The organism is Streptomyces sp. NTD107 (assembly GCF_059510435.1).
In genome coordinates this window covers 113563-168180 of record NZ_JCAJZV010000010.1, presented here as the reverse complement: position 1 = coordinate 168180, position 54618 = coordinate 113563, and the positions used below count along the sequence as shown (strand labels likewise).

At 71.8% G+C, this 54618-nt stretch carries 54 protein-coding genes, 2 pseudogenes and 1 riboswitch (2 of these 57 cut by a window edge); of the genes and pseudogenes, 23 read left to right on the top strand and 33 right to left on the bottom strand.

The window, feature by feature from the left end; all coding sequences use genetic code 11:
• On the bottom strand, positions 1–279 hold the 5' portion of the coding sequence (locus tag AC5WRL_RS20690; protein WP_496090111.1) for a TIGR03089 family protein. The gene continues 489 nt to the left of window position 1, outside the view; 279 of the gene's 768 nt are visible here — the first part of the coding sequence; it begins with the start codon at positions 277–279; its stop codon lies beyond the left edge, outside the window.
• A gap of 127 nt (positions 280–406) precedes the next feature.
• Here AC5WRL_RS20690 and AC5WRL_RS20685 point away from each other — a divergent pair, with 127 nt between their 5' ends.
• Complete coding sequence (locus AC5WRL_RS20685; protein WP_496090110.1) at positions 407–1681, top strand: peptidoglycan recognition protein family protein; 1275 nt, start codon at positions 407–409, stop codon at positions 1679–1681.
• A gap of 92 nt (positions 1682–1773) precedes the next feature.
• A complete protein-coding gene (locus AC5WRL_RS20680) occupies positions 1774–2700 on the top strand; it encodes a DNA-3-methyladenine glycosylase family protein (protein WP_496090109.1) in 927 nt (308 codons plus the stop codon).
• 41 nt (positions 2701–2741) lie between these two features.
• Here the strand turns inward: AC5WRL_RS20680 and AC5WRL_RS20675 are convergent, their stop codons facing one another.
• Positions 2742–3269 carry an acyl-CoA thioesterase gene (locus tag AC5WRL_RS20675; protein ID WP_496090108.1) on the bottom strand — a complete coding sequence of 176 codons (528 nt, stop codon included), beginning with the start codon at positions 3267–3269 and terminating at the stop codon, positions 2742–2744.
• Positions 3270–3368: 99 nt separating this feature from the next.
• Here AC5WRL_RS20675 and AC5WRL_RS20670 point away from each other — a divergent pair, with 99 nt between their 5' ends.
• Positions 3369–4634, top strand: coding sequence for an LCP family protein (locus tag AC5WRL_RS20670; protein ID WP_496090107.1), 1266 nt, complete (start codon positions 3369–3371; stop codon positions 4632–4634).
• A gap of 54 nt (positions 4635–4688) precedes the next feature.
• On the opposite strand, the gene AC5WRL_RS20665 is transcribed toward AC5WRL_RS20670, so the two are convergent.
• Positions 4689–6032, bottom strand: a complete 1344-nt coding sequence (locus AC5WRL_RS20665) for a UDP-glucose dehydrogenase family protein (protein ID WP_496090106.1) — start codon at positions 6030–6032, stop codon at positions 4689–4691.
• A 107-nt stretch (positions 6033–6139) separates the two neighbouring features.
• On the opposite strand from AC5WRL_RS20665, the gene AC5WRL_RS20660 reads away from it, so the two are divergent.
• Positions 6140–7300 (top strand): acyl-CoA dehydrogenase family protein, encoded by a 1161-nt coding sequence (locus tag AC5WRL_RS20660; protein WP_496090105.1) that lies wholly within the window; start codon positions 6140–6142, stop codon positions 7298–7300.
• A gap of 85 nt (positions 7301–7385) precedes the next feature.
• On the opposite strand, the gene AC5WRL_RS20655 is transcribed toward AC5WRL_RS20660, so the two are convergent.
• Complete coding sequence (locus tag AC5WRL_RS20655) at positions 7386–8744, bottom strand: NsdA family TPR-like regulatory protein (RefSeq protein WP_496090104.1); 1359 nt, start codon at positions 8742–8744, stop codon at positions 7386–7388.
• A gap of 259 nt (positions 8745–9003) precedes the next feature.
• On the opposite strand from AC5WRL_RS20655, the gene rfbB reads away from it, so the two are divergent.
• From rfbB to AC5WRL_RS20635, 4 genes are read left to right on the top strand one after another with little or no spacing between them, the layout of a single operon-like run.
• Positions 9004–10014 carry a dTDP-glucose 4,6-dehydratase gene (gene rfbB, locus AC5WRL_RS20650; RefSeq protein ID WP_496090141.1) on the top strand — a complete coding sequence of 337 codons (1011 nt, stop codon included), beginning with the start codon at positions 9004–9006 and terminating at the stop codon, positions 10012–10014.
• 7 nt (positions 10015–10021) lie between these two features.
• Positions 10022–11077, top strand: a complete 1056-nt coding sequence (locus tag AC5WRL_RS20645) for an ATP-grasp domain-containing protein (RefSeq protein ID WP_496090103.1) — start codon at positions 10022–10024, stop codon at positions 11075–11077.
• Complete coding sequence (locus AC5WRL_RS20640; RefSeq protein ID WP_496090102.1) at positions 11055–12212, top strand: DegT/DnrJ/EryC1/StrS family aminotransferase; 1158 nt, start codon at positions 11055–11057, stop codon at positions 12210–12212. The genes AC5WRL_RS20645 and AC5WRL_RS20640 overlap by 23 nt, the downstream gene beginning before the upstream one ends.
• The gene (locus tag AC5WRL_RS20635; RefSeq protein ID WP_496090101.1) at positions 12212–12679 is read left to right on the top strand and encodes an arsenate reductase/protein-tyrosine-phosphatase family protein; all 468 of its coding nucleotides are present in this window, start codon (positions 12212–12214) and stop codon (positions 12677–12679) included. The genes AC5WRL_RS20640 and AC5WRL_RS20635 overlap by 1 nt, the downstream gene beginning before the upstream one ends.
• 6 nt (positions 12680–12685) lie before the next feature.
• Here the strand turns inward: AC5WRL_RS20635 and AC5WRL_RS20630 are convergent, their stop codons facing one another.
• The 3 genes from AC5WRL_RS20630 to AC5WRL_RS20620 form a co-directional block, all read right to left on the bottom strand.
• A complete protein-coding gene (locus AC5WRL_RS20630) occupies positions 12686–13882 on the bottom strand; it encodes a UDP-N-acetylglucosamine--N-acetylmuramyl-(pentapeptide) pyrophosphoryl-undecaprenol N-acetylglucosamine transferase (protein ID WP_496090100.1) in 1197 nt (398 codons plus the stop codon).
• Positions 13867–14175 carry a DUF397 domain-containing protein gene (locus tag AC5WRL_RS20625; protein ID WP_496090099.1) on the bottom strand — a complete coding sequence of 103 codons (309 nt, stop codon included), beginning with the start codon at positions 14173–14175 and terminating at the stop codon, positions 13867–13869. The genes AC5WRL_RS20630 and AC5WRL_RS20625 overlap by 16 nt, the downstream gene beginning before the upstream one ends.
• Positions 14176–14267: 92 nt before the next feature.
• Complete coding sequence (locus AC5WRL_RS20620) at positions 14268–15017, bottom strand: TetR/AcrR family transcriptional regulator (RefSeq protein ID WP_496090098.1); 750 nt, start codon at positions 15015–15017, stop codon at positions 14268–14270.
• Positions 15018–15133: 116 nt separating this feature from the next.
• Here AC5WRL_RS20620 and AC5WRL_RS20615 point away from each other — a divergent pair, with 116 nt between their 5' ends.
• Together AC5WRL_RS20615 and AC5WRL_RS20610 are read left to right on the top strand one after the other, a co-directional pair.
• Positions 15134–16105 carry an ATP-binding cassette domain-containing protein gene (locus tag AC5WRL_RS20615; protein WP_496090097.1) on the top strand — a complete coding sequence of 324 codons (972 nt, stop codon included), beginning with the start codon at positions 15134–15136 and terminating at the stop codon, positions 16103–16105.
• Entirely contained in the window at positions 16102–16914 is an 813-nt protein-coding gene (locus AC5WRL_RS20610; RefSeq protein ID WP_496090096.1) for an ABC transporter permease, read from the top strand. The genes AC5WRL_RS20615 and AC5WRL_RS20610 overlap by 4 nt, the downstream gene beginning before the upstream one ends.
• Positions 16915–16966: 52 nt before the next feature.
• Here AC5WRL_RS20610 and AC5WRL_RS20605 read toward each other — a convergent pair whose 3' ends face one another.
• From AC5WRL_RS20605 to AC5WRL_RS20590, 4 genes are all read right to left on the bottom strand, one after another.
• Complete coding sequence (locus AC5WRL_RS20605) at positions 16967–17764, bottom strand: M23 family metallopeptidase (RefSeq protein WP_496090095.1); 798 nt, start codon at positions 17762–17764, stop codon at positions 16967–16969.
• A 5-nt stretch (positions 17765–17769) separates the two neighbouring features.
• A riboswitch (cyclic di-AMP (ydaO/yuaA leader) is annotated at positions 17770–17949 on the bottom strand.
• Between the two features lie 323 nt (positions 17950–18272).
• A complete protein-coding gene (locus AC5WRL_RS20600) occupies positions 18273–19460 on the bottom strand; it encodes a dipeptidase (RefSeq protein WP_496090094.1) in 1188 nt (395 codons plus the stop codon).
• On the bottom strand, positions 19457–20008 hold the full coding sequence (purE, locus tag AC5WRL_RS20595; RefSeq protein WP_496090093.1) for a 5-(carboxyamino)imidazole ribonucleotide mutase: 552 nt from the start codon (positions 20006–20008) through the stop codon (positions 19457–19459). Before purE ends, AC5WRL_RS20600 begins: the two co-directional genes overlap by 4 nt.
• Positions 20005–21156 (bottom strand): 5-(carboxyamino)imidazole ribonucleotide synthase, encoded by a 1152-nt coding sequence (locus AC5WRL_RS20590; RefSeq protein WP_496090092.1) that lies wholly within the window; start codon positions 21154–21156, stop codon positions 20005–20007. The genes purE and AC5WRL_RS20590 overlap by 4 nt, the downstream gene beginning before the upstream one ends.
• A 191-nt stretch (positions 21157–21347) precedes the next feature.
• Here AC5WRL_RS20590 and AC5WRL_RS20585 point away from each other — a divergent pair, with 191 nt between their 5' ends.
• Entirely contained in the window at positions 21348–21821 is a 474-nt protein-coding gene (locus AC5WRL_RS20585; RefSeq protein WP_496090091.1) for a GtrA family protein, read from the top strand.
• On the opposite strand, the gene AC5WRL_RS20580 is transcribed toward AC5WRL_RS20585, so the two are convergent.
• From AC5WRL_RS20580 to AC5WRL_RS20565, 4 genes are all read right to left on the bottom strand, one after another.
• Positions 21797–23107 (bottom strand): sensor histidine kinase, encoded by a 1311-nt coding sequence (locus AC5WRL_RS20580; protein WP_496090090.1) that lies wholly within the window; start codon positions 23105–23107, stop codon positions 21797–21799. The genes AC5WRL_RS20585 and AC5WRL_RS20580 overlap by 25 nt on opposite strands.
• Positions 23108–23117: 10 nt before the next feature.
• Positions 23118–23795: a response regulator transcription factor gene (locus tag AC5WRL_RS20575; RefSeq protein WP_496090089.1), complete on the bottom strand. Its 678-nt coding sequence runs from the start codon at positions 23793–23795 to the stop codon at positions 23118–23120.
• Between the two features lie 142 nt (positions 23796–23937).
• Positions 23938–24492, bottom strand: coding sequence for an ATP-binding protein (locus AC5WRL_RS20570; RefSeq protein WP_496090088.1), 555 nt, complete (start codon positions 24490–24492; stop codon positions 23938–23940).
• Between the two features lie 259 nt (positions 24493–24751).
• A complete protein-coding gene (locus tag AC5WRL_RS20565; RefSeq protein WP_496090087.1) occupies positions 24752–25132 on the bottom strand; it encodes an STAS domain-containing protein in 381 nt (126 codons plus the stop codon).
• Between the two features lie 341 nt (positions 25133–25473).
• Between AC5WRL_RS20565 and AC5WRL_RS20560 the strand changes: the two genes are divergently transcribed.
• Together AC5WRL_RS20560 and AC5WRL_RS20555 are read left to right on the top strand one after the other, a co-directional pair.
• Complete coding sequence (locus AC5WRL_RS20560) at positions 25474–26310, top strand: RNA polymerase sigma factor SigF (RefSeq protein WP_496090140.1); 837 nt, start codon at positions 25474–25476, stop codon at positions 26308–26310.
• 256 nt (positions 26311–26566) lie between these two features.
• Positions 26567–27259, top strand: coding sequence for an MOSC domain-containing protein (locus AC5WRL_RS20555; RefSeq protein WP_496090086.1), 693 nt, complete (start codon positions 26567–26569; stop codon positions 27257–27259).
• A 4-nt stretch (positions 27260–27263) separates the two neighbouring features.
• Here AC5WRL_RS20555 and AC5WRL_RS20550 read toward each other — a convergent pair whose 3' ends face one another.
• From AC5WRL_RS20550 to hutU, 5 genes are all read right to left on the bottom strand, one after another.
• A complete protein-coding gene (locus AC5WRL_RS20550; RefSeq protein WP_496090085.1) occupies positions 27264–28595 on the bottom strand; it encodes an MFS transporter in 1332 nt (443 codons plus the stop codon).
• A gap of 49 nt (positions 28596–28644) precedes the next feature.
• Complete coding sequence (hutI, locus tag AC5WRL_RS20545; protein ID WP_496090084.1) at positions 28645–29817, bottom strand: imidazolonepropionase; 1173 nt, start codon at positions 29815–29817, stop codon at positions 28645–28647.
• 14 nt (positions 29818–29831) lie between these two features.
• On the bottom strand, positions 29832–31184 hold the full coding sequence (locus AC5WRL_RS20540) for a formimidoylglutamate deiminase (protein ID WP_496090083.1): 1353 nt from the start codon (positions 31182–31184) through the stop codon (positions 29832–29834).
• The gene (locus tag AC5WRL_RS20535; protein WP_496090139.1) at positions 31175–32362 is read right to left on the bottom strand and encodes an allantoate amidohydrolase; all 1188 of its coding nucleotides are present in this window, start codon (positions 32360–32362) and stop codon (positions 31175–31177) included. Before AC5WRL_RS20535 ends, AC5WRL_RS20540 begins: the two co-directional genes overlap by 10 nt.
• 961 nt (positions 32363–33323) lie before the next feature.
• Positions 33324–34982: a urocanate hydratase gene (hutU, locus tag AC5WRL_RS20530; RefSeq protein ID WP_496090082.1), complete on the bottom strand. Its 1659-nt coding sequence runs from the start codon at positions 34980–34982 to the stop codon at positions 33324–33326.
• A gap of 109 nt (positions 34983–35091) precedes the next feature.
• On the opposite strand from hutU, the gene AC5WRL_RS20525 reads away from it, so the two are divergent.
• Entirely contained in the window at positions 35092–36483 is a 1392-nt protein-coding gene (locus tag AC5WRL_RS20525; protein ID WP_496090081.1) for a type III PLP-dependent enzyme domain-containing protein, read from the top strand.
• Between the two features lie 10 nt (positions 36484–36493).
• Here the strand turns inward: AC5WRL_RS20525 and AC5WRL_RS20520 are convergent, their stop codons facing one another.
• Positions 36494–37369 carry a MurR/RpiR family transcriptional regulator gene (locus tag AC5WRL_RS20520; protein WP_496090080.1) on the bottom strand — a complete coding sequence of 292 codons (876 nt, stop codon included), beginning with the start codon at positions 37367–37369 and terminating at the stop codon, positions 36494–36496.
• Between the two features lie 92 nt (positions 37370–37461).
• Between AC5WRL_RS20520 and AC5WRL_RS20515 the strand changes: the two genes are divergently transcribed.
• Positions 37462–37878, top strand: a complete 417-nt coding sequence (locus AC5WRL_RS20515) for a hypothetical protein (RefSeq protein ID WP_496090079.1) — start codon at positions 37462–37464, stop codon at positions 37876–37878.
• 259 nt (positions 37879–38137) lie between these two features.
• Here AC5WRL_RS20515 and AC5WRL_RS20510 read toward each other — a convergent pair whose 3' ends face one another.
• On the bottom strand, positions 38138–39535 hold the full coding sequence (locus AC5WRL_RS20510) for a cystathionine beta-synthase (protein WP_496090078.1): 1398 nt from the start codon (positions 39533–39535) through the stop codon (positions 38138–38140).
• Positions 39536–39731: 196 nt separating this feature from the next.
• On the opposite strand from AC5WRL_RS20510, the gene AC5WRL_RS20505 reads away from it, so the two are divergent.
• From AC5WRL_RS20505 to AC5WRL_RS20480, 6 genes are all read left to right on the top strand, one after another.
• The gene (locus AC5WRL_RS20505; RefSeq protein ID WP_496090077.1) at positions 39732–40844 is read left to right on the top strand and encodes an SGNH/GDSL hydrolase family protein; all 1113 of its coding nucleotides are present in this window, start codon (positions 39732–39734) and stop codon (positions 40842–40844) included.
• A gap of 84 nt (positions 40845–40928) precedes the next feature.
• A complete protein-coding gene (locus AC5WRL_RS20500) occupies positions 40929–42149 on the top strand; it encodes an acetyl-CoA C-acetyltransferase (RefSeq protein WP_496090076.1) in 1221 nt (406 codons plus the stop codon).
• Between the two features lie 253 nt (positions 42150–42402).
• Positions 42403–43311: a hypothetical protein gene (locus AC5WRL_RS20495; RefSeq protein WP_496090075.1), complete on the top strand. Its 909-nt coding sequence runs from the start codon at positions 42403–42405 to the stop codon at positions 43309–43311.
• A gap of 51 nt (positions 43312–43362) precedes the next feature.
• A complete protein-coding gene (locus AC5WRL_RS20490; RefSeq protein ID WP_496090074.1) occupies positions 43363–43686 on the top strand; it encodes a nuclear transport factor 2 family protein in 324 nt (107 codons plus the stop codon).
• Between the two features lie 131 nt (positions 43687–43817).
• Entirely contained in the window at positions 43818–44291 is a 474-nt protein-coding gene (locus AC5WRL_RS20485) for a carboxymuconolactone decarboxylase family protein (RefSeq protein WP_496090073.1), read from the top strand.
• Between the two features lie 17 nt (positions 44292–44308).
• Entirely contained in the window at positions 44309–44626 is a 318-nt protein-coding gene (locus tag AC5WRL_RS20480; RefSeq protein WP_496090072.1) for a hypothetical protein, read from the top strand.
• A 105-nt stretch (positions 44627–44731) separates the two neighbouring features.
• On the opposite strand, the gene AC5WRL_RS20475 is transcribed toward AC5WRL_RS20480, so the two are convergent.
• The 6 genes and pseudogenes from AC5WRL_RS20475 to AC5WRL_RS20450 form a co-directional block, all read right to left on the bottom strand.
• Positions 44732–45595 (bottom strand): Bax inhibitor-1/YccA family protein, encoded by an 864-nt coding sequence (locus AC5WRL_RS20475; RefSeq protein ID WP_496090071.1) that lies wholly within the window; start codon positions 45593–45595, stop codon positions 44732–44734.
• Between the two features lie 169 nt (positions 45596–45764).
• Positions 45765–46953 (bottom strand): annotated as a pseudogene (locus AC5WRL_RS20470) (RNA-guided endonuclease InsQ/TnpB family protein).
• A 121-nt stretch (positions 46954–47074) separates the two neighbouring features.
• A complete protein-coding gene (locus AC5WRL_RS20465; protein WP_496090070.1) occupies positions 47075–47458 on the bottom strand; it encodes a hypothetical protein in 384 nt (127 codons plus the stop codon).
• Entirely contained in the window at positions 47455–47697 is a 243-nt protein-coding gene (locus AC5WRL_RS20460; protein WP_496090069.1) for a hypothetical protein, read from the bottom strand. Before AC5WRL_RS20460 ends, AC5WRL_RS20465 begins: the two co-directional genes overlap by 4 nt.
• The gene (locus AC5WRL_RS20455) at positions 47694–48230 is read right to left on the bottom strand and encodes a hypothetical protein (protein WP_496090068.1); all 537 of its coding nucleotides are present in this window, start codon (positions 48228–48230) and stop codon (positions 47694–47696) included. The genes AC5WRL_RS20460 and AC5WRL_RS20455 overlap by 4 nt, the downstream gene beginning before the upstream one ends.
• Positions 48231–48344: 114 nt before the next feature.
• On the bottom strand, positions 48345–49568 hold the full coding sequence (locus tag AC5WRL_RS20450) for a helix-turn-helix domain-containing protein (protein WP_496090067.1): 1224 nt from the start codon (positions 49566–49568) through the stop codon (positions 48345–48347).
• A gap of 110 nt (positions 49569–49678) precedes the next feature.
• Between AC5WRL_RS20450 and AC5WRL_RS20445 the strand changes: the two genes are divergently transcribed.
• A complete protein-coding gene (locus tag AC5WRL_RS20445; protein WP_496090066.1) occupies positions 49679–50128 on the top strand; it encodes a hypothetical protein in 450 nt (149 codons plus the stop codon).
• 32 nt (positions 50129–50160) lie between these two features.
• Here the strand turns inward: AC5WRL_RS20445 and AC5WRL_RS20440 are convergent, their stop codons facing one another.
• The 4 genes and pseudogenes from AC5WRL_RS20440 to AC5WRL_RS20425 all read right to left on the bottom strand — a co-directional run bounded on the left by AC5WRL_RS20440 (position 50161) and on the right by AC5WRL_RS20425 (position 53240).
• Positions 50161–50991 carry a hypothetical protein gene (locus AC5WRL_RS20440; RefSeq protein ID WP_496090065.1) on the bottom strand — a complete coding sequence of 277 codons (831 nt, stop codon included), beginning with the start codon at positions 50989–50991 and terminating at the stop codon, positions 50161–50163.
• Entirely contained in the window at positions 50972–51868 is an 897-nt protein-coding gene (locus tag AC5WRL_RS20435) for an aldo/keto reductase (protein WP_496090064.1), read from the bottom strand. The genes AC5WRL_RS20440 and AC5WRL_RS20435 overlap by 20 nt, the downstream gene beginning before the upstream one ends.
• Positions 51868–53049 (bottom strand): annotated as a pseudogene (locus AC5WRL_RS20430) (cupin domain-containing protein). The gene AC5WRL_RS20435 and the pseudogene AC5WRL_RS20430 overlap by 1 nt, the downstream one beginning before the upstream one ends.
• Before the next feature lie 17 nt (positions 53050–53066).
• A complete protein-coding gene (locus AC5WRL_RS20425; RefSeq protein WP_496090063.1) occupies positions 53067–53240 on the bottom strand; it encodes a hypothetical protein in 174 nt (57 codons plus the stop codon).
• 202 nt (positions 53241–53442) lie between these two features.
• Between AC5WRL_RS20425 and AC5WRL_RS20420 the strand changes: the two genes are divergently transcribed.
• Complete coding sequence (locus AC5WRL_RS20420; RefSeq protein ID WP_496090062.1) at positions 53443–53649, top strand: hypothetical protein; 207 nt, start codon at positions 53443–53445, stop codon at positions 53647–53649.
• A 9-nt stretch (positions 53650–53658) separates the two neighbouring features.
• Here the strand turns inward: AC5WRL_RS20420 and AC5WRL_RS20415 are convergent, their stop codons facing one another.
• Positions 53659–54618, bottom strand: partial view of a helix-turn-helix domain-containing protein gene (locus tag AC5WRL_RS20415; RefSeq protein ID WP_496090061.1) — the 3' portion only. It continues 270 nt past the right edge of the window; 960 of the gene's 1230 nt are visible here — the last part of the coding sequence; the start codon falls outside the window, past its right edge — the gene reads right to left on this strand; it ends in the stop codon at positions 53659–53661.

Below are 54618 nucleotides of genomic sequence, written 5' to 3'. Positions count from 1 at the left end.
GCCGATCTCCACGACCACGCCGGTGGCGGCGCAGGCGAGCAGCCAGACGACGCTCTGCCAGTGGGCGGGCAGCAGCAGGGCGAGCCGGGTGCCGCGTTCGGCGCCGAGTTCGTCCTGGAGGAGATTGCCGGTCTTCGCCACCCAATTGGCGAGGGTGGCGGCGGAGAGTTCCACCCGCTCCCCGGTGGTGTCGTCGTAGTACGTCACCAGGGGGCGGCCGGGGTCGGCGGCCAGAGCGGAACGCAGCAGGTCGGCGGGGGTGTGTTCGGAAGAGTTCATCACCGCCACAGTACGCCGGGCGGGTTGTGGCCCGGCGGGGCCGGGGCGGGGCGCGGCGCGGCTTCTTGCTTACGGAGCGTCAGATTACAAATGGCAGTTTTCAACCACTATGTCCATGATCATTGTCATGCGTGCATTCATTGCTTCCACCATCGGTGTCACCTGCGCTGCCGCACTCGCCGTCCCGCTCGTCCTGCCGCTGGGCACCGGGGGGGCCATCGCCGCGCCCCTCCCCCGTACGGCCGCCGTCCCGGCGGACGACGACGGCACCGGGGTTCAGTCGCTGCCGCTCGAACCGCTCGCCCCCGTCGCCCGGTCGGCCGACGCCGCAGGCGGCGGGGGCGCGGAGCTGGGGCTGCCGGCCCGGGAGACCGAACCGTTCTCGCTCCTCGGGGTCGTCTGGAGCGACGCGCCGGCGGAACTGCACGGGCAGGTCGAGGTACGGACCCGGGCCCTGGAGACCGGCGACTGGTCCGGGTGGCAGCGGCTGGACACCCACACCGAGCACGCCCCCGACCCCGGCACGGCGGAGGCGGCCGGCGGCGAACTGCGCGGCGGCACCGCGCCGCTGTGGGTGGGCGCCTCGGACGGCGTCCAGGTACGGGTGTGGCCGGAGGCCGGGCGGGCGGCGGTGACGGGGCTGCCCGAGGGGCTGAGCCTGGAGCTCATCGACCCGGACACCGGGCCCGCGTTCGAGGCGGCGCGGATCGGCGGCAGCTCGCCGGCCGCCACGGAGGGCGCCACCGACCCCACCGGCACCGGCATCGGCATCGGCACCCAGGCCGCCCCCGCCACGTACCCCGGCCCGCGCCCCGCCATCACCACCCGGGCCGGCTGGGGCGCCGACGAGAGCCTGCGCGAAAGCGCTTTCGCCTACACCGACACGGTGAAGACGGTCTTCGTGCACCACACCGCCGGCTCCAACAGCTACTCCTGCGGCGAGGCGCCGTCCATCATCCGGGGCATCTACCGCTACCACGTGGTGTCCCAGGGCTGGCGCGACGTGGGCTACAACTTCTTCGTCGACAAGTGCGGCACCATCTACGAGGGCCGGGCCGGCGGCGTGGACAAGCCGGTACAGGGCGCGCACACCGCCGGCTTCAACCACAACAGCATGGGCGTCGCCCTGCTCGGCACCTACAGCGGCACCGCCCCGGCCAAGGAGGCCGTGGACGCGATCTCCCAGCTGACGGCCTGGAAGCTCGGCCTGTACAACCTGAACCCCAAGAGCGCCCGCAACCGCACCTCCATGGGCGGCGGACTGTACGCGAAGGGCGTCACGGTGAAGATGGACAACGTCTCCGGGCACCGCGACGGCTTCGCCACCGAGTGCCCGGGCGAGAAGCTGTACGCCCAGCTGCCCGCCGTCCGCACGGCCGCGGCCAGGCTCCAGGGCCGCTGACCCGCCGGGGCGGCCCGGCAGCCCGGTGGCCCGGCTGCCCCGCACCCGCGGCCCGGCACCGGCGGCCCGGCACCGGCTAGCCTGGCCCGGTCATGACCGAACGCCCCCTCGAACAGCACTGGACCCCGCCCGGGTCCCAGCCGTACGACCTGCGCCGCAGCCTGACCGTGCTGCGGCGCGGGCCGTACGACCCGGCGTTCCGCGCCGACCCGGACGGCTCGCTGTGGCGGGCCACCCGCACCCCGGACGGGCCGGCCACCCTGCGGCTGCGACAGGAGCCGGCGGCCGGCACCGTACGCGCCACCGGCTGGGGCCCGGGCGCCGGCTGGGCACTGGAGCGGCTGCCCGCCCTGCTCGGCGCCGAGGACGATCCGTCCCGCTTCACCCCCCGGCACCGGGTGGTCGCCGAATCCTGGCGCCGCAACCAGGGCCTGCGGCTGATCCGCACCGGCCAGGTGATGGAGGCGCTGGTGCCGTGCGTCCTGGAGCAGCGGGTGACCACCGAGGACGCGCACCGCTCGTGGCGGCTGCTGGTGCGCCGGTTCGGGGAGCCGGCGCCGGGCGGCGCGCCGGAGCTGTACGTACCGCCGGGCCCGTACGCGCTCACCCGGGTGCCGTCGTGGGAGTGGCACCGGGCCGGGGTGGACGGCAAACGGTCGGCGGCGATCGTCCGGGCGGCGCGGGTGGCGCGCCGGATGGAGGAGGCGGCGGCGATGGACCTGCCGGCCGCCGTCGCGCGGTTGTGCGCGGTGCCCGGCATCGGGCCGTGGACGGCGGCCGAGACGCTTCAGCGCAGCAACGGCGCCCCGGACGCGGTGACGGTCGGGGATCTGCATCTGCCCGGGATGATCGGCTACGCGCTCACCGGTGAACGGGGCGCGGACGACGCGCGGATGCTGGAGCTGCTGGAGCCCTACGCCGGGCAGCGGCACCGGGCGGCCCGGCTGATCCTGCTGTCGGGGATCGCTCCGCCCCGGCGCGCGCCGCGCCAGCGGCACGCGCGGATCGCCCGGCTCTGAGGCGGGTGCGGGTGGGGGGGTGGCAAACGTCACCGGCCCCGCTACGTACCCCGCGACTCCTTGATGGCGCGCCGCCTGGCCAGCCGGTGGCTGCGGCGGATCCGCGCCTCCTGGTGCCGGCGGCGGTCCTCGTCGTTCTCCGGCAGGATCGGGGGCACCGGACGCGGCTTGCCGTTGTCGTCGACGGCGGCGAAGACGAGGTAGGCGGTGCCGACCCGGGTGGCGGGGGTGGACTCGTTCCAGCGCTCGGCCATCACCTTGACGCCGATCTCCATGGAGGACCGCCCGGTCCAGTTGCACTGGGCGTGTACATGCACCAAGTCGCCGACTTTGACCGGCTCCAGAAAGACCATCTCATCCATGGAGGCGGTGACGGCGGGCCCCCCGGAGTGCCGCCCCGCGACGGCCCCGGCCGCGTCGTCGACGAGCTTCATGATGACCCCGCCGTGCACCGTACCCATCAGGTTGGTGTCGTTCTGGGTCATGATGTGCGACAGCGTGGTACGCGAGGCCGCGGTGGGCTTGCCGGGAAGATCGTTCTCCGGGTGGGAAATGACGGAGTCTGTCATAAGACCAGCGTAAGACGGCAGATCCTTGTGCATCAGCTCTGCCACAAGTGACCGGGGCCACTCCCCAGCCGGTACCGGCTCGGGGGAGACTGCTGTGTTATGAACGACTGGCCCCAGGGATGGACGGACGACGAGCAGCCGGGTGGCGACCGCTACGGGAGAGGCAGCGGCGGCGGCGCCGGACCCGAAGGGGCCCGGGTGATGCCGCATGTGCGCCGCCCGGGGGCGGCCGGTGCGCCCCAGGGGCCGCCGCAGCCCCGAGGCGGCGGGCACGACGCGTACGACGGCGGGTACAACGAGGGCCAGGTCTACCGGGGCAGCGGCCACGGCCCGGCGGGGCCGCGGCGGCCGGGGCCGCCGCCGCCCGGGCAGGGCGGGCCGGCCCGGCCCAAGCGGTGGGGGCGGCGGATAGGTTATTCGGTGCTCGCGCTGGTGCTGGCGCTGGTGGTGATCGCGACCGGCACGTACTTCTGGGCGAACGGCAAGCTGAACCGCGAGGTGGATCTGGCCTCGGTGGAGGACCGGCCGGACAGCGGCAAGGGCACCAACTATCTGATCGTCGGCTCGGACAGCCGGGAGGGGCTGAGCGAGGAGCAGAAGCACGATCTGTCCACCGGCTCGGTCGAGGGCAAGCGCACCGACACCATGATCCTGCTGCACCGTGGCGCCAACGGCGACACGATGATCAGCCTGCCGCGCGACTCGTGGGTGACGATCCCCGAGTTCACCGGCTCGGTCTCCGGCAACCGCATCCCGGCCCAGCAGCAGAAGCTGAACGCCGCCTTCGCCATCGAGGGCCCCGAGCTGCTGGTGCGGACGGTGGAGTACAACACCGGGGTGCACATCGACCACTACGTGGAAATCGGCTTCGGCGGCTTCGCCAATGTGGTGGACGCGCTGGGCGGGGTCGAGATGTGCTTCGACAAGCCCATCAAGGACAAGAACAGCGGCGCCGACTTCGAGGCCGGCTGCCAGACGCTGAACGGCGCCGAATCCCTCGCGTTCAACCGGCAGCGCTACCAGGAGGCCGAGGGCGACCTGGGCCGTACCAAGAACCAGCAGAAGTTCCTGGGCGCGCTGGCCAGCCAGACGGGCTCGCCGGCCACCGTGCTGAACCCGTTCAAGCTCTACCCGACCCTGAGCGCCACCACGGACGCGCTGATCGTCGACAAGGACATGAGCCTGTGGGGCCTGGGCCAGATGTTCCTGGCGATGCGCGGCGCCGAGCAGATGAACATCCCGGTCGCGAACCCCGGCTACGCCACCGACAAGGGCTCGGCGGTGCTGTGGGACATGGAGCAGACCAACGCCCTGATGAGCCAGATCATCAACGACGAGAAGGTCACCGTCGGCGTGACGAAGTGACGGCCGGGCCGTCCCGCGGCGGGTGGACCCCGGGGTCCACCCGCCGGGAAGGCGTTACGCGGTGGGGCGGCCCATCGCGCGATAGGTCCAGCCGGCCTTGCGCCACACCGCCGGGTCCAGGGTGTTGCGGCCGTCCAGGATGCGGCGCTCGGTGACCACCTCGCCGAGCGCGGCCGGGTCGAGTTCGCCGAACTCCCGCCACTCGGTGAGATGCAGTACGGCGTCCGCGCCCCGGGCCGCCGCCAGCGCGGTGGTCTCGTAGCGCAGGGTGGGGAAGACGGCGCGGGCGTTCTCGGTGCCCTTGGGGTCGTACACAGTGACCTGGGCGCCCTGGAGGTGCAGCTGGCCGGCCACATTGAGCGCCGGGGAGTCCCGTACGTCGTCGGAGTCCGGCTTGAAGGTGGCGCCGAGGATGGCGATCCGGCGGCCCAGCACCGAGCCGCCGAGCGCCTCGCGGGTCAGCTCGATCATGTGGGCGCGGCGCCGCATGTTGATGGAGTCGACCTCGCGCAGGAAGGTGAGGGCCTGGTCGACGCCGAGTTCGCCGGCCCGGGCCATGAAGGCGCGGATGTCCTTGGGGAGGCAGCCGCCGCCGAAGCCGATGCCGGCCCGCAGGAACTTGGGGCCGATGCGTTCGTCGTACCCCAGGGCCTCGGCCAGCCGGACCACGTCGCCGCCGGCCGCCTCGCAGATCTCGGCCATCGCGTTGATGAAGGAGATCTTGGTGGAGAGGAAGGAGTTGGCGGCGTTCTTGACCAGTTCGGCGGTGGGCAGGTCGGTGGCCAGGAACGGCGAGCCCTCGGCAATGGGCGTCGCGTACACCTGGCGCAGCAGCGTCTCGGCGCGCTCGCTGCTGACGCCGGCCACGATGCGGTCGGGGCGCAGGGTGTCCTGGACGGCGTAGCCCTCGCGCAGGAACTCGGGGTTCCAGGCGAGTTCGATGTCCTCGCCGGCCGGGGCGAGTTCGGTGAGGAGGGCGCCGAGCCGGGCGGCGGAACCGACCGGGACGGTGGACTTGCCGACCACCAGCGCGGGCCGCGCCAGGTGGGGGGCGAGGGAGGTGACGGCGGCGTCCACGTAGCTCATGTCGCAGGCGTACTCGCCGGCCTTCTGCGGGGTGGTCACGCAGATGAAGTGGATGTCGCCGAACTCGCCGGCCTCCGGGTAGGAGGTGGTGAAGCGCAGCCGCCCCGTCGAGCCCTCGATACCGGCCACATGACGGCGCAGCAGGTCATCCAGACCGGGCTCGTACATGGGGGCCTTGCCCGCTCTGAGGAGGTCGATCTTCTCCTCGGCGATGTCGAGGCCCAGCACCTCGAAGCCCAGTTCGGCCATGGCGGCGGCGTGCGTCGCGCCGAGATAGCCGGTGCCGATGACGGTGATCTTGAGCGGGGGCATGAAGCGAGCATAGTCCCCGTCTGGCGGGGGGAGGTGTTCAGGATCTAGGGTTAAGTTACTTAACAGTCATTAGCATCGTGGCGCGTCATCACACAGGAGTGAGAGCGGTGGCAGGAGCAGCGGACTTCGATCTCTACCGGCCGGCCGAGGAGCACGAACTGCTCCGGGAGTCGGTGCGCGCCCTCGCCGAGGCGAAGATCGCCCCGTACGCGGCGGAGGTGGACGAGCAGGGGCGCTTCCCGCAGGAGGCGCTGGACGCCCTGGTCGCCAGCGATCTGCACGCGGTGCACGTGCCCGAGAGTTACGGGGGCGGCGGCGCGGACGCGCTGGCCACGGTCATCGTGATCGAGGAGGTGGCGCGGGTGTGCGCGTCCTCCTCCCTCATCCCGGCGGTCAACAAGCTGGGGTCGATGCCGGTGCTGCTGTCGGGCTCGGAGGAACTCAAGGCGCGCTATCTGACGCCGCTGGCGCGGGGCGAGGCGATGTTCTCGTACGCGCTGTCGGAGCCGGACGCCGGCTCGGACGCGGGCGGGATGAAGACCCGGGCGGTACGGGACGGGGACGCGTACGTCCTCAACGGGGTCAAGCGGTGGATCACCAACGCCGGGGTCTCCGAGTACTACACGGTGATGGCGGTCACCGACCCCGACAAGCGGACCCGGGGCGGGATCTCAGCGTTCGTCGTGGAGAAGAGCGACCCGGGGGTGTCCTTCGGGGCGCCGGAGAAGAAGCTGGGCATCAAGGGGTCGCCGACCCGCGAGGTGTACCTGGACAACGTACGCATCCCGGCGGACCGGCTGATCGGCGCGGAGGGCACCGGCTTCGCGACCGCGATGCGCACCCTGGACCACACCCGGATCACCATCGCGGCGCAGGCGCTGGGCATCGCGCAGGGGGCGCTGGACTACGCCAAGGGATATGTGGCGGAGCGCAAGCAGTTCGGGCGGCCGGTCGGGGACTTCCAGGGCGTGCAGTTCATGCTGGCCGACATGGCGATGAAGCTGGAGGCGGCCCGCCAGCTGACGTACGCGGCGGCGGCCCGCTCGGAGCGCGGCGACGGTGATCTGACGTTCTTCGGGGCGGCGGCGAAGTGTTACGCCTCGGACGCGGCGATGGACATCACCACGGACGCGGTGCAGTTGCTCGGTGGCTACGGCTACACCCGGGACTATCCGGTGGAGCGGATGATGCGGGACGCCAAGATCACCCAGATCTATGAGGGCACCAACCAGATCCAGCGGATCGTGATGGCGCGCAACCTGCCGTAGGGCGGGTGCCCGGCGGCCCGGCCCGGCCGCCCGCCGGGCCGGGCCTGATCCTCGGCCTCCCGGTCTGCCCCGGCGCCCACGACTGTCACGTGGCGCGGGGCAGATCGGTGAGCAGGGCCCTGACACCTGGGTGGGCGCCGTGGCGTTGGCGCAGCGTGGTGGTGACCTGACTCAGGTGGTGGTGAACGCGGTGGGAACCGACCTCATCGGCGAGGGTCAGCGCCTGCTGGGCGGCGGCGATGGCTCCGCCGACGTCACCGGTCTGTACACGGGCGTCGGCCAGCTCACTGGCGAAGAGCATCCGGTCTCGCGGATAGGCCGAGTCGTCATCGACCCGGCGGTCGGCGAGATAGGGCTCAGCAAGGTCGGGGTGATGCGCGGCGAGCAGAGCCCGGCCGGTCTGAGCGTTGATCGCCGAGGGGCTGAGCCACAGGGTCCACCAGGGCTCTTCGCTGTCGCGGGCGGCACTCAGATGCGCCCGGGCCTGGCCATCGGAACGACGCAGGGCTTCGGTGTCGCCCATCTGACCGGCCAGAGCGATACGACGCATCTCCAGCACGGCACGAAGGCGCGGGGTCAGGTACTGGGTTCCGCGGTTCTCCGCAACATCCAGGAGTGTCGAGGCTTCCTGGTGCTGGCCGAGCCATGACTCTTGGTAAGCGGCGGAGGCCAGAAGGTTGACCGTGGCATGGTGGACACTCCGAGCGGCCGTGGCTTCCCGGGCGAGCCGCAGGCCGGTCTGATACACGCGCTGCGCCTGTGGGTGGTGGCCGGCGTCGAACAGCATCCACCCGTAGGTTTCCGACATCTCGATGTACGCGGCGTGCAGGCGCACACCTTCGCTCTCGCGGTAGCTGCTCTCGGTGATGATTTTGCCGAGATTCTGCCAGATCCCGCCGGCCCACAGCAGAGTGGAAGCACTGCCCTCGGCGTCGTCCAGATCCCGGGCCTGCCGTACAGCTTGTTCCACCGTCGCGGTCAGCTGGGGTGAGACTCTGTCGCCGTCCTGGGCCGCGCTCATGGCGGGAGCTCCCGCCATGAGCAGGTCCAGGGCGGGCGCGGTGGCGACGGCTCCGGACAGCAGGACGAAGGAGCGCCGGTGCATGGGTATCTCTCCCTGAGTCTCGCGGAGCAGTTCCGCTGCGGTCGCTTCGTAGGGATTGTCGAGCGATCGGGAGCGGCGACGCTGGCGAGATCGGTTCCAGCCCAGGTCCACGTCGGTCACCGGTCGGCCGGTGTAGTGGGTGAGCACCGCCAGTACGTCGGCTGCCACCTCTGCCGAGGGGCGCTCACCACGCATCCACGGATAGGCCGTTTTGCGGTGCAGGGGCAGCGAGCCGCGTCGGGTCCGGTGCTGGTTCACCCGGGCGATCAGCTGCTCGCAGCTCCAGCCGAGCAGGATCAGCTCCTGCCGCAGCGGAATCGGCTCCGACTCGTACCCCACGGCTTCCCTCCCCTGCGGGACGGCCCTGATGGGACGTTAGCACCGGCCAACGGCCCTGCGGCAGTCACTGATCCGACTCATCCGGTGTAGTTACACCGGCCAGTGCGGGCACGCTCACCCGGTGTGCCACACCGTGCCCACCTCGTCCACCGCCCATTGCCCTGTCCATGGGCCAACCGTGGCGGTGTCCTTGGAGTACCGGGCCCGCCTCATCGGCTCGGTCAACGCCATCTCTCACTCTCCGAGACGGGTTCCTACCATGGAGAAGATCCTTGTTACCGGTGGCGCGGGATTCATCGGATCGCACTTCGTCAAGCGCCTGCTGCGGGCGGACGATGTCGCGTCGGTGACCGTGCTCGACGCACTGACATACGCGGGACACATCGAGAACCTGGGTGAGGCGATGCTCAACCCGCGCCTCGCCTTCGTCGAGGGCAACATCCTCGATGCCGAGCTGGTGGACCACCTCACCCAGCAGCACACTTCCATCGTGCACCTGGCAGCCGAATCGCACGTGGACCGCTCCTTCTTCGAAGCCGGTGCCTTCCTGGCCACGAACGTGCTCGGGACGCACACCCTCCTGGACGCCGCCCGGCGGTTCGGCATCGAGAAGTTCGTGCATGTGTCCACCGACGAGGTGTACGGCCCGCTGGTGTCGGGGGCAGCGCGGGAAGGTGACCCATTGCGGGCGACCGTGCCCTACGCGGCGTCGAAAGCCGCCAGTGACATGGTGGCGCTGTCGTACTTCCGCACCTACGGGGTCCCGGTGTGCGTAACCCGCTCCTCGAACAACTACGGCCCGTGCCAGCACCCCGAGAAGATCATCCCCCGGTTCATCACCCATCTCCTCAAAGGAAAGCCGGTGCAGGTGCACGGGCGAGGCGAGCACGTGCGCAACTGGCTCCACGTCGACGACAACTGCGGGGGCCTGGAACTGGTGCTGCGCCACGGTGAACCCGGGGCGGTCTACAACATCGGCGGCGGGACGGACCTGACGAACAACGAGCTGACCGCACTCCTGCTGGACGCGTGTGAAGCGGGCTGGGACAGCGTCGAGTACACAGCTGACCGGCGAGCCAACGACATCCGCTACGCGATGGACTGGACGAAGATCGCCGGGCTCGGGTACGAGCCCACCCGGACGCTTCAGGACGGCCTGGCCGAGACAGTTCGCTGGTATCGGGCCAACCCCGATCGGTGGGCGCCGCTGCTGCGGAACCCCGGCACGATCCGGGCAGAGATCAGTCTCGCGGCCAAGACGGGAGCGTGAGACCCCGATGCCGACCCACCAGGTGGAGCGTCCGAAACGCATCGTGGTGACCGGAGTGGGCGGCGCCCCCGGGTTCGACCTGGCCAGGAGCCTGATGCGGCTGGGCTGCGACGTCATCGGAACGGACGCGGACCCGCTCGCCTCCGGACTACTCCTGCCGGTGACCGCACGCATCACCGCGCCGGCTGGCGATCCACGCTATGCCGCCGGGTTGCTGGCGCTGTGCCGTGAGTTGCGCCCGGACGCACTGATACCCACCGTGGAAACCGAACTCGCACAGCTCGTAGAGATGCGCGGTGACCTGGAAGCACTCGGCGTACGGACGTGGCTGCCGCAATTGCGCGCGGTCCGCGCCTGCGCGGACAAGGCCATCTTTCACGCGGTGCTCACCGAGCACGGCATTCCGACCCCGCCCACCTTCTTGCCTCACCAGCTCGGGGATGTCCCCGACCGGCGCCCACTGATCGTCAAACCCCGTCATGGGCAGGGCTCGAAGAACGTGTTCCACTGCTCCACCCCGCAGCAGGCGCACATCCTGTGTCAGCTGGTGCCGGAGCCCATCGTCCAGGAACGGATCACCGGAACCGAGTTCACCGCGGACTGCCTCGTCGACCGCGACGGCCGGGCTTCGGTGATCCTGCGGCATCGGCTGCTGGTCAGAAACGGCCTGTCGATGGTGGCAGCGACATTTCACGACGAGGATGTCACCGCCGTGGTGAAAGCCACACTGGCCGCCGTAGGGATCGTCGGATTGTGCTGCGCGCAGGGCTTCATCCGAGACAGCGGAAGCGAAGGGCCACGCGTCGTCATGATCGAGATGAACGCCCGGATCGCTGGCGCCTTCCCCCTCAGCGAGGCGTCCGCGGCGGACCTGGTGGGCCAGGCGCTCAACGGACTGGCCGGCCTGCCCGTGGACCACAACGCCCTCAGCTACCGGCCCGGGGTGTACCTGACCAAGTACGTCGAAACCCTGGCCATCGGAGACCGGCCCACCCCAGGCTCCTCGCTCCCCTCGACCGCTCACCGGAGGTTCACGGAGAATGGCATCCCAGAGCACCACTAGGGACGTGGCCCACAACGCGCGCCCGTTCTTGCACGGGCCGGAACTCGACGCGGCCACGGAGGCCATGCGGGCCGGACAGTACGGGCACGGCGAACGGACCGAGCGATTCGAAGAGCAGCTGACTCGCTTCCTGGGCGTGCCGGACGTCGTGGCGGTCTCCTCGGGGACGATGGCGCTGCGCATCGCCCTCCTCGCCGCCGGGGCCGGCCCCGGACATGACGTGGTTGTTCCGTCACAGACCTTCGCCGCGACCATCCAGGTGATCGTGGCGTGCGGAGCCGCCCCGCGTTTCGCCGAGGTCAACCCGGAGACCCTATGCGTCGAGAGTCAGAGCGTGATGGACGCGATCACGCCGTCCACACGAGCGGTCATGCCCGTCTTGTACGGGGGCCGGTCGGTTGACCTCACCGACATCCAGCACCTTCTCACCACTCGCGGGATCGCCGTCATCGAGGACGCCGCGCACGCTTTCGGTTCCTGGGCCGGCACGAAGCGAGTCGGGGCGACCGGAACCGCGACCACGTGCTTCTCCTTCGGCCCGATCAAGAACCTGACGTGCCTCGAAGGGGGAGCCATCATTCCCCGTGACACCCGGGAGGCGCACGCCGCCCGGCAACTGCGCCTTCTGGGCATCGCCCGGTCACAGGCGGAGCGTATCCGCACCACCTCCTACCGCATCGACGGTTTCGGCCTGCGGGGCACCCTCTCCTCGGTCCACGCGGCGGTCGGCAGTGTTCAGCTTGAGCGGTTCTGTGTCGTCGAGGCCAGGCGCAAGAGCCTGTGGCGCGCATACGCCGCCGGGTTGCGGGAGTTGGACGGCGCCGCCCTGGTGGACGTGGACGTGAACCATTCGGTGCCGTTCAACTGTGTGGTGCGTGTGCCCCATCGGGACCGGGTTCACCGGCTCCTGCGGGACCAGGCCATCGGGGTGGGGGTGCACTACCCTCCGAACCATCTCCAACCCGCCTTCGCTCCGTGGCACCGGAGGCTGCCCGTGACCGAGGCGGTCGGGACACAGATGCTGAGCCTGCCGTTCCACCCGGCCATGAACGACGAGGACGCACACCATGTCGTGGTGGCGCTGGGGCGAGCGCTGGCCTCCGTGGGCGATCCCATGACCGCAGAGGTGTCCTGATGGCCGGCAAGGATCCACCGTGTCCGGGCCCGGGCCCGGAAGCCGCCCGCCGACGGATCCTGACGGTGTGTCTGGGGAATTACTGCCGGTCTCCTTTCGCCGCTGCCGTCCTCGCCCGGCGTGGTGGCGCCGCGGTAGAGGTCCGCTCGGCCGGCACGCGCGACAAGTGGATCGGCAAGCCGGCGCATCCTGCCATGATCGTCGCGGCGGCTCGGCTCGGCTACGACCTCACCGGCCATCACGGGGTCCAGGTGGACGCCGGCCTGATGGAGTGGGCTGACCTCATCCTGGCTATGGACCACGCGATCCTGGCAGAGCTACGGGAGTTGGCCGACGACCGCACCGCGCCCAAGCTGGCGCTGTACGTTGACGGCCTGGACGTCCCCGATCCGTTCGGACACCCCGACGACGCGTTCGCCGCCTGCGCGGCTGTCATCGAGTCCGGCGCGGCCCGACACCTGCGATAGGACCCGCTACCGGCCGTCTGCGGCGGCAGCCAGCACGACATCCGCCAGTCGGTCAGCGGCGTCCGGCCGACCGTGCGCACGAGCCCGCGCAGCCATCTCCCCGCGCCGGTCGGGGTCGGCGATCAGGGGTTCGACAGCTTCGCGAAGGGTCTTCGGTGTCGCCTCACCGAGCAGGGCGACGGCGGCACCGGACTCCGCGAGATGGCGGGCGTTGTGCGCCTGCTCATTACCGGCCGACGTGGCCAGCGGGATGAAGAGGGCAGCCTTGCCCAGCGCGGTCAGCTCAGCGAGTGTTCCCGCGCCGCTCCGGGAAATCACCACGTCCGCCAGGGCGAGAACGTCAGGCAGTTCGGCACCGACATAGCCGGTCAGCAGGTAGCGGGCGGCGAGATCGGCGGGCAATGTCGCAGTGTGCTGCTGGAGGTCGGTGAGATTCGCTGGACCGCACTGGTGAATGATGTTGGCGTGGGACAGCAGCCACGGCAGGGTGTCACGCACCAGGGTGTTGATCTGCTGCGATCCCTGGGCCCCGCCGGTGACGTAAACGGTGGGGCGATGCGGGTCGAAGCCTTCCAGGCCTGGCGCTTTGAGTGCCTTGTCCGCCCGCCCGGAAAGTACCTCGGGCCGCACGGGGTTCCCGGTGACCACCGCACTCGCACGCGCCGGCTCGGGCAGCAGTGGCAGGGTCGATTCGGAGGACACGGCGACGCGTGTCGCTCTGCGCGCCAGCGTTCGGTTGGCCAGGCCCAGCCGGACCGTCTGCTCATGGACCACCAGGGGGCGGCGGCACAACCGGGCCGCCAGTCCTACCGGAACGGCGACATAACCGCCCGTGGCAAGCACGACATCGGGCCGGAAGTCCGAGACGATCTTGCGGGCCTGCGCGATGCCGAGCGGCACCCTGCCCATGTCGCGCATATTGGCCGGGGAGACCATCTTCAGCGGATTACTTGAGCGGCGGATCTTGCCGGTGGCCACTGAGACGAACCGGATACCCTCACCGCCCGCGACGCGGGCCTCCAGGCTGTCAGCCGTTCCGGCCCACAGGACATCCAGCGCTCTGCCATCAGCCGCGAGTCTCGCCCGCAACGCGCGAACGGTAGTCAGAGCGGGGTAGGTGTGACCACCTGTCCCGCCACCCGTCACGATCAGGCGCAGAACGGGCTCTGGATCCACCAGGAGCCGGTTCACTTCGCTCTCCACGAAAGACAACCCATCTGGCTACGCCGGGGATCAACCCGCGGCTGAGGCAGTGAACACGGCGGACGATAGCAGCCCTGCGTGCCCTGGCGCTCAGCGCTTGAGGTGGTCCACAACCTGGTCCAGGTCTGCGCCGACAGGAGGAGGGTGGGGCCGGGGTTCTTGGTGTCCCGGACGGGGACGACGCCGGGGAAGCCGTCAGCGACCTCGGCGCAGTTCCCGTTGACCTGGCTTCTGCGGGGCTTGCGCCACACGGCGCGGGCGAGATGAACAGCCGCACGCGGTTCGGTGTTCATAGCTCCTTCATCCTGTTCGGCCACCATCAATGACATCCAGGTGACTCATGAATGGTTTTTTTTCATTCACCCCCGAGTGCGGACATGCTTTTTCAGCGCCGCGCCCGCCGGGTCTCCATCAGGGCTTCGACCCCGTCGAGGATGAAGTCGAGGCCGTAGCCGAAGTTCTCCTCCTCGGTGGTGGTGTCGTCGGCGAAGACGCCGGCCGTCACGATCCGGCTCAGCGCCGGGTAGTCGCCCTCCGCCACCACCCGGGCCAGCACCTTGTGGTAGGCGGCGCCCCATTGGGTGTAGTCGAGCCCGGTGGCGGGGGCGGCGCGGCGTACCACTTCGGCCTGCCGGGCCTCGGTCAGGGCGTAGCCGGAGATGACGCTGAGCACGCCCATCCGGTCGTCGGGGGTGAGCGGGGTGCCGTCCAGGGCGGCGAGGCCGGCTTCCATCCAGGCGATGTTGTTGGGGCCCATGGGCGGGGTGCCGATCGGCACGTCGAGCATCCAGGGGCGGGCCAGGAGCACCTTGTACTGGCCGTGCGAGAAGGCGCGCACGCGCGGGCGCCATGGGGTGGGCCACTGTGAGGTGTCCGGCAGCCCCGTCGCCGCCTCGAACATCAGGTCGAGGAGATCGTCCTTGCCGGGGATGTACCGGTACAGCGACATGGTGGTGACCCCCAGCCGTTTGGCGACCTTGCCCATCGTCACCCCGGCCAGCCCCTCGGCGTCGGCGAGCGCCACCGCCTCGGTGACGATCTGATCCACCGTCAGCGAGCCGCGCGGCCCCCTGCTGCCGGGCCGCTGTCGCCGCCACAGCAGGTCGGCCGTGTGCTCGGGGTCGCGCCGTGCCATGCCTTCTCCAGCTCCTTCTCCCGTTGCTCTTCGCGATTGACGCCATCCTAGAACTGTGTATCTTGTAGACAGTAGTGTATGCCATACACGGTTTCGGGGACGGGAAGGCACCACCCATGACAGAGCGGCACCAGCACGGCATCGTGGCCCAGGGGCTGCGCAAGCGGTACGGCGACACCTTCGCCCTCAACGGATTCGATCTCACCGTCGAGGCCGGCACCCTGCACGGCGTGCTCGGCCCCAACGGCGCCGGCAAGACCACCGCCGTCCGGGCCCTCGCCACCCTGCTGCGGTACGACGCCGGCCGGGCCACCGTCTGCGGCCTGGACGTGGCGCGCGAGCCGGCCCGGGTCCGCGAGGTCATCGGGCTCACCGGCCAGTACGCCGCCGTCGACGAGACGCTCAGCGGCCGGCAGAACCTGGTGCTGTTCGGGCGGCTGCACCGGATGTCCAAGCGGGCCGCCGGGCGGCGCGCCGACGAGCTGCTGGAGCGGTTCGGCCTCACCGCCGCGGCCGGCAAGTCCGCCGGCGCGTACTCGGGCGGCATGCGGCGCCGGCTCGACCTGGCGGCCAGCATCATCCGTACCCCCCGGGTGCTCTTCCTCGACGAGCCCACCACCGGCCTCGACCCGCGCAGCCGCAACGAGGTGTGGGACGCCGTACGCGGTCTGCTCGCCGCCGGCACCACCGTGCTGCTGACCACGCAGTACCTGGAGGAGGCCGATCAACTGGCCGACCGGATCTCGGTCGTCGACGCGGGCCGGGTGATCGCCGAGGGCACCGCCGACGAGCTCAAGGCCCGGATCGGCGGCGACCGGGTGGAGATCGTCACCCGGCGGGCCGCCGATCTGGTCGCGGTGGCCGGCCTGCTGGAGCGGATAGCGGGCGCGCCGGCCGTCACCGACCCGGACACCCGGCGGGTGGGCGCCCCGGTCACCGACCGGGTGGCGGCACTGACCGAGGTGGTACGGGGCCTGCACGACGCCGGCCTGGCGGTGGAGGACATCGGCACCCGGCGGCCCACCCTCGACGAGGCGTTTCTCCGGCTCACCGGCGACGGGGCGGCGAAGGCGGAGGTGGCGGCATGATGCGGAAGCTGCGTACGACGGCGGCCGACAGCTGGGTGCTGACCGGCCGCAACATGGCCCATGTGGTGCGGGCGCCGGAGGAGATCGCGCTCTACTTCGCGCTGCCGATCATGTTCGTGCTGGTCTTCGGCTACGTCTTCGGCAGCGGCATGCAGGTGCCGGACGGCGGCGCGTACCGGGAGTTCCTGCTGCCCGGGGTGTTCGCGATGACCATGCTGTACGGGATGGGCGCCACCGCCACGGCGATCGCGCACGACGCGCAGCGCGGGGTGGTGGACCGCCTGCGGTCGCTGCCGATCGCCCGCTCGGCGCTGCTCACCGGGCGCAGTGTCGCGGATCTGTTCCGGGCGCTGCTGGAGATGGCGGTGCTGGTGGTCTGCGGGCTGCTGGTGGGCTGGAACTGGCACCGGGGCCTGGGGTACGCGCTGCTGGCGGTGGCGCTGGTGCTGGCGCTGCGGGTGGCGATGACGTGGATCGGGATCTTTCTGGGGCTGCTGGTGCCCAACCCGGACACGGTCGGCACCATCGTCTTCCCGCTGGCCTTCCCGCTGACGGCCGTCTCGAACGTGTTCGTGGCACCGGAGCTGATGCCCGGCTGGCTGGGCACGGTCTCGCAGTGGAATCCGCTGTCGGCGACGGTGTCGGCGATCCGGGAGCTGTTCGGCAACCCGGGCCCGGCGACGGCGGGTGGCGGTGGCGGCGGCTGGCCGGCCGAGCACGCGGTGGCGCTGGCGATCGCCTGGCCGGTGGTACTGGTGGCGGTGTTCGCGCCGCTGGCGGTGCGCAGGTACCAGCGGCTGAGCCGCTGAGGGCGCGGTGTTCGTCCCGCCGTCCTCGGGGGGACGGCGGGACGAACCGGCGCTACAGGGTGACGCCCTGGGCGCGCAGATAGGCCAGCGGGTCGATGTCCGAGCCGTAGTCGGGGCCGGTCCTGATCTCGAAGTGCAGGTGCGGCCCGGTGCTGTTGCCGGTGGTGCCGACGCCGCCGATCTGGTCCCCGGCGGACACCGACTGGCCGGCGCTCACGGAGATCGAGGACAGGTGGGCGTACTGGGCGTAGTTGCCGTCGGCGAGCTTGATGATGACCTGGTTGCCGTAGGAGCCGCCGGCGCCGGCCGAGTACACCACGCCGTCGCCCACGGCCAGCGCCGGGGTGCCGGTGGCGGCGGGGAAGTCGATGCCGGTGTGGTAGCCGCTGGCCCACATGGAGCCGGCCACCTTGTAGCCGGTGGCGATGGCGCCGTCGGCGATCGGGGAGACCCAGCCGCCGGTGGCCGGGGCGGGCGCGGGGGTGGCCGCGGCGTCGTCGGCGGCGGCTCCGGCACCGGTCGCGGTCGCGGTGCCGCCGTACGAGGACAGCTCCAGCTTCAGGCCGGGCTTGATCAGGCTGGCGTCGCTGCCGATGGCGGCCTTGTTGTCCTCGTACAGGGCCTTCCAGCCGCCGTCCAGGCCCAGATCGCGGGCGATCTTGCTGAGCGTGTCGCCCGCCTTGACGGTGTACGTGGCGGTGACGGCCGGGGCGTCGGCGGCGTGTGCGGCGCCGGCGGTGGCCAGCGGCACGGCGATGCCGGCGCCGGAGACGGCCAGCAGCACGGAGGCGCGGGTGAGGTGGGTGAAGCGATGGGCGCGCGAGGCGCGGTGACGACCGCGTCCGGACATACGGGGGCTCCTCTCATCGCCTGCGAGGTGAGCTGTCGGGTTCGGGCCGGAGAAGTAGCCCGGCCACTGCCGTGCGGACGGGTGCCGCGCGGCGGTGGCTTCACCCCGAGCCGGTCCGGTGGGGGCCGGGCCGGCGGGAAGTGGGTCCCCCGCTCCTGTCATGGGGAAGACTGCGTTTCCGTGGCCGGTGACAGGATTGGGCGTCCGGCCTCGGATCGCCGCGGGTGCGACGCGGAAGCACCGTAATCCCGTTAATTCGGACAGGACAACAGGCGGCGGGCGGCAGCCGCTTGATCACAAAAGGGAAACGGGAATGATCACCTTTGGGCGATCATTCCCGTTTGCCCGCCAACTTCGGGGGCGAAATTCGCACTTGCCGGAGATGCGGAGGGGTCGGGCGCGAGCCGCGCACGCCCCGTCCGGGACGGAAAGTGAGGTCGGTCACGGCCCCCTTCTCAAGCGGCGCTATCCCACCCAATGTTCGCAATGTCCGAAATGATCGGTTGGCTTAGCCGTCCAGCTGCTCGATGGTGGCGTTCGACGGGCCGCGCCGGGCGCTCAGGACGTCCGCCGCCGCCTCCGCTTCGCGCACCACGCGGACCGCGTTCTGCCAGGTCAGCTTGGCCAGGTCGGCGTCCGACCAGCCGCGCCGCAGCAGTTCGGCGACCAGATTCGGGTAGCCGGCCACCGAGTCCAGCCCCTGGGGCAGGAACGCCGTGCCGTCGAAGTCGCCTCCGACGCCGATGTGATCGACGCCGGCCACCTCGCGCATGTGGTCCAGGTGGTCCGCCACCGTCGCCGGGGTCGCCACCGGGCGCGGGTTGGCCGCCTCGTACGCCCGCTGGACCCGCATCCCGGCCTCGGTGGTGTCCAGGTGGTGCAGCCCGTGCGCACGCATGTTCTCGTCCGCCAGGCGCGTCCACTCCACCGCCGCCGGCAGCACGAACTTCGGTACGAAGGTCGCCATCGCCACCCCGCCGTTGGCCGGCAGCGCGGCCAGTACGTCGTCGGGGATGTTGCGCGGGTGGTCGCACACGGCGCGCGCCGAGGAGTGCGAGAAGATCACCGGCGCCTCGGTGACGCGCAGCGCGTCCCGCATCGTATCGGCGGACACATGGGACAGATCGACCAGCATGCCGATCCGGTTCATCTCCCGCACCACCTCCTCGCCGAACGCGCTGAGGCCGCCGTGCCGGGGCTCGTCGGTCGCCGAGTCCGCCCAGTCGATGGTGTCGTTGTGGGTGAGCGTCATGTAGCGCACGCCCAGCGCGTACAGGGCACGCAGCGTGGCCAGCGAGTTGTGGATGGAGTGCCCGCCCTCGGCGCCCATCAGGGAGGCGATCCGGCCCTCGGCGCGCGCCTTCTCCATCTCGTCCGCCGTGCCGGCCCAGGCGAGTTCGGCGGGGTAACGGGCCAGCAGCTGGCGCACCACGTCGATCTGCTCCAGGGTGGAGCTGACGGCGGCGTCCCCCGCGTAGTCGGAGCGGGTGTACACCGACCAGAACTGGGCGCCGACGCCGCCGGAGCGCAGCCGGGGCAGATCGGTGTGCAGATGGGCGCTCTGGTCGGTGGCGATGTCACGCCGGTCGAGGTCGTAGCGGACCTGCTCGCGCAGCGCCCACGGCAGATCGTTGTGGCCGTCCACCACCGGGTGTTCGGCGAGCAGGACCCGGGCCCGGGCCAGGAAGTCGCTCACGCGCCGGCCCCCTTGCCCTGGTCGGAGCCCCGGCCCTGGCCGAGCGAGGCGCGCAGCTTGCGGCCCTTCTCGGTGGCCTGGGCGTTGAGTACCCGCTGGAAGTCGCTCATCCGGTCGCGCAGCCGTTCGTCGTGCGCGGCGAGGATCCGTACCGCCAGCAGCCCGGCGTTGCGGGCGCCGCCGACCGAGACGGTGGCCACCGGTACCCCGGCCGGCATCTGCACGATGGACAGCAGCGAGTCCATGCCGTCCAGGTGCGTGAACGGCACCGGTACGCCGATGACCGGCAGCGGGGTGAGGGAGGCCAGCATGCCCGGCAGATGGGCGGCGCCGCCCGCGCCCGCGATGATGGCCTTCAGCCCGCGGCCGGCGGCCCGCTCCCCGTACTCGACCATCTCGCGCGGCATACGGTGCGCGGAGACCACGTCCGCCTCGTACGGCACCTCGAACTCGTCGAGCGCGTGCGCGGCGGCCTGCATCACCGGCCAGTCGGAGTCCGACCCCATGACCAGGCCGATCAGCGGCGGCGCGTTGCGGATAGTGCTCATTCGTCGATCGTTCCCCGCAGATAGTCGGCGGCGTGCCGGGCGCGTTCGCGGACCTCGGACAGCTCGTCGCCGTAGGTGGTGACATGGCCGACCTTGCGGCCCGGCTTCACGTCCTTGCCGTACATATGGATCTTCAGCCCGGGGTCGCGGGCCATGCAGTGCAGATACGCCGGGTACATGTCGGGGTAGTTGCCGCCGAGGACGTTGACCATCACGGTCCAGGGCGCGCGCGGGCGCGGGTCGCCGAGCGGGAGGTCGAGGACGGCCCGCAGATGGTTGGCGAACTGGGAGGTGACGGCGCCGTCCTGGGTCCAGTGCCCGGAGTTGTGCGGGCGCATCGCCAGCTCGTTGACCAGCACCCGGCCGTCGGTCGTCTCGAAGAGTTCGACGGCGAGATGGCCGGTGACGCCCAGTTCGGCGGCGATCCGCAGGGCCAGCTGCTGGGCGGCCGGGCCCAGCCCGTCGGGGAGTCCGGGGGCCGGCGCGATGACGGTGTCGCACACGCCGCGCACCTGGATGGACTCGACGACGGGGTACGCGACGGCCTGGCCGTGCGGGGAGCGGACCACGTTGGCGGCCAGCTCGCGCACGTAGTCGACCTTCTCCTCGGCGAGCACCGGCACCCCGGCGCGGAACGGCTCGGCGATGGCCGGGTCCTCGGCGGAGTCCACCACCCACACGCCCTTGCCGTCGTAGCCGCCGCGCACCGTCTTGAGGACGACGGGGAAGCCGGCGCCGGGCTCCTCGGCGGCGAAGCGGGCCACATCCGCCGGGTCGGCGACGATGCGGTGCCGGGGGCAGGGGATGCCGAGCTGGGTGAGCCGGGCCCGCATCACGCCCTTGTCCTGGGCGTGCACCAGGGCGTCGGGGCCGGGGCGTACGGGGATGCCGTCCGCCTCCAGTGCGCGCAGGTGTTCGGTCGGGACGTGCTCGTGATCGAAGGTGATCACATCGCAGCCCTGGGCGAAGGCCCGCAGGGTGTCCAGGTCGCGGTAGTCGCCGACGACGACCTCCCGCACGACCTTGGCCGCCGAGTCCTGCGGGGTGTCGCTGAGGATCTTGAAATTGACGCCGAGCGGGATCCCCGCCTCGTGGGTCATCCGGGCGAGCTGCCCGCCGCCCACCATGCCGACTACCGGAAATGTCACGGTGCCCAGGGTATCGGCCGGGTGCCGGGGGTCGGCGGGTGCCCGGAACCGGCGGGCCCGCCGCCCGCGTCGGCACCGATAACGATCTTCGCCGCGCTCTTCGCCAGGCGCCCCGCCGAAGGAGCTGGTTAGCATGATCGCAGGCTTATGCGATGTTCTGTACGACTTCGCCGTGACCGTGAAAGGCTCCGATGCGCCTCATCAGGCTCCCGCCGCCTCCCCCGCTCGCCCGCGAGGCGGCGAAATTCGGCACGGTCGGCGCCTTCGGATTCCTCGTCAACGTCGTGGTCTTCAATCTGTGCGGCCAGGCGCTGGGCATCGAGCCGCTGACCGCCGGGCTGCTGGCGACCTGCGCGGCCATCACCGCCAACTACTTCGGTAACCGGCACTGGACGTACCGTGACCGCGACAAGGGCCGGCAGCGTCGCGAGGCCAGCCTGTTCGTGCTGTTCTCCTGCGCCGGCCTGGTGCTGGAGAACGCCGCGCTCGCCGTCTCCCACTACGGCCTGGGCTTCACCTCGGTGCTGGCGGACAACCTCGCCAAGAACGTGATCGGGCTCGGCATCGCCTCGGCGTTCCGCTTCTGGTCCTACCGCACCTGGGTCTTCAAGCGGCGCGCGCCGGAGCGTACCCCCGGCGCTCACTCCCCCGCCGACGCCGTCTGACCTGTCTGACCCGCCTGACCTGTCTGCCCCGCCTGCCCCGCCTGCCCCGACTCCGCCTCCCGGCTCAGAAACAGCGCGAAGACCGGAGGCCGCTGCTGGAGCAGTTCCAGCCGTCCGCCGTCCGCCTCCGCCAGATCGCGGGCCACCGCAAGACCCAGCCCGGTGGAGTTACGGCCCGACACCGTCCGCTCGAAGACCCGCGCGCCCAGCTCCACCGGCACCCCCCGGCCCTCGTCCGTCACCTCGACCACCACCTGGTTGCCGGTGGTGCGGGTGCGCAGCGCCACCGTGCCCGCGCCGTGCATCAGGGAATTCTCGATCAAGGTGGCCAGCACCTGGGCCACCGCCCCCGGGGTGCCCACCGCGCGCAGCCCGGCCTTGCCCGAGTGCACCAGGGCCCGCCCGGCGCCCCGGTAGGCGGGCTTCCACTCCTCGATCTGCTGGAGCACCACCTCGTCGATGTCGAAGCCGACCGCCGAGCTGGAACGGGCGTCGCGCGAGTTCGTCAGCAGCCGCTGCACCACATCCGTGAGCCGCTCCACCTGGGTGAGCGCGATCGCCGCCTCCTCCTGCACGGTGTCCCGGTCGTCCGCGGTGGCGATGATCTCCTCAAGCCGCATGGACAGCGCGGTCAGCGGCGTACGCAGTTGGTGCGAGGCGTCGGCGGCCAGCCGGCGCTCGGCGGTGAGCATCCGGGCGATCCGCTCGGCGCTGCCGTCCAGCACATCGGCCACCCGGTCCAGCTCGGCGACCCCGTACCGGCGGTGCCGGGGGCGCGGGTCGCCGGAGCCCAGCCGTTCGGCGGTCTCGGCGAGGTCGGTCAGCGGGGCGGAGACCCGGGCGGCCTGCCGCACGGCGAGCAGCGCGGCGGCGGCGACGGCCAGCAGCGACACCACCAGGATGATCATCAGAATGCGGGTGATCTCGTCATCGACGACGCTGCGCGGCTGCTGTACGGAGACGGTCTCGCCGTTGACTCCGCTCTCGGTGGCGATGAGCGCGTTCTCCCCCGGCTGGACGCCCAGGGTGATGGGCGGGCTGCCGGGCTGCTCGATGCTGACATGGCGGTCCACCGGCACGAAGGAGGCCATCTTCGCGGCCGTCACCTGCTCACCCGCCGCGATCCGGCTCTCCACGACGGCGACCAGCCGGGCCGCCTCCGACTGGAGCCGGTCGCGCGCGGTCGACTCGATCGAACGGGCCTCCACGAAGAACAGCGAGACGCCGAAGACGGCGATGACGACCAGGACGACGGCGAGGGTGGAATTGATCAGACGGCGGCGCACGGGGCGGGGATCAGCTCTTCTCGAAACGGAAGCCGACGCCCCGCACGGTGGCGATGTAGCGCGGGTTCGCGGCGTCGTCGCCGAGCTTCTTGCGCAGCCAGGAGATGTGCATGTCGAGCGTCTTGGTGGAGGACCACCAGGTGGTGTCCCACACCTCGCGCATGAGCTGCTCGCGGGTGACCACCCGGCCGGCGTCCCGTACCAGGACCCGCAGCAGATCGAATTCCTTGGCGGTCAGATGCAGCTCGTCCTCACCCATCCAGGCGCGGTGCGACTCCACGTCGATCCGGATGCCGTGCACCGCCGGGGCCGGGGCCGCCTCGGTGGTGCCGCGCCGCAGCAGCGCGCGGACCCGGGCCAGCAGCTCGGCGAGCCGGAACGGCTTGGTGACGTAGTCGTCGGCGCCGGCGTCCAGGCCGACCACGGTGTCCACCTCGTCGGCCCGGGCGGTCAGCACCAGCACCGGCAGGCCAAGGCCCTCGGTACGCAGCCGGCGGCACACCTCCAGGCCGTCCATGCCGGGCAGGCCGAGGTCGAGTACGACCAGATCGACGTCGCCGCGCAGCCCGGCGCGCAGCGCTCCGGGGCCGTCCTCGCGCACTTCCACCTCGTACCCCTCGCGGCGCAGGGCGCGGGCCAGCGGCTCGGAAATGGATGCGTCGTCCTCGGCGAGCAAAACTCGGGTCATGTCGCCGATGGTAGACGGCCGGGGCTGCTCGTCCCCGTGGGATGGGCCAGGTCGTCCCGTTCGGATCTTCGTGGCCCGGGCCGCGTCGCCGCGTCGCCGCGGGCGTGGCCGGCGGCCCGGCGGCAGGGCGGCCCGCCGGGGCTCATGGTGTGGTGGGTGCCGCCAGCTCGGCCCAGACCGTCTTGCCGGAGGTGGTGCCGTCCTCCCGGGCCGGGTCGCGGACCACGCCCCAGTCCAGGCACAGCCGCTGCACGATGAACATGCCGTGGCCGCCGGGGCGCCCGGCGCGGCGGGCGAGGTCGGGGGCGGGCAGTGCGCCGCTGCCGTCGCTGACCTCGACGCGCAGCACCTTGGGGCCGCAGCCGAGCCGCAGCTCCTCGGGGCCGCCGGCGTGCAGGCAGGCGTTGGTGACCAGCTCGGAGACGACCAGCAGGGCGTCCTCGGCGGCGGCCCGGGCCTCGGCGGTGGTGGCGGGCAGCCAGCCCCAGTCGTGGAGGGCGGTCCGGGCGAACTCGCGGGAGCGGGAGACGACACCGGCGGTGCCGATCAGCCGGAGCCGGCGGATCTGGCGTACCGCGTCGGGCGCTGCGGGCTCGCCGGGCCGGCCGGCCCGGTCGGCCCGGTCGGGCGGATCGGCCTCGGCGGCCGAATCGTCCCCGCCGTGCTCACCCGCCGGATACGGATGGGTCGTACTCACGTGCACGCCTCCTCGCCGTATCACCGGGTGCCGCCGCACCTGAGCCGCACCGACATATCGCCCTGACATGTCGCTCTGAACCTGCCGGCCGGTTCCCGGTCCGGTCGCCGGCCCGTCCCGGTCGTCCGGCGTGCCTGGACTCCTGCCCGGAAGGGCGGGGAGAACACCCGCCCGATCCGGGGAATAGTGTGACCCGGCCGACCCCCTCCCGTACAGCGGGGCCGACCTGCGCAAACGGGGGAAGGATCAGGGGCGGGGATCAGCCGCCGGGGAGCGCCGCGAGGGCGTCGTCGAGGCTGGGGTGCACGGTGAAAACGGCGCCGGCGCCGGTGATCTCGAAGACCCGGGCGACCACGGGCCGCATTGCGGCGAGATGGACCCCGCCGCCCGCGGCCTCGGCGTCGATCCGGGTGGCGAGGAGGACATTGAGTCCGGTGGAGTCGCAGAACTCCAAGGCGGAGCAGTCGATAACGATCCGGGAACATCCGTCCGCCACACAGCCATCAAGTGACTCACGCAACATTCCGGCTGAATGATGGTCGAGTTCACCGGCGGGCGAGACCACCGCTCCGGCATCGATACGCCGCACATCGACCGTCAACTGGCGCCGGTTTCCGCTGCCCGGCATCGCGCGGTCCATGCAGCCCCCTTCAATTGGAACGGGCTTCCTGGCTAGCTTCGAACCTTAGCCCGTTGTGACGCCACTCAACACCCGAACAGGACCGACATAGCAATCAATTCAGACATTGCAGACTTGCCATGTCCGCCTCCCGACCGGTAGGCGTAGAAGAGACATCAGTTATCCACGCCGGCTTTGGAGGCGCCGCACCCCGCAGTGCACGTCATGGCTTCGGCAGCCATATGCCGAGAACCTACGGAGGACACCACATGTCACCCGCCCCCCGCACAGAAGGACCGGACACCGCACCCGCCGCACCCGAGCAGAGCGCCGTGCTCCCCCTCTCCGAGGTCCCCCCACCGATGCCGGAGAGCATTCACCAGCCGCTTCCGGAGATCCCCGGGATCCCGGACAACGCGCGATTCGACGAGATCGCCCCGATGGACGCGCGTGCGCTGTCCAAGAGCCTGTTCGTCAGACTGCGGATTCTCGAAGAAGGCACCCACGAGTACGCCTATGTCCGCAACACGCTGGTCGAGCTGAATCTCGCGCTGGTGAAGTTCGCGGCCTCGCGATTCCGTTCCCGCAGTGAGCCGATGGAGGACATCGTCCAGGTCGGCACCATTGGACTTATCAAGGCGATCGACCGATTCGAGGCCGACCGCGGAGTGGAATTCCCCACCTTCGCGATGCCCACGATCATCGGGGAGATCAAGCGTTTCTTCCGCGACACCTCCTGGTCGGTACGGGTGCCGCGCCGGCTCCAGGAACTGCGGCTCGACCTGGCCAAGGCGGGCGACGAACTCGCCCAGCAGCTGGACCGGGCCCCGACCGTGGCCGAGCTCGCCGAGCGGCTGAACCTCAGCCACGAGGAGATCGTCGAGGGCATGGCGGCCTCCAACGCGTACACCGCCAGCTCGCTGGACGCCCAGCCCGAGGAGGACGACGCCGAGGGCGCGCTGGCCGACCGGATCGGCTACGAGGACCACGGCCTGGAGGGCATCGAGTACGTCGAATCCCTCAAGCCGCTGATCGCCGGCCTGTCCCCGCGCGACCGCACGATCCTCTCGCTGCGGTTCGTGGCCAACATGACCCAGTCGGAGATCGGTGAGGAGCTGGGCATCTCCCAGATGCACGTCTCCCGGCTGCTGGCGAGAACCCTGCGCACACTGCGGCACGGACTGCTGGCAGAAGACTGATCACTCGTGGTCACGGGCCCGGCCGGGCCTCGGGCCTGCCGTCAATGGGGCCGCCCTGCCCGCGGCGCCTGGCACGCACGCTCGCGATACTCCGCTTCGCTCCGTCTCTGCTCTCTTGCTGAGACCTTGGAAGCAGAGCTGCCGAATCACCCGAGTACGCCCAGTACGAGGGCGATCCGGCGCCTTGCGATCGCACGCACCAGACGCCGCGGGCTGTCGGACGCCCCCATTGACGGCAGGCCCTAAGGTGGCAGCCATGCAGCTGCTGTCAGTCAACATCGGCCGGGCCCGAGCCGTTTGCTACACCGACACCCCCGGCGGCCTCACCGGCATCGACAAACGGCCGGCCGCCGGGCCGGTCGCGGTGGCCCCGCCCGACGGCGCCACCGGCAGCGGACTGGCCGGCGACGCGGTGTGCGACCCGCGCAACCACGGCGGCGACGACCAGGCGGTGTACGCGTTCGCCCGCGAGGACCTGGACCGCTGGGAGACCGCGCTGGACCGGGAGCTGGCCCCCGGCGTCTTCGGCGAGAACCTGACGACGCTCGGCATCGACGTAAGTGGCACCCTCATCGGCGAGCGCTGGCAGATCGGCGACGACGTCGTCCTGGAAGCCACCGCCCCCCGCATCCCGTGCCGCACTTTCGCCGACTGGCTCGGCGAACGCGGCTGGGTCAAACGCTTCACCCAGGACGCCGCGCCCGGCGCGTACTTCCGGGTGCTGCGCCCCGGCACCGTCCGGGCAGGCGACCCGGTACGGATCCTGCACCGCCCCGCCCACGAGGTGACGGTGGCCTTCCTCTTCCGGGCCAGGACCACCGCCCCGGAACTGCGCCCCCGGGTGCTCGCGGCCGGCCAGGCCCTGTCGGCGGCGGAACACGCCCGCGCGGTCACCTGGGCGGCGGCCGAGACCGGGACCGGAACCGGAACCGGAACCGGAACCGGCTGACCCGTCAGCCGGGCAGGGTGCGCCGGTTGAGATGCCGCCGCACGTACAGCATCAGCCCGCAGGTGACCACCACGACCACGACGAACGGCGCCCGCAGCCCGGCCTCCCGGCCCAACTGCTGCTCCACCAGTTGGACGAGGCCACCGCTGAGCGCCATCCCCAGCGGCATGGAGCCCCAGCCGAGCAACCGGTACACGCTGTTCACCCGGCCCAGCAGCCGGTCGGGGATCAGGCTCTGGCGCAGCGAGACGGTGACCACGTTCCACAGCAGCCCGCCGAAACCGGTGGCGGCCATGGCCGCGCCGACCAGGTAGGCGTTGGAGGAGAACACGCAGACGGTGTACGAGACCACCGTCAGGACCAGCAGCAGCATCAGGGAGCGGGCCCGCCCCATCCACCGGCTCAGCCGGGAGGCGAACAGCCCGCCCAGCAGCCCGCCGATGCCGAACACCGAGGTCAGCAGGGCGAAACCGAACGCCCCCAGGCCCAGCACCTCGCGGGCGTACAGCACATAGATCGCCATCACCCCGGCGCTGAGCGCGTTCATGACGGCGAGGGAGATGGCGAGCGGGCGCAGCAGGGGGTGCGCCCACAGCCAGCGCACGCCCTCGGCGATGTCGGCACGCACCGACCGGCGTTCGGCGGGCCCGGGCGCGGGATCGGCGGCCGGACCGGCCTCGGCACCGGGGACGGGGACGGACACGGCGGCCCGGTACGTACCGCGCAGGGTGAGCAGAATGACGGCGGCGAGCGCGGCGGCTCCCGCGCCGAACGCGAACGGCAGGGCGAGGGACACCCCCAGGAGCACGCCGCCGATCGGGCGCCCGATGAAGTCGTCGGTGATGATCTGGGTGCTCATCAGCCGGCCGTTGGCGGATTCCAGCCGCTCCTTGCCGACCAGGGAGGGCAGGATGACCTGCGCGGTGTTGTCGACCATCACCTCGGCGAAGCCCAGGGCGAGGGCGCACAGATAGAGCACGGGAAGCGAGTGGGCGTCGAGGGCCACGAGCAGCCCCAGGACGCTGATGACGAGCGCGCGGGCGGCGTTCATGGCGACCATGACCCGCCGCCGGTCGAGCCGGTCGGCGAGCACCCCGGCGGGCAGGGAGAACAGCAGCCACGGCAGTCGCAGGGCGATGCCCATGGCGGCGATGAGGAAGGCGTCGCCGGTCAGGGTGGTGGCGAGCCAGGGGAAGGCGATCATGCTGATGCCGTCCCCGAGGTTGGACACGGTGGAGGCCGCCCACAACCGGCCGAACCCGCCCCGGCCGCCGGCCGGTTGCGCTTCCCGGCTCGGCTCACTCGCCTCGACGGGCGCACTGACGCTCTTGCTCACCGCCCCACCCTGCCACGGCGGGCACCGGCCTGACCATGGGGAATATGTCCTACCCGGGGACCTGGCGGCCGTGTTGCCAGACCGTGTCGACCAGGGGGACACCGGGGCGGTAGGCGAGGTGCACCGGAGAGGGCGCGGCCAGCAGGACCAGGTCGGCGCGGGCGCCGGGGGCGAGGTGGCCGATGTCGGTACGGGCCAGCGCCGCCGCGCCGCCGGCGGTGGCGGACCACAGGGCCTCGTCGGGCGTCATGCCCATCTCCCGGACGGCGATGGCGATGCAGAACGGCATGGAGGAGGTGTACGAGGAGCCGGGGTTGCAGTCGGTGGCCAGGGCGACGGTGGCGCCGGCGGTGAGCAGCCGGCGGGCGTCGGGGTAGGGGGCGCGGGTGGAGAACTCGCAGCCGGGGAGCAGGGTGGCGACGGTGTCGCCGTCCGCGAGGGCGGTGACGTCGGCGTCGGTGAGGTGGGTGCAGTGGTCGGCGGAGACGGCGCCCGCCTCGACGGCGAGCTGGACGCCGGGGCCGGGGCCGAGCTGGTTGGCGTGCACCCGGGGCAGCAGCCCCTTGGCGCGGCCGGCGGCCAGGATCGTACGGGCGGCGTCGGCGTCGAAGGCGCCGCGTTCGCAGAACACGTCGATCCAGCGGGCGTGGGGGGCGCAGGCGTCGAGCATCGGGCCGGTGACGAGATCGACGTAACCGGCCGGGTCGTCGGCGTACTCGGGGGCCGTGATGTGGGCGCCGAGGTAGGTGGTCTCGGGGGTGTGGTCGCGGGCGATGCGCAGGGCGCGGGCCTCGTCGGCGGTGGTGAGCCCGTAGCCGGACTTGGTCTCGACGGTGGTGGTGCCCTGCCGCAGCATTTCGGTGAGGTGGGCGGTGAGGTTGGCGGTGAGCTGGTGGTCGGTGGCGCGGCGGGTGGCGGTGACGGTGGAGCGGATGCCGCCGGCGGTGTAGGGGCGGCCGGACATGCGGGCGGTGAATTCCTCGGTGCGGTCGCCGGCGAACAGCAGGTGGGAGTGGGCGTCCACGAAGCCGGGGATGACGGTCCGGCCCGCCGCGTCGTGGTGACTGTCAGTGGCGGGTGCTCTACTGGATGTGCCGATCCAGGCGATGCGGTCCCCGTCGATGACGAGGGCCGCGTCGTGGAGCTGTCCGAGCGGGCCGTGGCCCAGGGAGGGGTTGTTGGTGATGAGCGTGCCGATGTGGGTGATTGCCGTGCTGGCCATCGTTGTCGTGGTCCTCAACGGGGGTGGTTCAGGGCGTGGATGGTACGGGCCAGGGCGCCGGCCGCGTCGTGCACCGTCTGGTGCCTTCCGTCGCGCACGATGTGCCGGCCGCCGACGACGGTGTGCCGGACATCGGCGGCGGTGGCGGCGTAGATCACCGCTTCGGTGGCGAGCGCGGGGGCGGGGCCCGCCGTCCGTACGGTGTCCAGCGCCACGGTGGTGAAGTCGGCGAGCGAGCCCGGCTCCAGGCGGCCGGCGTCGGGCCAGCCGAGGGCGGCGTGGCCCTCCTCGGAGGCGGTGCGCAGCAGTTGGGCGGCGGTCCAGTGGCCCCGGGCGCGGGTGCGCAGCCGTTCGTGGAGTTCCAGGGCGCGGGCCTCTTCGAGGAGGTCGATGACGGCGTGGCTGTCGCTGCCCAGGCTGAGCGGGCTGCCGGCGCGTTCCAGGGCGGCGGCCGGGCCGATGCCGTCGGCGAGGTCGCGTTCGGTGGTGGGGCACACGCAGACGCCGGTGCCGGTGGCGCCGAGGAGGGTGATGTCGTCGTCGGTGAGATGGGTGGCGTGCACGGCGGTGGTGCCGGGGCCCAGGACGCCGTGGTCGGCGAGCAGCCGGGTCGGGGTGGTGCCGTGGGCGCGGTGGCAGGCGTCGTTCTCGGCGGGCTGTTCGGACAGATGGAGGTGGAGCGGGGCGCGGCGGTCGCGCGCCCAGTCGGCGACCGTGGCCAGCGCGGCGGCGGGTACGGCCCGCACCGAGTGGATGGCGGCGCCGATCCGGGCGTGGCCGCTGTCGGTGAGGGCGGTGGCGCGGGCCGCCCAGGCGTCGGCGGTGCCGTCGCTGAAGCGGCGCTGCCGCGGGGTCGGCGGGGTGTTGAAGCCGGCGGCGAGATAGCAGGTGTCGAGGAGGGTGATGCGGATGCCGGCGGCGCCGGCGGCGGCGATCAGGGCCTCGCCCATGGCGTTGGGGTTCTGGTACGGGGTGCCGTCGGGGTTGTGGTGCACGTAGTGGAACTCGCCGACGCAGGTGATGCCGGCCAGCGCCATCTCGGCGTAGACGGCGCGGGCGAGTTCGTAGGCGGATTCGGGGGTGAGGTGGGAGGCGGCCAGGTACATGGCTTCGCGCCAGGTCCAGAAGGTGCCGCCGCCGAGCTGGGCGGTGCCGCGCAGCGCGCGGTGGAAGAAGTGGCTGTGGGCGTTGGCGAGTCCGGGGATGGTGAGGCCGCCGAGGGCGACCGCGGCGACGGGCGGCTCGGGGACTCCGGTCCGCACGTCGGTGACCCGGCCGTCCGGTCCGGTGGAGATCACCACGCCGGGTTCGGCCGTGCCGTTGAGCCAGGCGTGGGCGGCCCAGTAGGTCTGCGCGCTCAGCGACACACCAGTTCCTCCAGTACCTCGGCGAGGGCGGTGACGCCGGCCTCGCAGTCGTCCTCGGTGGCGTGCTCGGCGGGCGCGTGGGAGATCCCGGTGGGGTTGCGCACGTAGAGCATGGCGGTGGGCACGGTGGCGGACAGGATGCCGGCATCGTGTCCGGCGCCGGTGGGCAGCAGGGGCGCGCCGCCGAGCCGCCGGGTGAGCAGGGCGGCCAGCCGGTCGCGCAGCCCGGTGTCGAACTCGACGAGCCCGGTGCGGGATTCCTCGGTGACGGTGACGGTCACGCCGTCCCGGCCGCCCCGTTCGGCTGCGGCCCGCTCGATCTCGGCGACCATGGCGTCGAGGGTGGGCCGGTCGGCGGCCCGGGCGTCCAGCCAGCCGCGGACCAGGGAGGGGATGGCGTTGACGCCGTTGGGTTCGACGGCGACCTTGCCGAAGGTGGCCAGCGCGCCGGCCAGCCGCGCCTTCTTGCGGGCGCCGAGCACGGTGGTGGCGTAGGTCAGCATCGGGTCGCGGCGGTCTTCGAGGCGGGTGGTGCCGGCGTGGTTGGCGGCGCCGTGGAAGTCGAACCGCCAGCGGCCGTGCGGCCAGATCGCGGAGGCGACCCCGACGGGGTGCGGGGTGTGGTCCAGGGCCCGGCCCTGTTCGATGTGGAGTTCGACGAACGCGCCGATCCGGGCGAGGCGTTCCGGGTCGGGCCCGATGCCGTCCGGGTCGTGGCCGGCCCGTTCCATGGCCTGCGGCAGGGTGATGCCGTTCGCGTCGCGCAGGGTGCGGGCGTGTTCGGGGGTGAGGGTGCCGGTGGCCAGTCGGGAGCCGACGCAGGCGACGCCGAACCGGGCGCCCTCCTCGTCGGTGAAGTTGACGATCCCCAGCGGGCGCCCGCCGGCCGGCAGCCGGTCGAGCGCGGCGAACGCGGACACCACCCCGAGCGGTCCGTCGAAGGCCCCGCCGTCGGGCACCGAGTCGAGATGCGAGCCGGTGACCACGGCGTCCCCGAGCGCGGGATCGCCGCGCCAGGCCCACTGATTGCCGTTACGGTCCACCTCGTACCGCAGCCCGCGCAGCTGGGCCTGGTCCCGGAACCAGTCCCGGCAGTCCCCATCGGCCCCGCCCCACGCGTACCGCCGGTAACCGCCGGAGCGGGAGTTCCGCCCGATCGGCGCGAGCTCCCGCCACATTCCGCCGAAACCGTCCGCCATCATGCCTCCCCACCCGCCACGAGAACGCCTGCCCCGGCTCGCCGTTCCGGCACGCCACCGGTTCTGCGGAAGGGGCCCGGCCGTACGGAGGGCCCGGCCTCCGCGCTCGGCACGGCCGCCCCCCGCATCCGGTCAAGCCCCGCCCGACCCGCCCGCCCGACCGGCGCCAAGCGCCCACCCCGCCAACACCGGACACGGGCCCCGGCCACCACCACCGCCAGGGGCGAGCCACCGACCCGGCCGCACGGCACGAAGCGCCCACCCCGCCGACACCAGACACGAGCCCCGGCAACACCCGCCGAGAACCCACCCCCGACCCGCCCGAACCACGCAAAGCCGCCGTACGCGCAACACCCGACACGAGCCCGCGTAACGGCCGCCAGGGGCGAGCCACCGACCCGGCCCCACGGCACGAAGCGCCCACCCCGCCGACACCAGACACGAGCCCCGGCAACACCCGCCGAGAACCCACCCCCGACCCGGCCAAACCACGCAAAGCCGCCGTACGCGCAACACCCGACACGAGCCCGCGTAACGGCCGCCAGGGGCGAGCCACCGACCCGGCCGCACGGCACGAAGCGCCCACCCCGCCGACACCGGACACGAGCCCCGGCCACCACCACCGCCGCCGGGGGCGAGCCCCCGGCCCGGGCGGCCACCATGGTGGCCCCGGACGGCACGGAGCGCTCATCCGGCCGGCCCCGGGCCGGCCGGCCCGGGCCGGCGGCGGACGTCCGTCCGGGCACCGCGCCATTCGCCGCGGCTCTCCCGCGGGGACGCACCGGCGCCGTGCCCCGGCGGACAGCACCGGCCCGGCCGGCCGCCGTGGTGGTGACCCGTGCCGCGGCGTGGCCGCCCGGCCGGGTCCGCGTCACCCGGGCCGGGCCGTCCGCCCGGCCATCGGCCCGGGCGGTCGGCGCCGGACGGCGCGTGGCGCCGGTCATGGTGCCTCCCGCATCGGGATGCGGACGCCGTGGTCGGCGGCGGTGGTCTCGGCGGTTTCGTAGCCGGCGTCCACATGGCGGATGACGCCCATGCCGGGGTCGTTCGTCAGGACCCGCTGGATCTTCTCGCCCGCCAGCCGGGTGCCGTCGGCGACGGTGACCTGGCCGGCGTGCAGGGAGCGGCCCATGCCGACGCCGCCGCCGTGGTGCAGGGAGACCCAGGTGGCTCCGGAGGCGACGTTGACCATGGCGTTCAGCAGCGGCCAGTCGGCGATCGCGTCGGAGCCGTCCCGCATGGCCTCCGTCTCCCGGTACGGGGAGGCGACCGAGCCGCAGTCCAGGTGGTCGCGGCCGATGACCACCGGGGCGGCCAGTTCCCCGGCGGCGACCATGTCGTTGAAGCGTTCGCCGGCCCGGTCGCGTTCGCCGTGGCCGAGCCAGCAGATCCGGGCCGGCAGCCCCTGGAAGCGGACGCGTTCACCGGCCAGCTTGATCCAGCGGGCCAGCGACTCGTTCTCGGGGAAGAGTTCGAGGACGGCCCGGTCGGTGGCGGCGATGTCGCGCGGGTCCCCGCTGAGCGCGGCCCACCGGAAGGGGCCCTTGCCCTCGCAGAACAGCGGCCGGATGTACGCGGGCACGAACCCCGGGAAGTCGAACGCCCGCTCGTACCCGGCGAGCCTGGCCTCGCCCCTGATGGAGTTCCCGTAGTCGAAGACCTCGGCGCCCGCGTCCTGGAAGCCGACCATCGCGGCCACGTGCCGCGCCATCGACTCCCGGGCCCGCGCCGTGAAGCCGGCCGGGTCGCGCCGCGCCTCCTCCGCCATGTCCTCGAACGCGGTGTCCAGCGGCAGATAGGCCAGCGGGTCGTGCGCGCTGGTCTGGTCGGTGACGATGTCGATGGGCGCGCCGAGCGCCAGCAGCCTCGGTACGGCTTCGGCGGCGTTGCCCAGCACGCCGATGGACAGCGGGCGCCGCGCGTCGCGGGCGGCCTCCGCCTGCCGCAGCGCGTCCTCCAGTGAGTCGGCGCGGACGTCGAGGAAGCCGTGTTCGATGCGCCGGGTGATGGCGCGCGGGTCGCAGTCCACGCAGATGGCGACGCCGTCGTTCATGGTGACGGCCAGCGGCTGGGCGCCGCCCATGCCGCCCAGACCCGCCGTCAGGGTGATCGTGCCGGCCAGCGTCCCGCCGAACCGCTTGGCGGCGACGGCGGCGAACGTCTCGTAGGTGCCCTGGAGGATGCCCTGGGTGCCGATGTAGATCCACGATCCGGCGGTCATCTGCCCGTACATGGTCAGGCCCAGCTGCTCCAGGCGGCGGAACTCCTCCCAGTTGGCCCAGTCGCCGACCAGGTTGGAGTTGGCCAGCAGCACCCGGGGCGCCCACTCGTGGGTGGTCAGGACGCCGACCGGCCGCCCGGACTGCACCAGCAGCGTCTCGTCGCCGCGCAGGGTGCGCAGGGTGCGGGTGATGGCGTCGAAGGAGGCCCAGTCGCGGGCGGCCTTGCCGGTGCCGCCGTAGACGACGAGTTCGTCGGGGTGTTCGGCGACCTCGGGGTCGAGGTTGTTGTGCAGCATGCGCAGGGCGGCTTCCTGCGGCCACCCCCGGGCACTCAGCTCGCTGCCGCGCGGCGCGCGCACGGGTCGCGGTCCTGACATCGCCCCTGCCTCCCTGCTGAGGATTCGTATTCAGCCATCATCAACACTGAATAATTTCAGTCAACAACCCTTCTGCCCATCACGGCCCCGATCATGCTTATGTGGCCGTATGCCTGCCGTGCCGTCCGACCCGTCCGACGCGTCCCAGCCGTCCCAGCCGTCTCAGCCGTCCGTCCCGTCCGTCCCGCCCGCCGGCCGATCCGAGCGCCGCGATCTGGCCGTCGCCGCCGCCGTGGCCCACGACCTCCTCGACGACGAACGCCCGCTCATCGGCCTCCTCGACCTCCAGGACCTGCGCGAGCGGGTCTCCGCCCTCCATGCTGCCTTCGATGAGGTCACGGCGCCCAGCCAACACGTCCTGCACACCTTCGCCGTCAAGGCCGGCTCCATCCCCACCGTGCTGCGCCGGCTCAACGTCCTGGGCGTCGGCGCCGAGGTCGCCAGCCTCGGCGAGCTGGCCCTGGCCACCGCCGTGGACATCCCCCCGGGCCGCATCGTGCTCGACTCCCCCGCCAAGACCCGTACCGAACTGCGCGAAGCCCTCGTCCAGGGCATCGCCGTCAACGCCGACAACCCGCAGGAGCTCGACCGCATCGCCGAACTGATCACCACCGGCAACTACTCCCACGGCCCCATCGGACTGCGCGTCAACCCCCAGCTCGGCGGCGGCAGCATCGACGCCATGAGCACCGCCACCGCCACCTCCAAGTTCGGCGTCGCGCTCCAGGACGAAGGGGCCCGCGCCTGGGTGCTCGGCGCCTTCGCCGCGCACCCCTGGCTCACCCGGCTGCACTGCCACGTCGGCTCCCAGGGCATCGCCCTGGACCGGATGGCCGCCGGCGTACGCGCCACCTACCAACTGGCCGAGGAGATCAACGCCTCCCTCGGCCGGCCCCAGGTCGACGCCATCGACATCGGCGGCGGCCTCCCCGTCAACTTCGCCGGCGAGGAGACCACCCCCACCTTCCACGCGTACGCCCAGCTGCTGCGCCGCGAGGTGCCCGGGCTGTTCGACGGACGGTACGGCCTGATCACCGAGTTCGGCCGCGCGCTGCTCGCCAAGTCCGGGCTGATCCTCACCCGGGTGGAGTACACCAAGACGGCCGGTGGCCGCCCCATCGCCATCACCCACGCCGGCGCCCAGGTCGCCACCCGCACCGTCTTCGCGCCCGACGCCTGGCCGATCCGGGTGGCCGCGTACGACGCCAAGGGCCGCCCGAAGACCGGCACCCCGGTACGCCAGGACGTGGCCGGTCCCTGCTGCTTCGCCGGCGATCTGGTGGCCCGCGACCGCGCCCTGCCGCCACTCGCCCCCGGCGATCTGACCGCCCTGCTGGACACCGGCGCGTACTACTTCTCCACCCCGTTCGGCTACAACTCGCTCCCCCGCCCCGGCATCTACGGCTACGAGCGGGAGCCGGACGGCTCGATCGCCTTCACCATGCTGCGCCGCGCCCAGCCCCTGACGGCGCTGGTCGCCGAATCCGGCGGCGACCTCTGAAACAGACACGTCATTCCAGGAACAGCGAACGCTCCGCCGCCCGGGCGTCGAAGGACTCCAGCCGGGCGAGCGCGTCCGGCAGCGCGTCACACATCGCCTCCAGCAGCACCCGGCCCAGCAGCATCGGCGCGCACACCGTGTCAAAGGCCAGCATCGTGCTCACCGGAGCCGGCAACAGCAGATCGTCCGGGTGCGCCACCGGGGCGAACGCGCTGTCCGCCACCGTCACCACCCGCAGCCCGGCCGCCCGCGCCAGCTCCAGCGCCCGCCCCGTCTCGCGCGGATGGCGGGGCAGCGCGAAACACAGCAGCGCGCTCGCCCCGGCCGACACCGCCGCGTCGAGGCGATCCGCCAGCATCGAACCGCCCTCGTCCAGCAGCCGCACCTCGGGATGCACCTTGGCGGCGAAGTAGGCGAAGCCGCGCGCCTGGGCGGCTGCCGCCCGCAACCCCAGCACCGGCAGCGGCCGGGAGCCGGCCAGCAGCCTGCCCGCCTCCGCCACCGGCCCCGGATCGGCCAGCGAGGCCGCCAGCTGCCGCAGATTCTCGATCTCGGACGCCACCGCCCGCTGGTAGAGATTCCCCCCGCCGCTCTCCGGTCCGCTCTCCGGTCCGCTCTCCGGTCCGCTCTCCCGCCCGCTCCCCGCCGCCGCCACCGGCGCGCGCAGCGCCCGCCGCAGCGCCGGATACCCCTCGAAGCCCAGCGCCACCGCGAACCGCGTCACCGACGGCTGGCTCACCCCCGCCAGCCGGGCCAGCTCCACACTGGACAAGTACGGCGCTTCCTCGGCCCGCCCCACCATGCAGTGCGCGATCCGCCGCTGGGTCGGCGTCAGCCGGTGCCCCTCGAACAGCATCCGCAGCCGTGCGCTCGCCGTCTCACTCATCTGCATAAGTCTATGCAGCGGTCCGTCCGGCGCACCGGGAAGTGGGGTTAGCCCCAGTGCCGGGCGCACCCCGGCCGCGTACGGTAACGCCCATGAGCGACCCGGAGCTGGCGACCGACCTCGACGCGGCCGTGCAAACGCGCAAGGAACTGGGCGACGCCTACGAAGCGGAGCTGATCGAGTCCTTCCTGGAGAAGGTCGAACAGCGCATCGACACCGCGGTGGACAAGCGGGTACGCCGCCAGGTCGCCGAGCAGCAGATGGTGGTGGCCCGCGGCGGACGGCCCGAGGGCGAGGCGATACGGCGCCCGGGCGGCGGCTTCGAGGGACCCGGTGCGGCGCTCGGGCTCGCCGTGGTCTCGCTGGTGCTGGCCATCCCGCTGTCGGCGATCGCCTCCGCCAACCTGGGCCTGTCCGGCCTGGTGGCCTGCTGGGGCGGCATCGTGGGGATCAATGCCTGTTACACCTTCGGCGTCTCCATGCGCCGGGCGGAGCACGCCAAGGAGTAGAGAAGAGGTTGGCGGGGACCGCCGCACCCCGGTGAGATCACCAGGGGCGGGACGACGGCGGTCCCCGCGGGGACACGGGCCGGGTCGGGGCCGCGCGTCCGGGCGACCAGGGAGGTCCGGGAGCCGCTCCGGAGGTCCTTGGTGCCGACACCCAGAACAATGCCGGAGCGGTGTTAACGACGCGTTGCCCGGCCGTGACACTTCGGGATCGATCGCGAATACCGCCGCCCGCGCCCGTATCCCCGGCCCCACCCGCGCGTTACTTCTCGGGCCGCCGTTCGGCCGCCAGGAACGCCAGCAGGTCCTGCCGGCTGACCACACCCGTCGGCTTGCCCTCCACCAGCACGATCGCGGCGTCCGCCTGCTCAAGCACCGCCATCAGATCCGCCACCGGCTCCCCGGAGCCGACATGCGGCAGCGGCGCGCTCAGGTGCTTCTCCAGCGGGTCCTCAAGCCCGGCCCGCCCGGTGAACAGCGCGTCCAGCAGCTCCCGCTCCACCACCGAGCCGACGATCTCCGCCGCCATCACATCCGGGTGCCCGGCGCCCGGCTTGACCACCGGCATCTGCGAGACCCCGTACTCGCGCAGCACGTCGATCGCCTCACCGACCGTCTCCTCGGGGTGCATGTGCACCAGCGACGGCAGTTCCCCGGCCTCCTTGCGGCTCAGTACGTCCGCGACCCTGGTCTGCGGCTCGCCGCCCTCCAGGAAGCCGTAGTCGGCCATCCACTCGTCGTTGAAGATCTTGCTGAGGTAGCCGCGCCCGCTGTCCGGCAGCAGCACCACGACCACATCGTCCGGGCCGAGATCGCGCGCCGTCTCCAGCGCCGCGACCACCGCCATGCCGCAGGAGCCGCCGACCAGCAGCCCCTCCTCGCGGGCGAGGCGCCGGGTCATCTGGAAGGAGTCCTTGTCGGAGACGGCGACGATGCCGTCCGCCACCGTACGGTCGTACGCGGTCGGCCAGAAGTCCTCGCCGACGCCCTCCACCAGGTACGGGCGCCCGGAGCCGCCCGAGTACACCGAGCCCTCGGGGTCGGCGCCGATCACCTTGACCTTGCCGTCGCTGACGTCCTTGAGGTAACGCCCGGTGCCGCTGATGGTGCCGCCGGTGCCGACGCCCGCCACGAAGTGGGTGATCTTCCCCTCCGTCTGCTTCCACAGCTCGGGCCCGGTGGTCTCGTAGTGCGAGCGCGGGTTGTTGGGGTTGGAGTACTGGTCGGGCTTCCAGGCACCCGGCGTCTCGCGGACCAGCCGGTCGGAGACGTTGTAGTACGAGTCCGGGTGCTCGGGGTCCACGGCGGTCGGGCAGACCACCACCTCCGCCCCGTACGCGCGCAGCACGTTGATCTTGTCGGTGGAGACCTTGTCGGGGCACACGAAGATGCAGCGGTAGCCCTTGCGCTGGGCGACGATGGCCAGGCCCACTCCGGTGTTGCCGGAGGTCGGCTCGACGATCACCCCGCCGGGGCGCAGCTCGCCGGACTCCTCGGCCGCCTCGATCATCCGCAGGGCGATCCGGTCCTTGACCGAGCCGCCGGGGTTGAAGTATTCGACCTTGGCCAGGACTGTGGCCTGGATGTCCTCCGCCACGCTGGTGAGCTTCAGCAGCGGGGTGTTGCCGACAAGGTCGATCATCGACTCGTGATACTGCACTGTGGTCTCCGCACATCCGGGGCGGGTTCGTCCACCCACTGAGTGCACCCTATTGCCCCGCGCGTGGACGTGGACGCGCGTTGCGCGGCCCAGCACCCTGGGCAGACAACACGGCAGGGAACAGCAGGGAACGGCAGGGAACAGCACGGAGCGGAAGCCGGCGGGACGGCGGACGAGACGGGAGGCGTGGCGCCCCATGTCCAGCAGAGAGCGCGTGGCACGGCGGATCGCGACGGCGGCGGCGTACGGCGGTGGCGGCATCAGCCTGCTGGGCGGTGCGGCGGTCGGGCTGGTGCTGACGGAGGTGCAGCTGGCGCGGCGGCAGCTGCTGCGCAACGGCCGGGAGGAGCCCCCGCCGCTGGCGGACGGCGTATACGGCGCGGAGTACGCGTCCGGGCCGGGGGCCGGGGCCCGGGCGGCGGTGCCGTGGCGACTGGCGATGCTCGGCGATTCGACGGCGGCCGGGATGGGGGTGCACCGGGCCAGGCAGACGCCGGGCGGGCTGCTGGCCTCGGGGCTCGCGGCGGTGTCGGAGCGGCCGGTGGAGCTGCACAATGTGGCGCTGTCGGGGGCCAAGTCGGACGATCTGGAGCGGCAGGTGTCGATGCTGCTCACCGAGCCGGGGCGGGCGCCGGCCCCCGATGTGTGCGTGCTGATGATCGGCGCCAACGACATCACCGGGCGGATGGCGCCGGCCGAGTCGGTGAAGCATCTGTCCCGGGCGGTGGCCCGGCTGCGTACGGCGGGCTGTCAGGTGGTGGTGGGCACCTGCCCCGATCTGGGGTCGGTGGAGCCGGTGGCGCAGCCGTTGCGCTGGATCGCGCGGCGGGTGTGCCGGCAGCTGGCGGCGGCGCAGACGATCGCGGTGGTGGAGCTGGGCGGCCGTACGGTCTCGCTCGGTGATCTGCTGGGTCCTGAGTTCGCGGCGCACCCGGGGGAGTTGTTCGGCCCGGACAAGTACCACCCGTCGGCGGCCGGGTACGCGACGGCGGCGATGGCGGTGCTGCCGACGCTGTGCGCGGCGCTGGGGGTGTGGCCGGAGGAGGAGCGGGTGGAGTCGCTGCGCCGGGAGGGCTATCTGCCGGTGGAGCGGGCGGCGGCCGTGGCGGCGGCGGAGAGCGGTACCGAGGTGAGCGCGGCCGGGGCCGGGGAGGAAGCGGCGCGGCGCACCCCGTGGGCGCTGCTGAAGCGCCGCCGCCGCCGGCAGCTCCCGCCGGAGCGGCAGGAGGAACAGGAGGGCGCGGGGCAGGAGGGCGCGGGGCAGGAGCGGGGCCAGGACCGTGGGCAGCAGCAGGAGTTGTCGCCGTAGGTCTGGACGGAAGTACGTTACCTGCCGGTAGCTTATGAGGGCGTGCCCATCCGCACGACGCACTCGCACCTCGGAGGAAATTCCATGCCAGAAGCAGTGATCGTCTCCGCCGCCCGTACCCCCATCGGGCGGGCCGTCAAGGGCTCCCTGAAGGACGTGCGGCCCGATGATCTGACCGCCGGGATCGTGCGTGCCGCGCTCGCCAAGGTGCCCGCCCTCGACCCCGCCGACATCGACGATCTGCTGCTGGGCTGCGGCATGCCCGGCGGCGAGCAGGGCCACAACCTGGCCCGCGTCGTCGCCGTACAGCTCGGCTACGACCAACTGCCCGGCGCCACCGTCACCCGCTACTGCTCCTCCTCCCTCCAGACCACCCGGATGGCGATGCACGCCATCAAGGCCGGCGAGGGCGACATCTTCATCTCGGCCGGGGTGGAGACCGTCTCGCGGTTCGCCAACGGCAGCAGCGACGGCCAGCCGGGCACCCGCAACCCGCTGTTCGAGCCGGCCCGGGCCCGTAGCGCCGAGCGCGCCGAACACGGCGGCGTCGGCTGGCACGACCCGCGCGAGGACGGCGCGATGCCCGACATCTACATCGCCATGGGCCAGACCGCCGAGAACCTCGCCCGGCACAAGGGCGTCACCCGCCAGGACATGGACGAGTTCGGGGTCCGCTCGCAGAACCTCGCCGAGAAGGCCCTCGCCGACGGCTTCTGGCAGCGGGAGATCACCCCGGTGACACTGCCGGACGGCACGGTCGTCACCAAGGACGACGGCCCGCGCGCCGGCGTCACCATGGAGGGCGTACAGGCCCTCAAGCCGGTCTTCCGCCCCGACGGACTGGTCACGGCCGGCAACTGCTGCCCGCTGAACGACGGCGCCGCCGCCCTGGTGATCATGTCCGACACCAAGGCGCGCGAGCTGGGCCTGACCCCGCTGGCCCGGATCGTGTCCACCGGCCTGTCCGCGCTGTCCCCCGAGATCATGGGGTACGGCCCGGTCGAGGCGTCCAAGCAGGCCCTGCGGCGCGCCGGACTCACCATCGACGACATCGACCTGGTGGAGATCAACGAGGCGTTCGCCGCCCAGGTCATCCCCTCCTACCGGGACCTGGGCATCGACATCGACCGGCTGAACGTCAACGGCGGCGCCATCGCCGTGGGTCACCCATTCGGGATGACCGGCGCCCGCATCACCACCACCCTCATCAACTCCCTCCAGTGGCACGACAAGCAGTTCGGCCTGGAAACCATGTGTGTCGGCGGCGGGCAGGGCATGGCCATGGTGCTGGAGCGCCTCAGCTGAGTGATAGAAGAGAGGTTCGCTCCCGTGGCCCGCTGAGTCACCACCGGTCCAGGTCGCGGGGGCGAGACCGAAGTGTGCCCGGGATGTGATGCACGCCGCCATCCCGGGAGAATCCGCAGGTCAGCGGGGCGGGTGGGGTGGGCACCGGGACTGAGGTCCTGTCCATTTCGTGACGTTTCACCCTGCCCGGCGTGGCCGTGTCCCGGAAACCTGAGATAGGAAGTCAGGGACCGAGAGCACTGGGAGACAGTCAGTGAGCGCCATATCCGTCATCCTGCTGGTGACCGCAGGCACCTCCGTGGCCCTGAGTGCCGCCGCCCTGCACACCATCCGTGGCCTGCGGAGCGAAGTCACCGGGCTGCGCCGCGCGCCGGTCCCGGCCGCGCGCGGGCCGGTCCCGGCGGAGGAGATCCGCGCGGCCGTCGCCGAGGCGCTGGCCGACGAACGGGAGCGGGAGCTGGCGGAGGCGCGGGCCTTCTGGGCCGAGCAGGACGCGCGCGAGAGCGAGGGACCCGGGGCGCTGCTGGCCGGGCGCGGACTTGAGTACGAGGTGGCCGAGGCCGACGAGGACCTGCTGGACGCGCTGCTGGAGCGGTACCTGCTCAGTGACTCGGGGCAGGAGAGCGGCGACGGGATGGTGTTCGTACCGCGTCAGCAGGACGTGTGCGGGGCGATGGAGCAGCAGCCGCAGACCCAGCAGCCGGCCGCGGAGCGCGACCGGGACCGGGACCGGGACCGGGAGGCCGCGGAGGAGGAAGGCGAGTCCGCCGAACTGGCCGCCGCCCGCCGCCGGCACCCCTCCCACCCCGGCTACACCCTCACCGGCGAACCGGTGGAGGGCACCGGCCAGCGCCCCGGCATCGAGGAGCAGCAGCGCCGCACCACCGACCAGCTGAGCCAGCTGGCCGAGTCCCGCACCCCGCTGGCGGACGTACGCCCCGGCCCGCTGGGCACCCTGGACGTGTACCTCTTCGAGGACGGCACCACCCTGTGCCTGTCCCCCAGCCAGCAGGAGACGGCGGAACGGCTGGCGGCGGCGGTACGGGACGGCGAGGCGCCCGTCCTGATGGGCGGCTCCGGCATCTCCGGCGCGTACGCCCTGACCTTCGCCTGCGGGCAGGACAGCATCTACCTGCTGGCGGACCGCATCGTCTCCACCTGACCGGACGGCGCGGAGCTGCGGCGACGCCGCGCAGCGGGTTGCCTGGAGCACATGATCGAACCGCACCGGCTCACCGACCCGGCCGTCCGCGCCTTCGTGGCGGCGGTGAACGCGGGCGACCGCGAAGCGTTCACCGGCCTGCTGGCCGCCGGAGCCACCATGTCCGACGACGGCACCGACCGCGACCTCCACCAGTGGACCGAGCGCGAGATCTTCGGCGCGAACGGCCACCTGGACATCGACTCCGAGTCCGACGACGGCCGCTCCCTGATCGCCAGGTTCCGCAACGACACCTGGGACGAGATGCGGACCACCTGGCACTTCACGGTCGCCGACGACGGCCGGATCTCCCGCTTCGAGACCGGCCAGGCATGACCCCCGCGTGAACGGCGCGCGACCAGCGCGCGTGACGCGGACCACACCCTCTCCGGTCACACTCCCCCGCTCCCCCGTGTCAGTCAGACGCAAGGACCGAACGGAACGGAAACGGAAGCCGGGAGCCCCTCGTGGAAACTCGTCTGAACCCCTTCGCCGCCAAGACCGCCGGCAAGGCCCTGCGGCACCTCAACGCCGCCGGCCTGGCCCTCGCGGACTCGTCCCTCCCCCCGGCCACCCAGGAGCTGGTGAAGCTCCGCGCCAGCCAGCTCAACGGCTGCGGCTTCTGTACCGACATGCACACCAAGGAGGCCGCCAAGGCCGGGGAGACCCCGGTGCGGCTGCACCTGGTGGCGGTGTGGCGGGAGACCACCGTCTACACCGAGGCCGAACGCGCCGCCCTGGAGCTGACCGAACAGGGCACCCGCATCGCGGACGCGGCCGGCGGGATCACGGACGCGGCCTGGGCCGGCGCCGCCGAGCACTACGACGAGGAGCAGCTCGCCGCCCTGGTCACACTCATCGCCGTCACCAACGCCTACAACCGGGTGAACGTCATCGTCGGGCACCGTGGCGGTGACTACACCCCGGGCCAGTTCGGCTGATCGATAGAGTCGGGGCCGTGAACAACACGGAGGCGGACCTGACCGCCCTGGAGGAGGCCGTGGAAACGGCCGCCGGACGGCTGCGGGGGCTGGCGGAGAGCCGGCTGAGACAGGGGGCCGCGGCCGACGGCCTGACACTGGCCCGCGAGCTGGCCCGCCGCGCCCAGCTCATCGAACAGCCCGAGGCCGAGCCGCGGGTGATGCCCGACGCGGGCCTGTTCGCGGTCGGCGACCAGCTGGCCGTGGCCGGCCACGACCTGGCCCGGGCCCTGCGCGACCACCCCGACCCCGACGCCCTGGAGGCAGCACTGACCCTGCTGCGGCCGGGCGCGTAACGCAGGAACGACGGAAGAACGGGACAACGGAACGACGGAACGACGGAGGGCCCCACGGGACGCATGTCCCATGGGGCCCTCACACCGTCAGCCGGCCGTGAGCGATCAGTCACCCTGGAGGATGGCGATCAGCCGCAGGAACTCCAGGTAGATCCACACCAGGGTCATGGTCAGACCGAACGCGGCCAGCCAGGACTCCTTCTCGGGGGCACCGTAGGCGATGCCGTCCTCGACCATCTTGAAGTCCAGCGCCAGGAAGCAGGCGCCCAGGATGATGCCGACGACACCGAACAGGATGCCGAGACCACCGGAGCGCAGGCCCAGACCGTCACCGCCGCCGATGAGGGCGACGATCAGGTTGACGGCCATCAGCAGCATGAAGCCGATGGCGGCCGCCATCACGAACTTGGTGAAGCGCGCGTTCACCTTGATGATGCGCTGCTTGTACATGAACAGCACACCGGCGAACACCGCCATCGTGCCGAGCACGGCCTGCATCGCGGCGCCGGGCGCGAACTCGTTGATGTAGTTGCTGATGATGCCGAGGAACAGACCCTCGGCCACCGCGTACGACAGGATCAGCGCGGGCGACGCCTCGCGCTTGAAGGACTGCCACAGGCCCAGGCCCATGCCGACGAGGGCGAAGAGGATGCCCGCGCCGATGGGAAGGTCCGTGATCCAGGCGACGGCCGCCGCGACGATGACCGTGCCGAGGGTAAGGGCGGTACGCGAGACGACCGAGTCGATCGTCATCACACCCGGACGGGTGACCGGCGCACCCGGCGCCATCACACTGCCGTCGGGGCCCACCTGGGGCTGCGCATAAGGGTTGCCTGGCTGCGCGTAGGGGTTGCTCGGGCTGCCCGCGTACGGAGTCCCGGTCTGCGGCTGCGGTCCGGCGTTGAAGCCGGCGTAGCCGCCGTCCCGACTGAACCCCCGACGCGTGAAGACCGGGTTGCTGCTCCTCATCTCACTCCTCCATGGCCGCACGGCACGGCCTTGCGTATCAGAGTAATACGTTCGCAAAGACCGCACGCTAGTACACCCGTCATAACGGTCAACTGACCCGGCCGTAAATGACCGGGTTTGGAGGTAGTGCCCAGCTGGCTGCCGGGTGGGCTCCTCCGTCCAGACACCCCTATGGGGTGCCAGGGACGCGTGACTCACGCCCCGCTGTCCACGCGGCCTCGCCCTTGCGTGCGAGGTTACGGGAAGCGTTCCGATCCGCGTGGGCAACGACCCCGCAGTCCCGGCAGATGAAGAGAGCCTGGCTCACCCGGTTCTTCCTGTCGATATGGCCGCACTCGCAGCACTGCCGCGAGGTGTAGGCGGGATCGACGAAGACCACGGGCACACCGGCCCTGCGGGCCTTGTAGACGATGAAGTCTCCGAGCTGGGCGAAGGCCCAGGAATGGAGCGTGGCCCGTTGGGGCCTGCGGAGCCGTACCCTCTGCCGGATCCCCTTGAGGTCTTCCAGGGAGATCCCGGCCGAGGTGCGTTCAGCCTTGGTCACGATCGTCTTGGCGATGATGTGGTTGGTGTTGGCGGCGTGGCGCTGTTCACGCCGGCTGCGCATCCTGAGAAGGCGCTTGGCGGACTTGGTGCCCTTGGTCTGCAACTTGCGGCGAAGGCCGAGCTGCCGCTTACGGTGCCGGTTCAGGCCCCGTCCCGCTGCCCGGTAACCCGTGGATGTGGTGGCGATGTTGACGATGCCGAGATCGACGCCCATGAACCCGTCAGGCTCGTACCGCTCGGTCTCGGGGACCTCGCAAATGGCGATCAAGTAGAACGCGCCGTCACGTTCCATCAGGTCGGACTCGCCCCGCCGGTACTCCCTCAGTGTCTTGAGCGCGTCCGGAGAGCAGCCGAAGCGCACATTCCTCATGCGCCCGGCCGTGGTCCAGATCGACACCGTCCGCGCGTCGTACTGCCAGCTCAGGCACCGGTCGTCATACGGCTGCGCCGCCCGGGGCCGGAACCTGATGGGCTTCTCCCCGGCCTTCCGGCGCCGCCCGGAACCCGGACCGCCAAGGTTCCCCGCCCTGATGTTGGCTTCGAGCGTCGTACAGGCGTCCCGGACCTTCTTGATCACATGCTGCGCGGCCTGCGCCCCCAGCCCCCGCGACCTCAGCTCCGCATAGGTGTGCCTGCGCAACTCGTACTCACGCGGAACACCGCGCCCGAACGCCACCCCGGAAACCCAGTTCGCGGCCTCGTTGATCGCGTGCAGGGGTCGCCGACAGCGCGGCGGCCTGACCGGCCTCCGGCATCAGCTTCACCTGCACAACGATCTTCACGAGACTGATCTTAAAACCACAAGTCACCATGATGAGAACCAAATCCCCATATTCGCTGGGTCGAGCAGTCATCGACACCCTTCATGACCACTTGGCGCTCAGAGGTTCCCCCCAAATGCAGAAGCACTTGGCGGCTGGCTGATCCTGACCGTCAGATGGCGTGCCAGATGGTCACCGTGAGCGCGACGAGCAGGATCAGCAGCAGTGCCATGCTCGCCCCGATGGCCAGGCGGAGCAACGTCAGTTCCTTCTCTTCCGGGGGTTCCGGCAGCGGGTGTGCGGTGACCGTCCCGGTGGCGCGCAGTGTGGGGGCGGTGGTCCGGGGTTGCGTCGCCGTCTCCAATCGGACCCGGGGGAGGCAGTCGCCGCACACCAGGACCGTTGTGTACGGTCCGCCCCTCGCCGGTGGGCCGATCCAGGTGACGGGGTGGTCGCGGCGGCGGCAGTTGGCGCAGCGGCCGGCCTGCCACCAGCCGTTCACCGTACCGGCCGGGCCGGTACGGGGCTGGAGGTGGCGGCGGGGCGGCTTGGTCATGTGGCACCCTCGTCCGGGCGGTAGCGGTCGCGCGGCACCATGCAGCGCTGGCCTTCCGGTACTTCGGGAAGCTCCGCTTCCCCGGCGACCGTGTGGCAGCGGCAGCCGCAGTCCCGGTACATGGTGTAGCCACGGGTGATCGGTGTGGCGCCCGGGCCCAGGCAGACCCAGTGCCACCAGGGGAAGCCGGTTCCGTCGTCGGCCGCCTGGCAGAGGCTGGTGAGAGGGCGGTCCGTCACCGTTCCGCCCTCCTCGCCTGCCGGGCCGCCGCCAGCGAGGCGGTGGCGCGCAGTACGGCCGTCATGGTGTCCGCGCAGCCCTGGCAGGTGATCACGGTGACCGTGCCGCCGCCCGGGGCCGGGCCGGTGATGGTGGCCGGGGGCGCGGCGAGCTGGTGACAGCGGTCGCACCGTTCGGGCAGGCCGGCCAGCAGCACCCGCAGTGCGCCGGGGTCGGTGAGGCAGTCGCCGCGCGGCGGGGTTCGCCACGTCAGCCACCACCCGGTGCGCCACTCCCCCGGCGGCACGGGCAGGTGGTAGCCACGGCCGAGCACCTGCACCCCGCCCCGCCCCCAGCCGGCCGCCGTCCCGGCGGGCAGCAGCCAGGTCAGTACGTCCTCCGCCTGGTTCTCCAGCACCCCCGCGCCGGGCAGCTCCTCGGCGAGATCACGCTGCCGCGACCGCCGCACCTGCACCGCGTCCCACCACCGCCCACACGGCACCAGCCGGATGCCGTCCCCGGCTCGGGGAATCCATTGCAGACGCGTGCCCATACGCAGCTCCAGTGACGTGACGATCGCTGACCGTCAGCACTGTGCCGAAAGGGAAGGGCCCTGACTTTCCTCGCTCTGTGAAAGTCAGGGCCTCATCGATGAGTTCACGACGTGCTACACGCCCGCCCACCGGGCGTAGCCGGACAGTACGCGGGAAGGGGTGCGTTCGCGGCGCAGCAGCGCCAGCACCGTCTCGCGGGTGGTCGGGTGGTAGCGGGTCTGCACCGGGGCCGCCACCTTGGCCTCCATCAGCGACTGCAAGGCATCCGCGGGGCGGCTGAGCTTTTCGTAGGCCCGCGCCATGTCCATGTGGTGGTGGCCGGAGCGGTTGAGTGCCCAGCCGGCCGGGAACCTCAGTCGCTCGCCGTGTTCCGCCGCGCCGCCGACATCCCCGAGGTCCACCTTGGTAGAGGTGGCGTGGACTTCGACGTTGGAGCGGTCGAAGGTGAGCCCGTACGGATCGGGATGGCCGGTGAGACGCCCGGCCAGGTCCCGGGCCTCCCCGATGCGGGCGTTGACGTCGGCGGTGGAGGTGGGCCGCCTGCGCCGTGAGTGCATCACGGCCGCTTTGAGATGCATGGTGCCCATCAACGACAGCGCGCGCGGATCACCCCGCCCGACGGGGTCGGCCAGCAGTTCCTCCACGCCGGCGATCTCGCGCAGGCCGATGTCGTAGGCGCCGTGGTGCAGGAAGTAGTTGCTGCGGTAGTGGCACACCACGGCGGCCAGGTAGGGGTCCGGGCCGTGGCTCACGGCCTGTTCCATGCGGTCCAGGGCGAGGAGCGCGAGATCGAGGAAGCCCAGCTTGTAGACGAACGCGTGGGCCACCCGGTACGTGCTGGCGAGGGTGCCGTGAATCCGTTCGCGCTCGCGTCCCTCGGGGGTGGTGTCCGCCAGGTGCAGCAACTCGTCGATGAGCGCGGGAGCGGTCGTTCCGATATCCATGTACTCGCCCCGCAGCCGGGACTCGTCGAGGGCGACCATGTCGGCGTGAATCGCGCCGAGTTCGCGCGGCTGGATGTCCCCGACCGGCAGCATGGGGTTGGCGATGGCGTGCCGGATGGGCTGGATCAGTTGTTCCAGCTGGTCCTGTTTGAGGGAGTCGAAGAACGGCTGTCCGGTCAGGTCCGTGACCGGCACCCGCAGCGCCCGCGCACAGGCGGCGGTGAGGGTGGGGGTGGCCGCGCGGTGGCCGGATTCGACCTTGGTGATGGCGCTGTACGAGACGTGGGCCCGCTGGGCGAGGCCCTGCTGGGTCAGCCCGCGCTGGAGGCGGATCGCCTGGATCCGCTTGCCGATCGCCGCGTCGTACCGGCTGCTGTCACTGCTCTCGGACATGATGAACTCTCCCATCCGAACGGGACATTCAGACGGTACCGCCCGGCGCGACCCGGACAACAGTGATCGGCTCGGCGGCCCAGGCCGGCCCCACTTGCTAACGTGCTGCGATGGCCGATATTCACGAACTCATGTTCGCGATGGACTTGCGTGGCGACCTGTCCGGATCCGAGGTCGCCGAGTTGCGCCGGCACCTGGGGCTCGACGCGGGTGGCGACCGGGTGGTCGAGGAGTTCCCCGGGCCGGTGTGGGAGGACGGTTCGCCGTACGCGGGCTCGAAGATGGCCGGTGCCGGCTTCTCGACCCTGGTTCGCGGGGGTGACCGTGACGACGACGATCGCTGGGCGCTGACCTGCCGTTGGGAGGTTCACCCCGACCAACACGCGGACCTGGCCGAGCTGATCGGCTGGCTGGTCGCCCGGCTGCACAGGAACGAGTCCTTCTTCGGCTACCAGCGGTGGTACGAGGACCCGGAGCCTGAACTGCTCAGCCTCCGTGATGGGAGGGTCGTGCTGTACAACGACGGTGCCGACCCGTTCTGGGCTGATCTCCACGCCTGAGTGGCGGCCGGGATCACACTGCGGGAGCTGCTTCAGGCACCTGCGGCTTCGGCGGCCAGGGACCGCAGTGGCGCTTCCAGCTCGGGGTGGTCTCCCCGGTCGACGGATTGCAGGAGTTCGGCGGCGACGATCAGCTGGGCGGCGCGTCCGGCTGGGGTGGAGAGGAGATTGCTGAACTCCTGGCGTACCTGTGCGGCGGCGGTCGGCTCTCTGAGGGAATAGCCGAGGAGCAGGGCGGCGTCGTATCCGGCGGGGGCGAGACCCCAGCCTTCCCAGTCCAGCAGGGTGCCGCCAGTGGTGATGTTGGCGAAGTGGAGATCGCCGTGGGCGGTGGCCCATTCGGTGACGTGCGGGGCTCTGTGGCCGGTCATGGCCGGTACCGTGCGGGCGATCCATTCCTCTCGTACCGCTACCCGGTCGGTCGGCGTGGTCGCGATCACCTCCAGGTCGATACCCAGGCCCTTCCACCAGCTCTCGGGCAGGTCTGCCAGGGGCGTGTGAATCACCGGATCGGGGGACACCGTGGGCGAGGTGATGAACTGCGTCAACTCGGCGCGGTACACCGTGCCATCGGCCACGTGGTCGTGGACGGCGTACAGGCGGGGCTTGTTCACCCGCCCGTCGAGGACGGACGCCGCCGCGGTTCCCTCCCACAGCTTGCTGCCTTCCCGGCCGGCTGGGGCGGAGGCCAGCCGCAGCCAGCGCTCACCCCGCCCGGGGTGTTCGGCACGATGGGAGAGCGTACGGCCGTGCCAACCCCAGACCGGGGGTCCGGCCGGAACGACGCCGAGTGCGTGGGCCGCGGTGTGGAAGGCGTCGCGCATGGCGCGGCCGGTGGCCGGGTCAGTGGGGGGCGAGTACATCCAGGACCGTCCGGAGGTGGTCGGGAGCGAGCGGGCCGCCGGTGAGAGCGGCCAGGGCGTCGTCCCAGTGTGCCGCCGTGGAGGCGGCGAGCAGCACTTTCGAGACTCCGGGGCAGGAGGCGACGGTCAGCAGGCAGGCGCCGGCGATCGTCAGCCCGGGGCGGATCAGGTCGGCCAGTGCCCGGGTGGCCAGGATGGGCAGTTCGCCGCCGTGGAGGGGTGCGGAGGCGTACACGTCCAGGCCGGCCGTTGCCGCGCTGGTGATCGGACCATGCCCGTCGATCGCGGCGGTGAGCGGGCCGGCCAGGACGAGGTTGACCGGGAGCTGCACGGCGGTCAGGTGGTGGGCCGGGCCACCGGCGGCTGCGGTGGCCAGGTCCAGCAAGTGGGGCACGCTGAATGCTCCGGAGGCGAAGCCGGACCAGGTGGCCACTCCGTAGCCGCCGATGCGGCCGGCCGCCGCCTCGTCTTCGAGTACCGCGAAGGCAGCCGCCAGTTGTTCTCGGGCCCGGCCGCCGGTTTGCTCGGGGTTGTGGACGAACACCACGTCGAGGCGTTCGCGGCCGAGTTGGGCACGGTTGCGGCCGATCTGCCAGCGGATGTAGTCGGGGGCGAGGCTGTGGCCGGTGACCGCCTCGTGGGCAGACAGTGCCCCGGCCCGTACCGCGTCGGCTGCCTCGGCGGCCGGGATGAAGCCGGTCTTCGTGGAGACCCCCATGTCGGGGTGGGCGGCCAGTACGGGAGCGAGCAAGGCGTGGGCCCGCCCGCCGAGGTAGTTGGGGGCGGTGTCCACCCAGGGGTGCGGGCCGGTGGCCGCGCGCCGTGCGGCGGCGGCCACCTCCCGGCACCGGTGGGTGCCCAGTGCCAGGGTCGCCACTACCGGCGCCCGGTGAGGGTGGCGACGTGCCCGTCCACCAGTTCCTCCACCACGGCGGCGACCTGTTCGACGGTCAGCTCCCCGGCGCCGGCGAGTTCGGCGAATGTCCGCTCCCCGCCTGCCAGGAGAAGCCGCAGCAGCGGCGCGGCCCCGGCCCGGAACTCCCATTCGGAGCCGGCGCCGGCGAGGACGACGCTGCCGTCGTCGCGGTCGGTCAGGCGGGCCCGGGCGGTCGTCAGCCGAACCACCAGGCCCGGGTCGGGCGGCGGCGGGCCCAGATACGGGAGGGAGGGCCGCAACCTGCCGGCGTCAACCGCGTCCCGCGCATCGGCGTACCGGCCGATCAGCCCGGGATCGCTGAGCGCGGCGTCCAGTTCCTTGCGCATCAGCTCCAGATGCGCGGACTGCTGCGCGGGGGTGCCGTGGACGGGAAGGTCGGCGCGTACCAGCTCGGAGCCGCGCAGGATGCCGCCCAGCCAGGTGAACAGATCCGCCCCGGTGTGGGTGTGCAATCCCGCCGTCAGGTGCAGGGAGTGGGTGCCCTGGTCGGCGACCACGGCGTGTCACCAGCCGCGCGGCAGGTACAGCACGTCACCGGCGGACATCACCAGGTCGGCGACGGGCTCTTGTGGCGGCTGCTCGGGCTGATCGGTGTCCACGGCGAGCGGCGCCCGCCGGGTCGGGCCGTGGATCCGCCAGCGCTTGCTGCCCTGGAGCTGCACCACGATCACGTCGTGGTCGTCCCAGTGCACGCCGAATCCCTCTTTGGCGGTCCAGGAGGCGTAGAGGTTGACCTGTACGCGGGTGCGCAGCCACCGTTCCAGTTCCTCGGCGAGTTCCCGTACCCGGGGGTGGAGTTCGTCCACCGCATCGATCACCAGGCTCGCGCCCTCGGCGAGGCGGGTGCGCAGTTCTGCGGGCTGGAGCCGGTGCCACACGGTACGGCGGCGGGTGACCTCCGCCGTGGCGTAGCGGTGCTGGGGCAGCATCTCGCCCTCCGCGCTGAGCCGCAGGCGTGGCGTCTCCAGTCGGTGGACGGCGAGCAGGTCGTTGATGTCGGTGAAGGTCATCAGCGCGCCGGCGCCGGGAAGGGCGCCGGGAGCGTACCGGTAGGTGTGGCCGAGCGTCTGGGCGAGGAACGCGTCCACGCCCAGGCGCTCCGCGATCGACTGCGTGGTCATCGCGAGTTCGGCCCTGCTCAGTCGTTGGTGTCGGTGCGGCCGGTGCCACCGCCGTCGGACTCCGACAGGGTGGCGCGGTCACGGGCGACGGTGATCTGCCGCCGGGCCACCAGCAGACCCTCGGGCCCCGAAGTGGTGGTGCCGGCGCCGGGTGCCGCCGCTTCGGCGGCCGGCGCGGTGGTCATGGACATCGAGGTACCTCCTTGTTCCGCCGGACCCGGGTGGCCCGGCCGTTCCAGATTCGGGGGACCACGACCCGGTGTCATTGCGGGCGCGGGAGGCGAACATTGCGGGCATACCGCAATGTTCGCGCGCCCCCCTTTGCGCCCTGCCGCGTCCGGCCCGGCAGCGCTACGGTGTGCTGTCCGAGCGGTTGCTTCCCCGGGGGACGTCATGGCTGTGATCACCCGGTCCCGGCGCGCGGCGATCGTGCGCGAGGCAGCACGGATCCGCCGCGATGCCCAGCGCCAAGGCCGAACGACCGGGCAGATCGCCGGCCGTCTGCGTCGGGAACTGCCTGAGTTGAGCGCGCTGGAAGCATGGCGGCTGGCCCTGGGCTGGTCCCGGGCGGAGGCGATCGACTCCCTCCGCCACGTGTGAAGGTGGCTACTACACCCCCACCCACCGCGCGAAGCTGGACAGGGTGCGGTGCGGCGTGCGGTGGCGGCGGAGCAGTGCGAGCACCGTCTCCCGGGTGTTGGGGTGGTAGCGAGTCTGCACGGGGGCCGCTGCCTTGGCTCGGGTCAGGGACCGGAGGGCGTCTTCGCTCCGCCCCAGACGCTCGTAGGCCCGGGCCATGTCCATGTGGTGGTGGCCGATCCGGCTCACCGCCCACCCCTTGGGCACATGAACGCGCTCGCCCTGCTCGACGGCGGCCCCCAGGTCGCCGAGATCGACCTGTATGGCGGCTGAGTGGATCTCGACATTCCATGAGTCGAAGACCATGCCGTAGGGGTCGGGCTCCCCTGCGATGCGACCGGCGATGTCCCGGGCCTGCGCGACGCGGGCGGCTGCGTCGGCCTTTGAGCTGACCGTGTGCCTACGGGCGTGCAGGATCGCCGACTTCAGATGGATGCTGCCCTGCACGGACAAGGCCCGGGTGTCTCCCCTGCGGACCGGCTCCTCCAGGGCCGACTCCGCTCGGGCCATTTCCCGCAGGCCCAGGCCGTAGGTGCCGTGGTTGAGCAGGATGATCGACCGCTTCTCGGCCACCACGGACGGCAACAGGGGGTCGGCAGCGTGTTGGGCGGCCTGGTCCGCCCGTTCCAGCGCCAGCAGCGCGAGATCGTGGAAGCCGAACTTGTAGGCAAAGGTGTGGGCGAACCGATAGACGACGCCGAGAAGGTCGTACAACTGCTCACGATCGTGTCCCGGCCGGCTGTCGTTGATCAGTATGAGGAGTTCGTCGATCAGGGCCGGCAGGCCAACCCCGACCGCCATGTAGTCCGCGCGGAGTCGCGCCGCGTCCAGTACGTCTATGGCGTCCTTGATCGCCGCCGGGTCACGCGGTCGGAGCCCTTCGTCCTCCGGCGGCAGCATGGGGTTGACCACGGCGGCCCGCACGGGCTG

Excerpts from the sequence above, each read along its gene's own strand:
- AC5WRL_RS20685 (WP_496090110.1), top strand. The coding sequence starts at position 407 with ATGCGTGCATTCATTGCTTCCACCATCGGTGTCACCTGCGCTGCCGCA.
- AC5WRL_RS20680 (WP_496090109.1), top strand. The coding sequence starts at position 1,774 with ATGACCGAACGCCCCCTCGAACAGCACTGGACCCCGCCCGGGTCCCAG.
- AC5WRL_RS20675 (WP_496090108.1), bottom strand. The coding sequence starts at position 3,269 with ATGACAGACTCCGTCATTTCCCACCCGGAGAACGATCTTCCCGGCAAG.
- AC5WRL_RS20670 (WP_496090107.1), top strand. The coding sequence starts at position 3,369 with ATGAACGACTGGCCCCAGGGATGGACGGACGACGAGCAGCCGGGTGGC.
- AC5WRL_RS20665 (WP_496090106.1), bottom strand. The coding sequence starts at position 6,032 with ATGCCCCCGCTCAAGATCACCGTCATCGGCACCGGCTATCTCGGCGCG.
- rfbB (WP_496090141.1), top strand. The coding sequence starts at position 9,004 with ATGGAGAAGATCCTTGTTACCGGTGGCGCGGGATTCATCGGATCGCAC.
- AC5WRL_RS20645 (WP_496090103.1), top strand. The coding sequence starts at position 10,022 with ATGCCGACCCACCAGGTGGAGCGTCCGAAACGCATCGTGGTGACCGGA.
- AC5WRL_RS20640 (WP_496090102.1), top strand. The coding sequence starts at position 11,055 with ATGGCATCCCAGAGCACCACTAGGGACGTGGCCCACAACGCGCGCCCG.
- AC5WRL_RS20635 (WP_496090101.1), top strand. The coding sequence starts at position 12,212 with ATGGCCGGCAAGGATCCACCGTGTCCGGGCCCGGGCCCGGAAGCCGCC.
- AC5WRL_RS20625 (WP_496090099.1), bottom strand. The coding sequence starts at position 14,175 with ATGAACACCGAACCGCGTGCGGCTGTTCATCTCGCCCGCGCCGTGTGG.
- AC5WRL_RS20620 (WP_496090098.1), bottom strand. The coding sequence starts at position 15,017 with ATGGCACGGCGCGACCCCGAGCACACGGCCGACCTGCTGTGGCGGCGA.
- AC5WRL_RS20615 (WP_496090097.1), top strand. The coding sequence starts at position 15,134 with ATGACAGAGCGGCACCAGCACGGCATCGTGGCCCAGGGGCTGCGCAAG.
- AC5WRL_RS20610 (WP_496090096.1), top strand. The coding sequence starts at position 16,102 with ATGATGCGGAAGCTGCGTACGACGGCGGCCGACAGCTGGGTGCTGACC.
- AC5WRL_RS20605 (WP_496090095.1), bottom strand. The coding sequence starts at position 17,764 with ATGTCCGGACGCGGTCGTCACCGCGCCTCGCGCGCCCATCGCTTCACC.
- purE (WP_496090093.1), bottom strand. The coding sequence starts at position 20,008 with ATGAGCACTATCCGCAACGCGCCGCCGCTGATCGGCCTGGTCATGGGG.
- AC5WRL_RS20585 (WP_496090091.1), top strand. The coding sequence starts at position 21,348 with ATGCGCCTCATCAGGCTCCCGCCGCCTCCCCCGCTCGCCCGCGAGGCG.
- AC5WRL_RS20575 (WP_496090089.1), bottom strand. The coding sequence starts at position 23,795 with ATGACCCGAGTTTTGCTCGCCGAGGACGACGCATCCATTTCCGAGCCG.
- AC5WRL_RS20565 (WP_496090087.1), bottom strand. The coding sequence starts at position 25,132 with ATGGACCGCGCGATGCCGGGCAGCGGAAACCGGCGCCAGTTGACGGTC.
- AC5WRL_RS20560 (WP_496090140.1), top strand. The coding sequence starts at position 25,474 with ATGCCGGAGAGCATTCACCAGCCGCTTCCGGAGATCCCCGGGATCCCG.
- AC5WRL_RS20555 (WP_496090086.1), top strand. The coding sequence starts at position 26,567 with ATGCAGCTGCTGTCAGTCAACATCGGCCGGGCCCGAGCCGTTTGCTAC.
- hutI (WP_496090084.1), bottom strand. The coding sequence starts at position 29,817 with ATGGCCAGCACGGCAATCACCCACATCGGCACGCTCATCACCAACAAC.
- AC5WRL_RS20535 (WP_496090139.1), bottom strand. The coding sequence starts at position 32,362 with ATGTGGCGGGAGCTCGCGCCGATCGGGCGGAACTCCCGCTCCGGCGGT.
- hutU (WP_496090082.1), bottom strand. The coding sequence starts at position 34,982 with ATGTCAGGACCGCGACCCGTGCGCGCGCCGCGCGGCAGCGAGCTGAGT.
- AC5WRL_RS20525 (WP_496090081.1), top strand. The coding sequence starts at position 35,092 with ATGCCTGCCGTGCCGTCCGACCCGTCCGACGCGTCCCAGCCGTCCCAG.
- AC5WRL_RS20520 (WP_496090080.1), bottom strand. The coding sequence starts at position 37,369 with ATGAGTGAGACGGCGAGCGCACGGCTGCGGATGCTGTTCGAGGGGCAC.
- AC5WRL_RS20515 (WP_496090079.1), top strand. The coding sequence starts at position 37,462 with ATGAGCGACCCGGAGCTGGCGACCGACCTCGACGCGGCCGTGCAAACG.
- AC5WRL_RS20505 (WP_496090077.1), top strand. The coding sequence starts at position 39,732 with ATGTCCAGCAGAGAGCGCGTGGCACGGCGGATCGCGACGGCGGCGGCG.
- AC5WRL_RS20500 (WP_496090076.1), top strand. The coding sequence starts at position 40,929 with ATGCCAGAAGCAGTGATCGTCTCCGCCGCCCGTACCCCCATCGGGCGG.
- AC5WRL_RS20490 (WP_496090074.1), top strand. The coding sequence starts at position 43,363 with ATGATCGAACCGCACCGGCTCACCGACCCGGCCGTCCGCGCCTTCGTG.
- AC5WRL_RS20475 (WP_496090071.1), bottom strand. The coding sequence starts at position 45,595 with ATGAGGAGCAGCAACCCGGTCTTCACGCGTCGGGGGTTCAGTCGGGAC.
- AC5WRL_RS20465 (WP_496090070.1), bottom strand. The coding sequence starts at position 47,458 with ATGACCAAGCCGCCCCGCCGCCACCTCCAGCCCCGTACCGGCCCGGCC.
- AC5WRL_RS20455 (WP_496090068.1), bottom strand. The coding sequence starts at position 48,230 with ATGGGCACGCGTCTGCAATGGATTCCCCGAGCCGGGGACGGCATCCGG.
- AC5WRL_RS20450 (WP_496090067.1), bottom strand. The coding sequence starts at position 49,568 with ATGTCCGAGAGCAGTGACAGCAGCCGGTACGACGCGGCGATCGGCAAG.
- AC5WRL_RS20445 (WP_496090066.1), top strand. The coding sequence starts at position 49,679 with ATGGCCGATATTCACGAACTCATGTTCGCGATGGACTTGCGTGGCGAC.
- AC5WRL_RS20440 (WP_496090065.1), bottom strand. The coding sequence starts at position 50,991 with ATGTACTCGCCCCCCACTGACCCGGCCACCGGCCGCGCCATGCGCGAC.
- AC5WRL_RS20425 (WP_496090063.1), bottom strand. The coding sequence starts at position 53,240 with ATGTCCATGACCACCGCGCCGGCCGCCGAAGCGGCGGCACCCGGCGCC.
- AC5WRL_RS20420 (WP_496090062.1), top strand. The coding sequence starts at position 53,443 with ATGGCTGTGATCACCCGGTCCCGGCGCGCGGCGATCGTGCGCGAGGCA.